This is a genomic window from Sodalis sp. RH19 (genome assembly GCF_047324215.1).
Taxonomy (GTDB): domain Bacteria; phylum Pseudomonadota; class Gammaproteobacteria; order Enterobacterales; family Enterobacteriaceae; genus Acerihabitans.
In genome coordinates this window covers 5,181,456-5,238,833 of the sequence record NZ_CP178734.1, presented here as the reverse complement: position 1 = coordinate 5,238,833, position 57,378 = coordinate 5,181,456, and the positions used below count along the sequence as shown (strand labels likewise).

Below are 57,378 nucleotides of genomic sequence, written 5' to 3'. Positions count from 1 at the left end.
GGCGTCGATTGCCGCCAGCCAGAAGATCACCGGCATGACGGTATTCACCAGGATATTGGCGGCAGGCACCAGGACCTTCACGGCGGTCACCTGGAGCGCGGCGGGCACGGCGGAAGCGGTGGAGTTAAGAAATGCCACCACCAGCATGCCGATGATGCCGCAGGCAAACGCCATGCGTTTTGGATCGTGCATGGTTTCACTGAGCTGGCGGTTTTTAATCATCAGCGCCGCAGCCCCCCAGTGGGGAATGATGCGATGGTCGACATCCTGGGTAAACGAACCGGCGGCCACCGACGATGCCCAGGCGTTAAAGAAGAAACCCAGGCCGAAGGAAAAATGCGACGCGGGATCGCCCTCGCAGGAATTGAGTTCACCCAGGGTACGAAAGGCCCCCATGCCCTGAACGGTCGGCGCATGGAACATGCGCGCCGCCCCGGCCCCCACCCCGACGCCGACCAGCCCGCCGATAATAAGTGACTTTATTAAAATGATAAGAAACATCGGATTATCCTTTGATGATTTATCCGCATCGTTAACTGCGGGTAAAAGGGACTTTTTCGGTATCGATCATGATGATGCCGACCGTAATATCCAATATGACGCTGTAGCTTTTCTTTTCACGCGGCAAAAAGAAAAAAAGGAATTTTTCAGTAATACGCTTCTCTTCCGCCTGGATAATTTTGACTTCCTGCGGTTCAATGCGCAGCAAAACACAGCCGGTGGATTTCATCACCGCTGGCTGCACCTGACTTAACGCGGCGGCAAAAGCGGCCGCTTTGGTTTCACCTTTTCCCGCCACCTGTACGGTTAAAACAGACTGCTCTTTCATCAGGCATTGCCATATTTTTTAAGCCAGGTTTCTACTAATTTTTGCCCCAATTCTTCTTTATCCATAAAACCAAAACCCAATACTTTATTGCCTTCCTGGATAGCCGTTACGCCTTCTTCAATCGAGCGCATGCCGTGTTTGGCTTTATAACCGTATTTATTCTGCGCGGTGATGGCGCCGGCGCCGCCGCTGCCGCAAAAGGAAATGCCGAAGTCGGCCTGCTCGCTGTTCATCACATCGCCCAGCTTCATATCCGCCGCCATGCCGGGCACGACTATTGCCTTGCCGCCCGCCGCTTCGATGCCCTTGGCCACTTTCTGCCCCTTACCCAGCCGATCGCCTATCACTACCGTTACCTGTGCCATTTGGTTCTCCCACACGTTATTAAGCGTTATTGTCTTTGGCCACTTCAAAATGAACCGATAATAAATACGCTTCTTCAATCGGTAAATTATCCAGCAAATTCACCACCGCCTCCGCCATCGCCATAGAATCCGCGGAAATTTCGTCAAATAACTCTTTATCCACTTCCGGTAACGGCTCGCCGGTTAAAGAACGCATCACCATGGCGCGCACATGAGAGTGCAGCATTTGATCCTGCACGTGATTGATCCGGATATTGCGCTCCGTCAGCATCTGCATGATTTCCAGCAGAACCTTTTCGGTCAATGCGGCGGCTAATGCATCACGTTCCGTTTCTCCGCCCGCTGATACGGCTTTATCGACCACTCTGTGCTCCTACGGCATCCATAATAAAAATATTCAGCGCGGTAAAGCAGTCTTGCTTTTGCCGCCTTTAATGATGATTTACCCTAGCCGGTGCGGCGGCAGGTTTGTAGCCGTTATATTTCCACTTTGAAGTGGAAATAAATCACGGCCAAGCGATCTCATTCGCATAATGGCTACAAACCGCATCATTTCACTGTATATATGGGATATCAGAGTCCAATTGCCCGGCGACGGGCATGGAAGGACGGATATTACGTCGTTATAGACCTATAAGAATAACCTATCGTGAATTTGGCCCTGGCGATAACGCCCGGCAACCCCAGACCATATACCGCGCAGGCTGGCGCCCACCGTCTGTCTTTATGCGCTGGAAAAAGCCTTAATCCGGCGGCCGTCGGGATAAGGATAAACAATGACGATGGACCATGCGCACCCTGCCACCTGATGTGCCGGCCCCGGCCTCAGTCAGTTCACCGGCTGGGAAGCGTAAACCCGGTACGGTTAAACCTTATCAGCCGCAAAGACTAATTAACCCGCCATTATGGCGATAGTGGCCGCCTACCTGTTTATCATGGCGGCATCCACCCCCAGGTCATGTTTCATCCCTCATATGGCTCAGCTGAAAGAGATGGTTTAGCGCCGAGCAACAGATTATATATAGAGAGAAATTAATGTACATTAACCATGAAGTTATTAAACATAACCATATTGATACAAATAATTCGGAAGATGTTTTTTATGATTGCGAGCCTTACACCTTATGGCCCGGCCATAATGATGATGAACATGCCGCCGTTGATGACATAATCAATCAACCCCAAACAGCCTTAGCGGAAGATTTAAAAATAGCGTTGACGAACCTGCTTAAAATAGCGGTTTCTCATGAGGCCAGTCGGTTCAGCATGAATATGGGATTGGATATTCCACAGGCGGTATTCAATACCGCCTGGTGCCTCTATAATGCCATAACAGCCAGACAAAGTATCAGTACAGTCCTGGAAGCCGGGCTGCCGTTGTGCATAAATGCTATTTTATCCCAGTCACAATTTTTAGTTTCTGTATCCGTTTATGTAAGGGATTATATTGAAGAACAGCTCGGGCCCTCGCTGACCGGCGCATTAGATATCGGTGCGGATAATATCCTCACTCATAACAGCTATCTTTTTTTTGGCGCCCTGGCGCTGGCCAGTAAGTACTATTGCGATGGGGGGAATGAACGACAGCCGCAGCGGCGTTGTCTGAACCTGCCGGTAGCCATCGCGCGCCTGTTTAATAAGGCTTGCCAGTACTGGCAGGGATTATGCGTGGCGTCCGGGGTTCATCAACGGCAACCGACGGATGAAGGTGGCAGGATGTTATTAAACCCAACGGAAAAAACACAACAGGCCTTGGGGCGCAACCTGGCCCGGCAATGGGCCAGGCAAAGCCATTACAACCAGCTGCGCGCGGAGCGGGCGGCCGAGCAGTTTTATGGCATCAGCGCCAAGACCGGTAGCGCGGCGTCGCGGGCGCGTGTCGAGATCAACGCGCAGCCAAGGCCGCGCATTCCCCCCGTTCGGTGCCCACGATTAAGCGTGGCGCGGGATACCGGCGAGGTAACGGACTGTTTGCCGGGGACGCGCGCACCTCGTCTGCTCACGATAACACCGTCGTTCAGCCGCGGGCTGGCCGGATTTTCACTGCCCCGCCTCTCTCTGCTGCCGATGACGGCGGCGGCCCCCATACTGGACGCGACACCCGCAAAGCAGATTATTACCGCCCTGGCGCCGGAGCGCGATACCCCCGCGCACAAAAGCGATATCCTGATTAACCGCCATCTGCAGCAGGCATTTCCCACCATCACCCGCATAGTCACGGCTTGGTTAAATCAAGAGATCAAAACCAGGTATCTACTTGATATTAAGACGGAAGAATGTTGGGTTCTGTATTTTGACCGTCCTTATCCCGACCGGGAGCCCACTTACGGCCGCAGCCAAATTGCGGTAATCACACAATCGATGCCGTTAACCGAATATGTTATCAACAATTTCTTTAGTAAAGAATGCCAAGATTTGAATTCCGTCGATAAATATCAGGGGATATATTTTACGGAACGGCCGGAACCGATGCTTCGCCATCATTCACAGGCGGCGATCAAACCTTCACAAATTATCGAGCTGTTGAATAATATGGATATTGCTTCCCGGTATTTAACGGCACTGGACGTCTATTGGCGTGAGAATAAACCTTACCATGTCATCGCCAATATCATTAATATATTGACCCATCTTAGCATCGAGCAGACATCATTGGCTGATAGCGTTGTAGCTATCATCCTGCATGCGCTGGGTTTGGAGAAAAATGATCAACTGCGGGTGAGGGTGAAGCTATTTGATATAAACGGTTATCCGGCCACGGATATGGTGGTGTTCAGCATGACCGGTGAAAATATGCTCATTCTTTACCAACCGCGCGGCGTCAGGCATTTTTGGGTGTTCAATGGCATCAACGATTTGAGAAACTGGGTAATAGAACAATGCCGGAACGAAACGCAGCGCATTGACATCGCCAGCCATTTCACGTTGCAGGATAGAGTGGATGGCATGTCGCTATTCGGTTTTTACTCTTGGGGCGTCGACCGTTGGCTGGCCCATGCCGGCGCATACCCTGACCGTATCATGACGCTGAATGAATCGCTGAGCGAACCTTGCCATCTGGCGCTGGGCAACCGGCAGCAGGCGCGCTCCTTAAGCGACGCCGCAAAACTTGGCTACGCGAGCCACCAGGGCCTGTGGACCCTGGCCGCAACGGCGCTGAATATTAGCGCAAACCTGTTTGCCATGCCCCTGGTCCCCTTCGTCCCCCTGGCAGCGCAGACCAATAAAACGGACGGCGTCGCAAAAAACTTCCTGCGCATGGCCCAGTATGCCGGCGATCAGGGCGATACCGTGAAACGAGCGTTATCCATACTCACGTCGGTCCTGAGCGAAATAATGCCATACGATGAAAAAGGCGCAATTCAGCCGGCATTAAGCCTGAACTTTACACTGGCTGAATATTTTCATATCGTCCATACGGATATCGCCCTGTGGAAAACCATGCCTGAGGCCACCTCCGGCGAGAAACGCCTGGTGAAAAGGCTGAGCGTTTACCCGCTAGGGTACCGGCGGGTATTGCAGACCCACCAGCATGGAACCACGGATAACCATTTCACCTTAAGCCTGATGACCAAGGACGGTCTGCGCAGGGACGACATTATCGCCATCCGAATGTATAAAGCGGCGTTACCAATACGCTTTAATAATAGGTTACAATTATTCGAAGTTTACGATATTGATCATATCAGCAAGGCGGGTTATCCGGTCTATATGTTCGTCACCAATAATATAACGCATTGGCAATTCGGCCGCGTGACGGACACCCGTAATAACGTGGTGGGGGAAAGTGAAGTCATTATGGCTGATTACGCTTTTGTCTCGGTGCGTTTGTTTGACTTGATTATGGAAAATATTGATAACCTCTGCGCAAAGGTGAAATCACTGACTCCCATTAATAGCCAAGGTCTGGCACAGGACGCGCTTGGGCACAGCTATTTAAAAGTGGGCATACATTATATAAAAATTGAAATAGACGCCGAAAGAAATCATTATTATTTAGGCGATCGTGACGCCTGTTATCTATTGATTATCTATGATGGCAAATTAAAAAAATTCACCCTTTACTTAACGCCCGAGCAGAAGTTGTCGGCGCTCTACAACCAGCTGGCGGCGCATGAAAATGACCAATTCAAAAGCACCAATATATCTTTAAGTTACCGTAGCGGCTACCGGGGTGCTAACGAACAAGAATACTTTAGCGCCATGGTGGCTGACAACATCATCCTTGATGCCGGCGTTAAGGAGATTATTTGTTATGGTCTGTTACCACATGAAATAGTGACACACCCTGAAGCAACAGTTTTGGCTTCCCGGCTAAAAAAAGTCATGAGCGCATGCCGCCATATCATCATGGACATGATGAACACTTCGGAGTGCGTACGGCAAGCGTTTTTGATGGATACTATATATACGTTGATAAGAGTCAAAAATCCCGATAAGGATATATTCCGCGCAAAAAACATCATACGATTTAACGAATTATTGGAAAAAATGCTCCATATTATTGAGCAGCATATTGCCGATAAATTCAGTCGGATCTGGTTAGCGCGCTTTCATCAATCCGAGACCATAGTCATGACCGTCCATGGCGATCCGCTTAAACGATTATGGGTCAGCGCGGGAGATGGAGATAATGAGAGCGCGCGTCCATCGCAATGGTATCGCGCCCGCTTTTGCCGTTACGGTTGCAGCGAGCTGCCCCCAGCGCAGAATATCGCCATTCTCGACCGGGTAAACCTTATTAACGGCACCCACGCCGGGAGAAATTATGCGGCCCAGTATCAACATGAAAATTTTAAGTCAATTATCAACCGCTTATGGGCAGGCGAGATGACGGAGGGCGAGGTCAATTACCTGATCAGTCTGCCGGAGGTCACCGCGGTCAAAAATTATTTGCTCATGACCGATAGAGAACTTGCCCGAAAGCTGTTTCGCAAGAAGGCCACGGTCCGGATGGCCATGATTTTCCGCAATGCCGACCTCTTCTGCGAACTGCTGGCGCATCTGCATCGGGGCATGAACAATGGTCATCCGCAGATTCGCCATCATCAGGATCCGTGGCTGATGTCCCTGCTTTTCGCCGTGGCATTTCATGCGACCGGTCCAGCAACATCCGCGCCGGCGCGGGTATAAAAAAACCGGCCTGCCGGGACCGGTTTATTGCCTGGCGCAGCCTTCATCCTAGCGGAATTTTGCGTGGTTTTCGTTGCGGGTTTGCTGAAATTGCTTTGCCATTGCCTGGGCCTGTTTAAGATCGCCTTTATCAGCCAACGCCTGGGCCTGCTCGATTTGACCGATCAGAGTGCTCATACCCTGGCGGAAATCCTTCATCTGCGGGCTATCCGCCGGTTGCCCCTTGAGCTTGGGCGGCGTGCCGTTACGGGCATCCAGCGCCGCTTCATGCATATTGGCCAGTGCCGGTTTAAGCGTATCGAGATTATCGCTTTTGACCACTTTACTATAGTTGGCGTTAAGGATATCCATATCCTCGCCCAGATCGCGCGCCTGCGTCGCCAGGGGAGCGGCGATAAACAGGGCTGCCGACAACATTGCTATTGCTTTGAATCTCATTATTATAAATTCCCGTTAAATACCTGCGATTTTCATCTGCGGTAATAACACCGATCCGCATTGGATATTGCTGCGGGTTTCGATATCGTCGCCGACCGAAACAATATTACGCCACATATCCTTCAGGTTGCCGGCAATAGTGATCTCGCTGACCGGATACTGAATTTCACCGTGTTCCACCCAGAAACCCGCAGCCCCGCGTGAATAATCCCCGGTGATGGCACTCACACCTTGCCCCATCAGTTCGGTGACTACCAGTCCCCTGTCCATTTTTTTGATCAATGCCGCAAAATCAAGGCCCTGGCCCGCGATGCGCCAGTTATGAATGCCGCCTGCATGGCCGGTGCTTTTCAGCCCCAGCTTACGCGCCGAGTAGCTGCTTAACAGCCAGGTCTGGAGTACGCCGTCTTTGATGATGGCCCGATCCTGGGTACGCACGCCTTCGCTGTCAAAGGGTGACGATGCCAAGCCCTTAAGCAAGTGCGGATGCTCTTCTATGGACAGCCAGTCCGGCAAAATCGCCTTGCCCAGGTAATCAAGCAGGAATGTGGATTTGCGATACACGCTGCCGCCGCTGATAGCGCCGACCAGATGGCCGAACAAACCGGTTGCCGCTTCGGCGGCGAACAGCACCGGCGCCTGCTGGGTGGCAATCTTGCGCGGGTTCAGGTGCGCCAGCGTGCGCCTTGCGCACTCCTCGCCAACCCATTCCGGCGTGCGCAGGTCGTCAAATGCCCTGCCGATGGTGTAGGCGTAGTTACGTTCCATATTACCGCCGCTTTCGGCGATAACGCTGCTGGAGAGGGAATGGCGGCTGCTGTTGTAGCTTGCCAGCATGCCATGGCTGTTGCCGTAGACCTTGGTACTGTAATGGCTGTTGAAACTACCGCCTTCGGTATTGGTGATGCGCTTATCGGCGTTGAGCGCCGCCTGTTCGGCACGGGCGGCCAGATCGGCTCCGCGCTCCGCGTCCAGCTCCGCCGGATGGAACAGGTCCAGTTCCGGCGCGTCGAAAGCCAGCAGTTCTTTATCCGCCAGGCCGGCGAACGGGTCGGGTGAGGTATAACGGGCGATATCCAGCGCGGCGCCCACGGTACGGGCAATCGCGTCCGGACTGAGATCGGTCGACGAGGCGCTGCCTTTGCGCTGTTGGTAAAAAACGGTGATGCCCAACGCGCCGTCGCTGTTGAATTCAACGTTTTCCACTTCGCCATAACGGGTGCTGACGCCGATACCGGTGGTTTTGGTCACCGCTACTTCCGCCGCGTCGGAGCCGGCGCCGGCCAGTTCCAATGCCTGGGCTACCGCGTTTTCCAATAACTTACGCTGTTCTGCAACTTGAGTGACTAATTTCATTGGGCCGCCATAATTGTGAGGGTTATACGCCGCAGGATGATGTATCAATTCTATCAGTCCACAGGCTGTTTCGCACGGTATCAGGGTGGGATGGTGAAAAGGCTGGGCGGCAGGCGACAAAAATCAATGAACGGCACAGGCGCGCCGCCGTCCCCCGCGCTGGGAATATAACGGCTGCGCGCCAGGGATCGCGCCGGCGGGGTCAGGCACCGCGTCCAAGCTTGCGGTCAAAGCGCCGCCAGCATTCCGTCAGGTCGATAAGGCATTTCTTTTTACGCGCTTCGTCTATTTTAATCGCGGTCAGGCCGGCCTCCATGGCATCGATAATAGAGACCTTTAACGGTTCGCCGTGCAGCAAATGGTCGACCACGCCCTGCGCCATTTGCGTATCCGCGCCGTAATGACCGGCGTCGCCGTAGCCTTCATAGGTTTTATCCTCCAGCTTGTCGCCGCTGCGGGCATCATGGACGCGAAAATAGTTGCGGACAAAATCCCCTTCCGCCATGCCGTCGCTGCCGATAACGCAAAAACGGCGAAAATAATCCGGCACATTCAGATTGGCATGGAAAGAAAGCGTTGCGCCGGTGGCGTATTCAACGATAGCGGTCTGGTAGTCGATAATATCCGCATCGCTGGTAAACACGTTATCGGTGCTATGCCAGCCGCTGGGCTTGCGGTGATACACGTCAGACGCAGCGGTCACCGGCCCGTGCGGTTCATGCGCCGCGGTAAAGGATTTGCGCCCGCCAAAGCTCGCCACGCTGGTGGCGCGCGCGCCGACCAGCCCCTGGTACAGGTCCAGGTCGTGGCAGCATTTTTCCAGCATATACGCCCCGGCGAAACGTTCGAAGCGCCGCCAGTCGCGCATGAAAAAAGCGCCATGCCAGGGCGGAATATGCTCACAGGCCTCGATGGAGGTGATTTCGCCCAATTGGTTTTGCGCCTGGGCGTGGAGTAAATCCACATACAGCGGCGAATAACGCAGCACCAGGCCCACAATGATGCGATCGCTGCCGTACTGCCGCACCAGCTCCGCCAGCGCCATGGTCTGCTCTTCGTTTATCACCACCGGTTTTTCGGTAAAGACGATAAGCCCGGCTTCCAGCCCGGCGCGGATATGCTCCAGATGCAGGTAATTCGGCGAACCCACCATCAGTAGGTCAAAGCCGCCCGCAGCCAGCAGTTCGCCAAGCGTGCCGAATCCCCGTCCGGCATCGATGCCGAATTGCGTGAGCGTCTCCAGCCCGGCCGGCGCCGGGTCGGCGTATCCGGTTATGGTAAAATCCGCATCGGCTTGTTTAAATTCCCTGGCCACGTTCGCCATGCGAAAACCCAGTCCGACAATGCCTGCTTTCATGTTGGTTGCCCCTGCCGCCCATGATGAACCCACGTTTCTGAACCTTGAACTTATTACGATTACAAAAGTAATGTCAATTATTAACCAATACGTAAAAATGATGACACTGGATATTACATTGAAATTTAATAATTTATTAAAATAAAAGAATGTGATATTTTTTTCATTATTGCGATTTATGTTTTTTTACCCTATCTTTTCCGCTCGACACGTCAGTTCCACAGCGTCCCTGGCGGCAATTCATGTCATCAAGAGCCAAAAGGAGGGGGAACGTTGCAAGCAAATTTTTATGTGGGCGTAGATGGCGGCGGCACGGCGTGCCGCGTGCGCCTGATCGATAGTCAGGGCCGCCTGCTGGCGGAGTGCCGGGGCGGGGCGGCCAATATTTTCAGCGCTCCGGCGCAAGCCCTGGCCACGTCGCTGGCGCTGGTGGCCGAGGCCTTTCGCCTTGCCGGCCTGCCGTTGGCGGAACAGGCCGGCGCGCGGGCGGGGTTCGGTTTTGCCGGCGCCAATGTGCAGCGCGTCAGGGAACTGGCGGAAAGCTGGCCAATGCCGTTCGCGGCCCGGCATATTGCCTCCGACGTGGAAATCGCCTGTCTTGGCGCTCATCAGGGCCGCCCCGGCGCGGTGCTGATTACCGGCACCGGCAGCCAGGCCACGGCGTATGACGGCAGCCGGTTCCATTCTATCGGCGGCTGGGGCTTTAGCCTGGGAGACCAGGGCTCGGGCGCCATCCTGGGACGTCACGCGCTGCGCCGCACATTGCAGGCCCATGAGGGCATCCTGCCGGCGTCCGCATTAACGCAGGCCCTGATGGCGGATTTCGATCATTCGCCCGAGGTCATGTTGCACTGGGCCCAGTCCGCCGGCCCCCATGACTGGGCGGCGTTTGCCCCGCGCATCTTTGATTCCGCCCGGTGCGGCGATCCGAACGGCGTTCATTTGGTGCGCCAACTGGCACTGGAGATCGATCTGATGCTAGCCTGTCTGGTGGACGCCGGCTCGCCGCGGATTGCCCTGATGGGCGGTATTTCACAGCCGGTATTGCCCTGGTTGCACCCCCGCTGGCGCCAGCATATTGTCGCACCCTGCGCGGACGCCCTGGACGGCGCGCTGCGCCTGGCCGGCGGTGCCGGACCTTACGTCCAGGCCCGGCCGGCGCACCCGTTATCGTCGTCACAAGGATAAAACAGCCCAGCTATGAGCGCGCCGACCGTATCGCCACGCATTTTACGCCTGATCGTCGAACACTCGCCTATCAGTCAATCCGACCTGAAGGTTCGCAGCGGCCTGAGCATGTCCACGGTTTCACAGGCGACCAATCGGTTATTATCGAAAGGGATTATCCATGAACTCGGACTGCGCCGGGAATCCATGGGGCGGCCCAAGATCTTGCTGGGTATCGATCCCGCCTATGCCTCGGTGGTGGGCGTACAGCTCAACGCCGAGCGCAATGTGATCGTCATGACTGATTTAGTCGGCAAGCTGATCGGCGAACAGCAGATGCCGACCGGCGCGCTAACGCCGAAACAGCTCAGCGACGCGCTGGCGAAATTCCTTAAATCGGTGGAAACCAGCAAAGTGGGCGCGATCGGCCTGGCCATCTCCGGGATAGTGGATCCCCTCAGCGGGGTGTGCATTCGTTCCAAGGTACTGGACTGGAACCATGTCCCCATCGCCGGCCTGTTATCCGAGCGTTTCGCCATACCGGTCTATATCGAAAATGACGCCAACGCCATGGCGCTGGCTTCCCTGGTGTTTGGTCAGCTGGGCGACGCGCAGTCGGCCATCATCGCCACTTATGGTAAAGGGATCGGCGCCGGCATTATTCTCGAACGCCAGCTTTATCGCGGCCGGCACGGCAACGCCGGTGAAATTGGCAACGCGCTGGTCGGCGACGGGTCGGCGGCGCTTCTTGAGGAAGTGGCATCCTCCAGAGCGATATTAAACAGTATCGCCGCCACGTTGCCGGAAAATGGCCCGCCGCGCAGCCTGCAGGAGGTGGACGGCTGGCCGTCGCACCAGGTGGTGGATATCCTCACCGCCGCCGGACGGCACATCGGCATTTCGCTGGCCAATCTGTCGATCGCGTTCGATCCGGACGTGGTGTACCTGGCGATGGAGCCGCAGATGGCCTCGCGCATCCTGCTTGATCAAATCATGACGCATTTTCAGCAATACCGGCTCAAACTCACGCCGCAGGTGATCCCGCTGCGCTACCTGACGGACTCCAGCCGCATGTGGGCGCTGGGGGCGGCGGGATTTGCGGTCAACGGGCTGATCGATGCGATAGCCTCGTCCGCGGACGAGGATGCCTAGCCTGTTTAGCGGATCCGCTCACCGGATTCGCTGAACAGAAGACATTTTGCCGCATCGATGCCCAGGGTCAGGGTTTCCCCGTTGCCGATAGCGGTCAGCGCACGCTGTTCAATCACCAACGCCTCGTCCCGCCCGGTATGCAAATACAGGTAATTGGTATGGCCCAGCCGCTCGGCAAAATCCAGCACGCCGCTAAACCGCACCTCCGCCCCTTCAGCGGCCAGGAAATGCTCCGGCCTGATGCCCAAGGTAACCGGACGATCCCGGGCCAGCGCGCCGCTCACCCGTACCACCAGGTGATCCAACCCTAGCTCGGGGACCGCCAGGCGCGCCCAGCCCGGTTCACTGCCCACCACCGTGGCCGGTAGAAAATTGATTTTCGGCGAGCCGATAAATCCGGCGACAAAGATATTATCCGGATCATGATACAACTCGAGGGGCGCGCCCACCTGTTCAATGCGGCCCTGGCGCAGCACGACGATACGATCGGCCAGCGTCATCGCTTCCAGCTGATCGTGCGTAACATAAATCATTGTATTGCCCAGCTTTTCATGCAGGCGGGCAATTTCGATACGCATTTTCAGGCGCAGCTCGGCGTCAAGGTTCGATAGCGGCTCGTCAAACAGGAAGATGCGCGGCTTACGGATAATCGCCCGGCCGATGGCCACCCGCTGGCGCTGGCCGCCGGACAGGGCGCGGGGTAAACGATCGAGGAACTCGGTAAGATGCAGCACCGCGGCGGTGCTGTTCACCTGCTGTTCAATATCCCGTTTACTGTATTTTGCCACCTCCAGCGGATAGCGCAGGTTACCGCGAACCGTCATATTGGGATACAACGCATAAGACTGGAATACCATGGCGATGCCGCGATCGGTCGGCGCGCTGTGGGTAATATCCTGGCCATCGACGCTCAGGGTTCCGCCTGATATTTCCTCCAGACCGGCAATCATCCGCAGCAGGGTCGATTTACCGCAGCCGGAGGGACCGACAAATACCACAAATTCGCCGCTGTGGATCTGCAGATCGATGCCGTGGATAACATTGATTTTGTCATAGGATTTTTTTATCCCCCGAAGCTCTACGTTGGCCATCTATGTCCCCGTTTACAGTATTTGTCCCATATAGATGGCCTGGCTCCGGTGCAACAACCGGAACCCGAGCCGTTCATAAAACGCGCAGACGGGTTCATTCTTCAGGCTCACGCCGAGGTGAACGCCTGAAACGCCGGCGCGCCGCAGCGCCTCCAGCTCCGTTTCAATCATCCGCCGTCCCTGGCCGCCGCCCTGGGCCTGCGGCAGGATATTGATATGCAGGTGCGCCGGATACTGCTCGAGCAGGCCGGCTTCCTTGCTCTGCGGCTGGCGAATAAAATCCAGCACGCCTTCATCGAGCGGCAACAGCGCCCGGCGATCGGCCAGTTTTTCCCTAAGCCCCGGCCACCAGTCGCGCTGCAGCCGCTGCTCGAACGCCGCGGTATCGCGCGCGGCGACGACATACCCGAGGATATGGCCGTTTTCCTCCAGAACAAACGCCAGTTCCGGTTCAAAAATGGCGTACGGCATCACGAAACGCAGCCCGGGATAAGCCGGATCGCTGTAAAGCGCACTGGCGTCCGTGCCGGCATTCGCGGTTTTCAGGCAGATCTCAGACAGCGCGGCGCGATCGCGCTCCGCGGCCTGCCTGATCAAAAATGGGGAAGAGGACATAACAACCGGTCTCCATTGCGTTCCCAGGAATAAGGATTAATACACTAAGGAAAACATACTTAGTTCGCAAGTTATAATAATTATATTATATGGTTCAAAAAAATGACGGCAATCGCAATATCAACGCCACCAGACATAAAAGTGATGACCGCTTGCTGGGTGAATATCTTTAATGATGCATAATCATCGGTTTAGGATTTTACCGCTGAAAATACCGCGCCATCAGGGCGCTAAACTATAAGATAAAATGATAGAGCGATAAATAACTTAATGAAATACAAAACAAAAAAATGAACCCTTTACTTTTCGGTATAGAGATCCGTTATGCTGTCTCCTGATTGTTTTATCTCTCGATTGTCCTTGAATTCATTCTTTAGCCAGTTCTTTTATCCTGTATCCGCGCCGGACCGGCGATAAACAAAAGAACATTGACTTTATTTTTACCATAAAGTAAGTATTAAAGGAGAACCTGTCAGCCGTTTTCCGCCGGTGAATCCATGTCGTTTTCTCCCCGGCGCAATGGGCTTATTATCCTGTGATGGAGGTCAAAACCACCATGTCCTATTTAGTCACTACTTACCGCCGGTCTTCTTACCGCGCAGACGGACTTTTCCTCCATCGCATCAAGCTGGCGCTGGCGGGAAGCCTGCTCGGTCTCTGCGCTCTCAGCGGCGCGCAGGCGCAAACCCTCACCACCTGGGATGTATGGAACTACCCCGCCCAGGATGCGTTGATGAAACAAACCGTTACGCAGTTTGAGCAGCAAAATCCCGGTCTTAAGCTCGATCGTTCCGTCCATGCCTCCGCCGATACGCGCATCCCGCTGAAGCTGTCGCTGACCTCCGGCGAAGGCCCGCAGGTGGCGCAGGTTAATCAGGGCGGCGGCGATATGGGCGCGTTGGTACATGAAAAACTGCTCTATTCACTGGATGATTACGCCAAAACCTATCATTGGGAGCAGCGCTTCCCCGCCTCCATTCTAAAACGCAACCGGTGGTCGGATCATAATGACTTCGGCGAAGGGCATCTGTATGGGGTGGCCAGCCTCGGGGAAATGGTCGGCTTGTATTACAACAAGAAATTGCTTGATCAGGCGGGCGTCGCGGTGCCGAAAAATATGGACGAGTTTGAGGCGGCCCTGCCAAAACTACAGCAGCAAGGCATCGCGCCCATGATGATGGGATTGCTTGACAGCAACGGCGGGCCCCATTTGCTGATGATGCTCTGGCAGGATCAAATCGACAGCAAGGATCGAAAACCCCTTGACGATCTGATCTATGGCAAAGGCGGCACGTTCCATGATGCGAAACTGTTAAAGGCCGCCACGTTAATGAAAACCTGGGCGGACAAGGGGTATTTCTTCCCCGGCTACCAGGGCATCGGCAACGATGACGCCGCCACGCTGTTCCAGAACGGCCAGGCGGCCTTTTTTATCAGCGGCACCTGGTACATGGGGCAGCTCCAGGAAAACAAAGATATCCATTTCGCCGACCTGCCGCCGTTTCCCGGCGTGACATCACCGCTGATGGTGGGCGGCACCGATTTGCCATTCTCTATTACCGCCACCGCCAAGACCCAGCAGCAGCGTGATATCGCGGCCAAATTCATCAATTACCTGGTCTCCGACCACATGGCCGAGGCCTGGCTGAAGGCGGGTTTCCTGCCGGCCAGCGCCGATAAAAACGCCAAAATTCCGGCTGATAACCCGTTATTGGCCGAGATCTACCGAGTCTGGATCAAGGTCAGCGACTATGACGGCCTGGGCCATTATATCGACTGGGCCACCCCCACCATGATCAACGCGCTGCAAGAGCATGTGCAACTGTTGCTGGCGGGCAAGGAGAGCCCGCAGCAGTTAACCGACAAACTCGATGAGAACTATCAGCAATACATCAAGACGCTAACGCATTAACCCCAGGACGCCGCTCCGGTGCGCGGGCATAACGCGGGCCGGGACGGCGGCTCCTTTTATTTCGCATCAAGAGGCGTATCAATGCTTAATAAGTCCAGTTTGCAAAATATGCTGTACATTTTGCCCTCGCTGCTTATCTACTCGGTGTTTTTATTGATACCCCTGCTGATCACCTTTTGGGCCAGCCTGACCGAATGGGACGGCACCTCATGGCCGGTCTTCATCGGCCTTGGCAACTATATCCGCATGCTGCTCGACCCCGTGTTCTGGATCTCCATCGGCAATAACGCCCTGCTGCTGCTGTTTTACACGTTATTTCCGATTATCATCGGCCTGGCATTATGCAGTTTCCTAAGCGACGCCCGTCCCGCCGAGCGCGGTTTGCTGCGCATCCTGTTTTTCCTGCCGTATATCATGCCGATGGCGGTGCTCGGCGTCGTTTGGCGCTGGCTGTATAACCCGGCGTTCGGCCCGATCGATCAGCTGTTGCGCGCCATCGGGCTGCCGCACCTGGCCCGCGCCTGGCTGGGCGATTTCGACTGGGCGCTGGCGGCGGTGGGCATGGTGGCCACCTGGTATTTCTTTGGTTTCTGCCTGGTGCTGTTTATGGCGGGCATCCAGCGCATGGACCCGTCGTTGCTGGAAGCCGCCGAGCTGGAAGGATCGTCCCATCGGCAAAAATTCATGCGCATCACCCTGCCGTCATTACTGCCGGAAATTCGCGTCGCGCTGCTGCTGACGGTGATTGCCGGCATCAAGGCCTTCGATCTGGTGTACGTAATGACGCGTGGCGGTCCCGGCACATCTACCCTGGTGACCAATATTTATATGTTCCAGCAGGGGTTTGATTTACGCCATTTCGGTTATGCCTCGGCGGTGGCGATTGTCGGTATGGGACTGGTTTTTATTATCAACGGATTGATTCACTTTGCTATTCGGGAGCGACGCTAATGCGCGGTATTCCATTGTATACGCGGGGCTTGTTGTGGCTGTTTGCCCTCATTACCATCCTGCCGTTCGCCCTGGCGTTGTTAACCTCGTTCAAAACACAAACGGAACTGTTCCAGGGGGTATTTACCCTGCCCTCCGGCCTCAGTTTTGCCAACTACATTTCCGCCTGGCGCGACGGTCATTTCCAGATTTATTTTACCAATTCCGTGCTGGTGGTATTCCCGGTGATTATCATCAGCCTGCTGGCGGGTATTCCCTCCGGTTTCGCCTTCGCATTTTTGCGGCTGCCGGCGAAAAAATTTATCGCATTCCTGCTGGCCATCGGCATGGTGCTGCCGTCGGAAGCCTATATTATCCCGCTGTATCATGAGATCCACTGGATCGGGCTGAATAATAATTATCTGGCGTTAATACTGCCGCAGGTGGCGATGTCGATTCCTTTTACCACCCTGATGGTGGCCAGCGCCTTTTCACAGGTGCCGAAAGAGTTACTGGAAGCGGCGGTAATGGACGGGGCGAGCCGCTGGAAAATCTTGTGCGGCCTGCTGGTCCCGGCCATTGTGCCCACCTTGTCCACCCTGGCCCTGCTGCTGTTTATCTGGACCTGGAACGAGTTCCTCATTCCCCTGATCCTGGTGAATAAAGAAGAGCTGCGCACCTTGCCTATCGGCATGATGTTTTTCCAGAATCGCAATACCATCAATATTCCGGTGCTGATGGCGGGCGCCACCATCGCCATATTGCCCCTGGTGGCGGTATTTTTACTGTTTCAACGCAGATTTATTCATGGCATCACCGAAGGTGCGGTAAAATAAGGGCGTGGATCCTCACGCGCAACCTGTTAGGATTAGCCTCTTTTTGAGGAACCGTATCATGAGTAAATTACCGGAAGACTGGCAAGACGAACAGCCCGCGGCGCAGCCCGCCGAAGAAGACGACGACGAGATTATCTGGGTCAGCAAAAGCGAAATCAAACGCGATGCCGAAGCCCTGAAGGAACTTGGCGTCGAACTGGTCGATCTTGGCAAGAACGCATTGGAAAAAATCCCGCTGGACGATGACCTGCTCGCCGCCATAGAACTGGCGCAGCGCATCAAAAAAGAGGGGCGCCGCCGCCAGATCCAGCTGATTGGCAAGATGCTGCGCGCACGCGATCCCGAGCCCATCCAGCAGGCGCTGGATAAGCTGAAAAACCGTCACAACCAGCAAATCACCCTGTTCCATAAGCTGGAAAACCTGCGCGACCGCCTGATAGATCAGGGCGACGACGTGGTGGAGGAAGTGATGGCGCTGTATCCCGAGGCGGACAGGCAGCAGTTGCGTTCGCTGGTGCGTAATGCGCAAAAGGAGAAAGCGGCCAACAAACCCGCCAAGACCTCCCGCCAGATTTTCCAGTACCTGCGTACCGTCGCCGGCGATAAATAAGCCGGCGTCAGCGCAGGTTAAAGCGCAGCCGGCCGTCCAGCTCCTCTTCCGCCTCGTCAAACAAGAGGATCAACGCGCCGAAACGGCGTTTTTTTGAAGCATTAAGATGCACGAACTCTATTTCCACCGGCAGCGGCAGCCGGCTGGTAACGGTTTGCCATAAATCATCCAGATTGGCGGCGCACGGCTCGCTCAGGGAGAACTGACGGCCAAAATCACGGTAAAAGGCCGGCAGATCGGGTATCTGGTTAAAATCAAAGGATACTTTCCCCATCAAGCTTTCTCCGCACTGCAGGTTGTTAATTTTATGTTGCCCATCGCTCCGTCAGTATGCCACACAACGATTACCGGTCATGGTGTAAAAGTGGCGGCGCAAAAAATTAATCATAAGCCGCCAAGATGCAGCGTTTTCACTTCCAGGTAATCGTCCATGCCAAGCACGGAACCTTCCCGGCCCAGTCCGGATTCCTTGACGCCGCCAAACGGCGCCACCTCGGTCGATACCGCGCATTCATTTACGCCCACCATGCCGCTTTCCAGCCGGGCGGACACGCGGAATACGCGCTGCAGGTTTTGCGTATAGAAATAGGCCGCCAGACCGAACGGCGTATTATTGGCGCGTTCGATCACTTCCTCCTCGGTGTCAAAGCGGAAACACGCCGCCACGGGACCGAAGGTTTCCTCATGCGCCAGCTTCATCTCCTCACTGGCGTCCCTGATAACCGTAGGCTGGAAAAAATTACCCCCGAGCTGATGCGGCTTGCCGCCGGTAACCGCCCGTCCGCCTTTGGCCAACGCGTCGGCGACGTGCTCCTGCGCTTTTTCCAGGCCGGCGCGGTTAATCAACGGCCCGACCACCACGTCCTGCTCCATGCCGTTACCCACCTTTAACCGCTCCACCTCGCGCGCCAGGCGGGAAACAAATTCGTCGTAGACGCCGGACTGGATATAAAAACGGTTCACGCTGACGCATACCTGGCCGGCGTTGCGGAATTTATTGGCGATGGCGCCCTTTACCGCGGCGTCGATATCCGCATCGTCAAACACAATATACGGCGCGTTGCCGCCCAGTTCCATGGAGATCTTTTTCATAGTGTCGGCGGCGTTGCGCATCAGCGTCTTGCCCACCGCGGTGGAACCGGTAAAGGTCACCTTGCGCACGCGGTCGCTCGCCATAATGGCGTCGCTGATGGCGTGGGTGTCCCCCGCCACGCCGTTAACCACCCCTGGCGGCACGCCGGCCTGCTGCGCCAGCGCCAGAAGGGCGAAGGCGGACAGCGGCGTATTGTTGGCCGGTTTTATCAGCGCGGTACAGCCCGCCGCCAGCGCCGGCCCAAGCTTGCGCGTCAGCATGGCCAGCGGAAAGTTCCACGGCGTAATGGCCGCCACCACGCCCACCGGTTCGCGGGTGGCGAAAATCCGGGAATGCGCTTTGGCCGGTGGGATGATCTCGCCGTTAACGCGCTTGGCCTGCTCGGCGAACCATTGGATAAAGCTTGCGGCATAGGCGACTTCGCCCTGCGCTTCCTTAACCGGTTTTCCCTGTTCCGCCGTCATCAGCCGCGCCAGATACGCCTGGTTCTCCATAATCAGGCCGTACCAGCGGTACAGGATTTCAGAACGTTCCTTGGCGGTTTTGGCGCGCCAGGCGGGGAACGCCGCGTCGGCGGCGGCGATGGCGGCCTCGGTTTCCCGTTTGCCGCTTTTGGCCACGTTGGCGATAAGCTGGCCGGTGGCCGGATTCACGACCTCAAAGGTGTCCTGAGCGCCCAGCCATTCGCCGTTGACCAGATAGCCGGTCTTGAACAGCGGGTGGTCCTGTAGGTGTAAGTGCTCGCTCATTGTTATCCTCCCCTTTATGTCCCCCGTCGCGGGACGGCGTGCAGTTGCGGTGTAACGCCCCGGCCGCCGCAGGATACCGGCTCCCGGACGCGCCGCGGCGTAAGAAATATGGTTTAAGTATAGATGCTGGTTGCGGGATGGGCAGCCGGGTACGGGGAAAAGCCGCCCCGGCGGGTTAATCGCTGAGCGCGTGACGGTAGCGGACCAGGGTGTCGGTCAGGCGCTGCACGGATTCGGTAATATCGGGCGTGGCCTGGTAATGAAGCAGTTTGTCATGATAAATACGCAATTCCGCCAGTAATTGATCGAAATGTTTCCGGCGGCGGATGTCGCTGCGGGCGACCAGCACCCGGTCGGCGGTGGCGCGGATCTGGCGATGGTACGCCGAGAGATCGGCATTGGCCGGAATATCCGCCAGGCGCAGGCGCTGGTGGATAATGATAAGCGTCAGCGCCAGGCGGTATTTGGCGATATCCACAGGGAATAGCGTCAGTAGCTGGAACAGCTGCTGATACAGCGCCGGCAGATGATTTTCCTGGCGCCGCGCCTTGTTGGTGGACAGGGCCGATACCGCGCCGTACACAAAGCGGTTCAGCAATACCCGGCCGATGCGCGCCTTGGAACCGTCCCGGATGAGCAGGATCACCAGCGTCGCCAGGCCGCAGCCGATAATTTGGCCGATGGCGCTGTCGAGGAAGGTGTTAATGGAAAAGCTCATGGGATTGGCCAGCACCAGCACATTGATGGTCCCCGCCAGGGTGCCGAGCGTGCCGAGGCGCCGCTTTTGCACCTCGATGCCGATGATAAACGCCAGTACCCCCAGCGCAATGCACAGCAACAGCAGACTTTGCTGGGTGGCGGGCATGATCACCATATAATACAGCGCGCCGATGGGCAGCGCCGCCGACATGCCGATCATAAAATCCTTGCAGACCATCCAGGGGTTGGGCAAGCGCATGGCCAGCGACGTCACCACGGCAATCATCACCATGCAGCTGCTGCCGGACGTCCAGCCGGTCCAAAGCCAGAACAGGCAGCCCAGCGCGGTGGCGACGCCGGTGCGCAGTCCGTTAATCATGGCGTGATGCCGTTCGGCGGAGGGGGCCGAAATGATCACCTGATCGACCAGCACCTGCTCCTCAATTTTGCTGATACGCGCGTTGCTCTTTACCCCTTTCGCCAGCAGCAAAAACCGGGTTGCCGCGCCCACCCAGGTATACAGGACCTGCGGGGTATCGCGGGCGGGCGTGGCGGCGATGACCTGGCGCATCAGCTTCATGCGCTTATGGATATCCCCCACGGTGTCCACCGGCTCGTTTAACAGCAGCCGCAGATGCGGCGCGATAAACTCAGGGCGCACCTGCAAGATCAGGAAGGCTTCGCAGGCCTGGGTAATCAGGGTCAGCGACAGGGTATTGATCGCGCGCAGGCGCCGGTTGCAGCGCTGCCAGCGCGAGGATTCCATCATCAGGTTGACGCGCATGCCGTCGAGGGCGGTGGTAAATTTCACCAGATCGCCCCAGGCTTTATCCACCTCTTCTTTCGCCGCGCCGTTAAGGCACAATAGCAGCAGCCGGTACTGATCCAGCAGTAGCTGGTCCACCGCCCGGTCGATATCCTGTTTTATCGAGCGGGGCGAAAACAGGATATCCGCCAGGATGGCGCAGACGATACCCAGCACGATTTCGCTGCAGCGCTCAACGGCAAACTGCGGCGTCACCTGGGGCTGGCTTTGGATACTGACGATAATAATCAGCGCGGTGTATCCGGCCAGGCCCAGGGCATAGGAATTCTGTACCCGCACCACCGTGGAGATCCACATGCAGGCGCCGGCCCAGATACAGCTTAACAGCAGCATCACCACCGGGGCGCGGATGGTGAGGGTAATAATCACCAGCGCCCCGGCGCAGCCGATAAAGGTGCCGATGATGCGCAGCATGCCGCGATGGCGGATAGCGCCGGCAAAAGGCTCGCCGCCGGCGGCAAAGGCCGGGCCGGCGGCCACGATGGCGGCGGTCAGCACCGACCAGCGCGGCGTTTCCAACTGGAAATGAAAGCCCAGGAACAACGCCAGCAGAATGGCAAAGGTGAGCTTGACCGCAAAACGGCAGCGGAAAAATATCGGCGCCAGCAGTTGCAACATTATCGGGCCATCCGTTTAGCCGAACTCGCGCAGGCGATGCATCAGCTGCATCATCGGCGACAGCTCGCGCCGGTCGCGATCCTTACTGCCGGTGATCACCACCGTCGCGGTGGTGCCGGCCGGATAAAGATCTCCCTGCTGCGCGTCGAGGCGGATTTTAACCGGTACCCGCTGCGCCAGCCGCACCCATTCCAGGTTGGAGTCCACGGTCGCCATGCCCTTGGCATCCACGGCGCTGCTGCTGTTGGTCACCCCGGCGGCAATGCTGTCCACCGTGCCGTAGAGCACCAGATTGCTGCCCAGCGGCGTGATTTCCACACGAAAGCCCGGACGCACTTTTTCCAGTTTGGTTTCTTCCATATAGGCCAGCAGGTAGAACGAATTGCGTTTCACCAGCGCCACCGATACCGCGCCGCGGGTAATAAATTCACCGGCATGGACATTCAGGTTGGTTATCCAGCCCTCGGCGGGGGCGCGCACCGTGGTGCGCTCCAGGTCGATTTTCGCCAGATCCCTGACCGCCACCGCTTTCGCCAACTGGTGGCCGACGGTGGTCAAATCATTGCTGGACTGATCGATGGCTTCCTGCGACATGGCATTGGTGCCCAACCGCAGCCGGCGTCCCGCCTCGCGACGTTTCTCGGCCACCAGGGCCTGGTAATAATCTACATCGGCCTGCGCTTCGTCCAGCGCCTGCTGGTAGCGCGGCTGATCGACCACGAACAGTACCTGCCCCCGCGTCACCAGTTGGTTATCGCTCACCCGCACATCGGTCAGCAGGCCGCTGACATCCGGGGAGATCGCCACCACATCGGCGGTAAATTTGGCATCGCGCGTCCAGGGCGATTCGGTATAGAACACCCATGCCCGGAAAATGGCGACGGCGGCAATCAGTACCAATAGCAGAGTAATCGCAATCCTGATTATTTTTATTGCAACAGTTTTCACAGCGACCTCAAACAAAAAGACACGAAATCAGATAAAACACGCAGCAATACAACGCGGTATTAAACAAGGCCGGATGCCAGACGAAATCGTAAATGCCCGTCGGCTGCAATAGGCGACGCAGCAGCATGAACACGGCCATCGACACCAGCAGCTCAAAAAACACCGGGGGAAACGACAGGCCGAAGATCACCATAACCGGCAGCAAACTCATGACATTTTCCTTACCTTTTCCCGTTTGACCGTTGCCGGCAACCCCAAACGCGTCCCGCCCGCCACGGCATCCTTCCTCACGGCCATGGGCGGCATTCGCGGATGTTAACGCGGCTAAGTATAGAACTCAGGAAGGTGATCGAGGTTTATTCCCGGCGGATAAAACGCACTGAGACCGTGTGGCGAAAACGCCCCCACAATGTTACTGTTTATTTCAAAGCAATAAAGACATCTGAAAAACAGGGGCGGCAATGCGCGATCAGATGAACCGACGGGTATATAGTAGCCTTTACTGACTGGCATTTTCAATATTATGTGATCTAAATCACTTTTCACTCAGGCTTAACAATGGAAAGACTGAAACGTATGATGGTATTCGCCAAGGTGGTGGAAGGCGGCTCGTTTACCTCCGCCGCCCGGCAACTGCAGATGAGCGTATCGTCCATCAGCCAGACCGTGGCGAAACTGGAAAACGAACTGCAGGTAAAACTGCTTAACCGCAGCACCCGCAGCCTGGGCCTGACCGAGGCCGGCAAGATTTATTATCAGGGCTGCCGCCGTATGCTGCTGGAGTTCCAGGAGGTGCATGAGCAGCTCTACGCTTTTAACAATACCCCGATCGGCACGCTGCGCGTCGGCAGTTCGTCCACCATGGCCCATAACGTCTTGGCGACCATCACCGCCGATATGCTGAAGGAATATCCGGGACTGTCGGTAAACCTGGTAACCGGCATACCGGCGCCGGATTTGATCGCCGACGGCTTGGATCTGGTGGTGCGGGTGGGCGCGCTGCAGGATTCCAGTCTTTTTTCACGCCGTCTCGGCGCCATGCCGATGGTGGTTTGCGCCGCCAAAAGCTACCTGGCCGCCCACGGCACGCCAGAAAAGCCCAGCGATATGGCTAATTTTTCCTGGCTGGAATATGACGTCAGGCCGGACAGCGAATTCGAGCTGGTGGCCCCGGAGGGTATCACCCTGCATCTGGCGCCGCAGGGCCGTTTCGCCACCAACGACTCACAGACGCTGATCCGCTGGCTGACCGCCGGCGCCGGCATCGCCTATGTGCCGATCATGTGGGTTCTGGATGAGATAAAGCAGGGCAATGTGGAGATTTTATTCAATCGCTATCTTTCCGACCCGCGGCCGGTGTATGCGGTGTATACCCAGAAGGATAAATTGCCGCTGAAGGTGCAGGTGTGCATCAACGCCATGCATGAATACTTTAACAATGTCACGGCGGTCTACCAGGCGTTCCGCCAGGATACCATGTTCTGATATCCCGGCGGGGCAGGACTCAGGCGGTGCCGCCGACGGTGATATTGTCGAGCTTAAGCGTGGGCTGGCCGACGCCGACCGGCACGCTCTGGCCTTCCTTGCCGCACACGCCGACCCCTTTATCCAGCGCCAGGTCATTGCCGACCATGGAGATTTTCTGCATCGCCTCGATGCCGGAACCGATCAGGGTCGCGCCTTTAACCGGATGGGTTACCCGGCCGTTTTCGATCAGATAGGCCTCGGACGTGGAGAAAACAAATTTGCCGGAGGTGATATCCACCTGGCCGCCGCCGAAGTTGGGCGCATACAGGCCATATTCGACGCTGGCGATAATCTCCTCGGGCGTGGACTGACCGGCCAGCATATAGGTGTTGGTCATGCGCGGCATCGGCAAATGCGCGTAGGACTCGCGCCGGCCGTTGCCGGTGGGCGCTACGCCCATCAGCCTGGCATTGAGCTTATCCTGCATATACCCTTTGAGAATGCCGTTTTCGATCAGCATATTATATTGTCCGGGCACCCCTTCGTCATCGATGGCAAGCGAACCGCGCAGGCCGGCCAGCGTGCCGTCATCCACCACGGTGCATAACGGCGAGGCCACCAATTGGTCCATCTGTCCGCTGAACACCGAGCTGCCGCGACGGTTAAAATCGCCTTCCAGTCCGTGGCCCACCGCTTCATGCAGCAGCACGCCAGGCCAGCCGGCGCCCAGCACCACCGGCATGGCACCGGCCGGCGCCGCCACGGCGGACAGATTAACCAACGCCATGCGCACCGCTTCCCGCGCCCAGCTGTCGGCACGCACGTCGCCGTCGACGCTCTCAAGGAAAAAGTCATAACCAAAACGGCCGCCGCCGCCGCTGGAACCACGCTCGCGTTTGCCGTCCTGCTCAACCTGAACGCTGATGGACAGGCGCACCAGCGGGCGCACATCCGCCGCCAGGGTACCGTCGCTGGCCGCCACCAGGATCTGTTCATACACGCCGGACAGGCTGGCATTCACTTCCTGCACCCGGGGGTCGGCGGCGCGCGCGACTTTATCCACCCGATGCAATAAGGCGATTTTCTCTTCACGCGGCAGGCTGTTAAGCGGATCACGCTGCGTATAGAGGGATTTATAAGGAACTTCGCCCAGGGTATGCACCCGGCCGTTGCCCTGCTCGCTGACAATGCTGCGCGCCGCGTTGACGCTTAATTGCAACGCGTTAAGGGTGAGCTGATCGGCATAGGCGAAGCCGGTTTTTTCCCCGCTGACCGCACGCACGCCGACACCCTGGTCAATGTTATAGGATCCATCTTTGATGATGCCGTCCTCAATCACCCAGGACTCGTGGTAGCTGGATTGGAAATAGAGATCGGCATAATCCAAACGACGTTCGCTCATCTGGCCTAACAGCGAAAAAAGATCTTCGTGACTCAGGTTGTTGGCCGCGAGTAATTGCTCACTGACAAAAGTCAGACTCATAGGTTTTCACTCTTATTAATGATGGATTGGCCAGCAACGGCTGGAATAATAATCGTACTAACAATCGTTATAGTCATATTTATAGACTGCGGCAATTCAACGCCGGCGTCAAATGCACGCTGATTATTTACTATGACCCGCCGGTGTGCGCGGCTGGCGCAGCACTTCCTCGATTTTCGGCTGATCCAGGCTGCCGGTGATGTGATAGCGGATCACCGAGATTTTGTTCCACAGCGGCGCCAGGACCTTGCTGGCGGCGAATACCGCGGCGCCGACCACCGGATTGATGGCAAACGCGGCGGCAACCCCGACGGTGGCGGAGATTTCCGGCGCTATCACCGCTTCCATATCAATGCGCTGCGCGTTCAAATCCACCTGGCCGTTCATGGCGATGTCCGCTTCCAGGCCATCAATCAGCGAGTCGTTGGTATGCAGCACACCGTCTTTAATCCAGGCAGTACCTTTAATGGAGTCAAAATAGAATCCTTTACCGAAGGTGTCGCGGAAATCGAACTGGAGCTTGCGCAACAGCGCGTCGAAGCTAATCAGGCGCAATAGCCTGCCCGCCTGGCCGCTGCTGAGATTATCGATCTTGCCTTTGCCGAGATTGGTGTGCAATACGCCGTTCAGGCTGGCGATCTCGGGTGTCCAGGGCAGCGACTGCCAGTGAAGATCGTAATCCAGGTTAAAAGGCGCGTCGCGCAATGGGGTGTCGATGCCGACATAGTCCGCCGCCTCGCCGATATTTTTACCGCTCAGTTTGCCTTTGACCGAGGTCAGGTTTTGCCGGCCGGTGCGCGACCATCCGCCTTCAAGCGTCAGCCGGGATTTGCCGGTATCCACCAGGCCATGGCTCAGCGCCAGGGTATTTTTCTGCGGCGTCACATCCGCCTCGACCCGGCCCAGATTTTGCCCCAGCAGCCAGCACTCCTGGCAACGCAGCTGCAGTGCCGGCCAGTCGCTAAAGCCGGCGGCCGGGTCGTCATCCTGGAAGAGCGTATCGCCAGCCGCGCCGTTTTTCGGCCACAGCGGATTATAATAAAGGTAACGGATATCCGCCCGCCAGGGGCCTTGGTTCGCTAGCGCCAGCTTGCCGTCGATTTCCTTGCCGCGGGCTTCAACGACGCTGCCGCCCAGGGTATTGCGGCGCGTCAGCGACAGCGCGTGCCATTGCTGGCCGCCCAGGGCCAATAACGGCGTATTCAGCGTCAGGGCATCCGGGAAACGGAACCGGCTGGCCACCGCTTTGCCCGCCGAGCGGGACTGCGGCGTCATTAACGCCAGCCATTTTTCGCCGTCCAGCGCCGGTAGATTCAGCGTCAGGCTTTTACCGTCCGGCAGCGGCGGTATCCTGGCGTTATCGGTGGCCCAGGCGCCGCGCGCAAGCGTAACCAGCTTGCCCAACTGCCATTCGCTGTTAAAGGCATTATTCTTGCCGGCATGTCCGCTCAACGTAAAGCCCGTCAGACCGCCCTGGGCCTTGACCGCTAATGGGAACGGCTGGCCGGCCGCTTTATCCAATGGCGCAGGTAAGTGACTGCTTACATTTTTTAAATCGGCAGTGACATCCACGGTATACGCGGGTTTGCCTTGCAACGGCAAGGTTATCGCCATCACGCTCTGCCAGGAGGCCCGTCCTCCCAGCGCTTTCGCCATGGGTTCGGGCAGGCCGGACAGATGGGCCACCGACCAGTCCCCTTGCATATCGACGTTGATATCAAAGCTTTTTTGCAGCTCTTGCGTCGTGAAGCGCACCGCTACCGGCTGTCCCAGCCACTGTGCCGACAGCATATCGCTGTCCAGGTTGCCATTATGGTAGCGGAACTGGCCGTTCAGGTTGTTCATGGTGGTGCCCAGCGGCTTAATCAGCAGGCTGTTGTCGGCCAGATTCACCTGACCCGATGCGGTGACTGCCTGGCCGCTAAGGGGTATGGATAGGTGTAAGTCCCCACTAACATTGCCGCCGACCTGCAGCTCGGCAAGCGCCGCGCCAAGGGATTTCTGCAACGGAGTCTGGTTAAAATAGGCGCCGATGGCCGGGCCGGACCCGCTGACATCCGCATCCACCAACAGCAGCTGTTTGGAATAATCGGGGATGGCGGCCACGATATTACTGCCGGTCGCCTCGCCCAGTTTCGCCTGCGGCGCGCGCATAAACAAACCGTCGTTCAGGAAGTCCAGATCGATACTCAGATCGGTCAGCCGCGGCCAGCCGGGTTCAAATTCATAGTCCGCATGGCGCAGCGGCACCAGTACCTCGAATTGCCCGTCGTTATGCTTAAACGGGAATTGTTTGGGATCGCCGGCAAAGACCAGCGTGGCGTTATCCACCTGCCCGCCTTTCAACGCGCCGGTGAGGTAATTGACCAGGTGGGTGCCCATTAACGGCTCGGGAAAATAGCGCCAGACCTGGGCGGCATCATACAAGCGCAGACCGGACAGCACATCCAGCCACGGATCACCGTTGAGGGGCTGATGAAAATAAAAGTCCCCGGTCGCCCACAGCGAGGTGGCCTGCAGATCGATATCGCTGCCCCATAACCGCAGGCCCTGCTCATCATTGCGCCAGTCAAGGGCGGCCCTGGCCCGCTGCACTTCCAGCGGCGCGCGAAACATATCTTTATACGGCAAGGTGCTGTTATCCAGCGCCAGGTTTAGCCGGCCGGCGGCAAGGGTTCCCGCCACCGAACCGCCGACATGATCCACGCCGGGCAGGAGTTGCCATTGCTGCCAGCTGAGATCGCGCCAGTCGCTCTGGAAACGGATTTTTTCCGGGTTATTAAGCGGAATATCCAGCGCCAGGGTGGACAGTACCCCTTTGGGCTGCAGATCCTGCCAGCGGGCGCGCAGGTTGGGTGTAATAATGGATATCAGCGGCAAGAAGGGACTGAAACGCTGCAGCTCCAGGTTTTTCGCCCGCAGGCGGATTTCCCCGGCCCTGTCGGGCGCGAACAGATGATTCTTTTCCGGCAGCCAGAACAGCGAGAGCGCGCCGGGCGCCCAGGATTCCCCGTCGGTGGCGATGTTGAGCACCGGCACGTCCATTTGCCATCCGTCGCCCTGTTTGCTCAGGTGCAGGGCCAATTTCGCCACGTCCACGCGGTGGTCCTGGCCTCCGTCCTGCCAGCTAGCCGTCCCCTGGCTGAAAAAGGCGTCGCCGCCGGTAATATCGCCATGATCCAGGCTCAGCCAGGCGGCCAGGCTGAAATCGGCCCGTTGCAAACCGGTCTGGCTTTGCACCCACTGGCTGAACCATGGCTTGAGATTGATATTATCGGCCTGCAAGTAGATTTTGCCGTTATCCAGCAGACCGTTTTCATCATTGAGGTCCATGCGCAACTGGATCGCGCCCTGCTGCACATCAACGTTGGATAAGGCTATCTGTCCTTCCGCCCGGTGGCGCTGGCGTGAGTTGAGCCAGGTCAGTTGCGGCACCGAAAGCATGGTGCGCTCCCCCGAGGGCGTCAGGAAAGAGAGCTCGCTGTCGCGCAGGATAAAGTGGTCGAACTGATGTAAAAACAGATCGGAAAGCTGGTCGGATTTAATGGGGCTGCCCTGATGGTCGCGGCCCAGCAGGGTGGTATTTAAATCCAGCTGCAATCGATAAAACGTGACGTCGCGAAATTGCCAGCGCCAGTGCAGCAGCGATTGCCAGACGTCCAGGGCCAGGGTAACGCGCTGGATACGCAACTGTTCATCGGCGGTAACGGATTCAATGGCGCGGATATCAAGCGTCGGGCCGAAGGACTGCCAGGTGCCGTGCATTTCACGGATCTGGACATTGAGTCCGGTAGCGGTGTTTAGGGTTTGGACAATTTGCGGGCGAAAGCTGTCCAGATGGGGCAACGCCAGGCGTAACGCACTGACCGCTAATGCCACCAGGACAATCAGGGTTGCACATAGGGCCAGCAATATCCCCGGCAGTCGCTTCACGCCTTTCTCCTTGCTTCCCGTCGCACCGCTTACGGCAAGTATTTATTTTTATCTCCTGCCCGCGTGTCATGCTCTACGCCGGGCCTGAATCCTCTGGCTACATCATCACGACGTCGAACTGCTCCTGACTGTAGAGCGGTTCGATCTGCACCTTAACCTGCTTGCCGACAAAAATCTCCACCTCCGCCAGCGCATGGGATTCGTCGCTTTTCAGCGCTTCGCCCACCGCCGCCGAGGCGTATACCAAAAAACGGTCGGATTCGTAGGCATGGTGCACCCGCACGATCTCGCGCATAATTTCATAACAAACGGTCTCAATGGTTTTCACCGTGCCGCGGCCATGACAAGTAGGACACTCGCTGCACAGCACATGTTCAATACTTTCACGGGTGCGTTTGCGGGTCATCTCCACCAGGCCGAGCTGGGAGAAGCCGTTGATGCCGGTTTTTACCCGATCCTTGCTCAGCGCCTGCTCCAGCGAATGCAATACCCGCCGCCGGTGTTCTTCATTAACCATATCGATAAAATCGATGATAATAATGCCGCCCAGGTTACGCAACCGCAGTTGGCGGGCAATGGCCTGGGTGGCCTCGATATTGGTGTTGAAGATGGTTTCATCCAGGTTCCGGTGGCCGACAAACGCGCCGGTATTAATATCAATGGTGGTCATCGCCTCGGTCTGGTCGATGATCAGATATCCCCCCGATTTCAGCTCGACTTTACGTTCCAGTGAGCGCTGGATTTCGTTTTCCACGTCATAAAGATCAAAGATAGGCTGTTTGCCGTTGTAATGCTCGAGCTTGTGGGTCATCTCCGGAATATATTCACCGGTAAACTCCACCAGCAGATCAAAGGTCAGGCGGGAGTCCACCCGGATGCGATCCAGCGCGGCGCCGGCAAAATCGCGCAAGATGCGCTGCGCCAGCGCCAGCTCGCCGTAAAGCATATATTTGCTCTGGTTACGGCGTTTGCGCTCCATGACCTTGGTCCACAGGCGTTTGAGAAAAGCGGCATCCTGGGCCAGTTCCTCTTCGCCGATGCCTTCCGCCGCGGTGCGGATAATAAACCCGCCGTGCTCATCGCAGTAATCCGCCACGGTGCGCTTAAGGCGCTCGCGCTCTTCCTCGCTATCGATGCGTTGGGATACGCCGACATGGGACGCCCCGGGCATAAACACCAGGTAACGCGAGGGCAGCGTAATGTCGGTGGTCAGGCGCGCGCCTTTGGTGCCCAACGGATCCTTGACCACCTGTACAATGATGTCCTGTCCTTGCCTGACCAGTTCGGCAATATCGCGCACATGGAAGTTTTTCTGCTCTTCGCCGGCGACGCATTCGGTATGCGGCATGATATCGGACGCATGCAAAAACGCCGCCTTATCCAGGCCGATATCGATAAACGCCGCCTGCATGCCCGGCAGTACGCGGCTGACCCGGCCTTTATAGATATTACCAACAATACCCCGCCGGGCCTCGCGTTCAATGTGGATTTCCTGCAAAATGCCGCCGTCGATATAAGCGACCCGCGTCTCGGAAGGCGTGATATTAACCAGTAATTCAGCAGCCATGTTGTCCTCTCAGACTACGTAAAGCAATAAACTGGCAAAGCAATTCAGAGGTTTCCACCAGCGGCAAACCCACCACGCCGTGATAGCTTCCATTGATAGCCCTGACAAAAACCCCGCCCAATCCCTGGATGCCGTAAGCCCCGGCTTTATCCATGGGTTCACCGGAGGCAATATAGCGATGAATCTCCTGCGGCGACAACAGGCGGAATGTGACTTCGGTCACGACGCTGAGGCAAAGCTGATGCCCGGCGTCGGCAAAAGCGATCGCCGTCATCACCTGGTGGCATTGTCCCGAGAGGGCCGTTAACATCTCGGCGGCATGGGCGCCGTCGCGCGGTTTTTCCAGGATGCGGCCATCCAGCACCACGATGGTATCCGCTCCCAGCACCGGACGCGGTTCAGGAGCTATCGCCACGCCGGCCAACGCTTTTTCCAGCGCCAGCCGGCGCACATATTCCGGCGCCTTCTCCCCCGCGCGGCGCAGTTCCGCCACCGGGGCGCAGAGCACGTCGAACGGCACGTCCAGCAATGTGAGCAATTCCCTGCGCCTGGGTGAGCCGGAAGCCAGATATATCGCGGTCATAACAGCCCCTATTGCACGGAAAACTGGCGGCGCACTTTACGCATCAGTAAAAACAGCCACGGCCATAACACGCCGTCCACGACGCTGCTCCAGAAAATTTCCGGCCTGAATGAAATATTGATCACCAGGAACTCAGCCCAGAACACGATGACATGCATGGTCAATGATAGCATTACCACGATCAGCGACTGCTGCCATAGGGCCATATTCCTAAACAACTGGAATTTGAAGACCACCAGGTAGGCCAGGATGCTTAACGCCAGCGCCCTGACGCCCAGGATGGAACCCAGGATGAGATCCATGATAAGCCCCAGCACGAAGCCGGTGCCGACATTAACCCGGTGTGGTATCGCCATCACCCAGTAAATCAGCACCAGGCTGAGCCAGGAGGGCCTGAACAGGTAAAGCTGCTCGGGCCACGGCATGATTTGCAATACGATGGCGAGAAGAAATGAGAGCCAGATGACCCAGGTGCCGTTGCGGCGATAACGGTTCATTGCCGGGACCCGGAAAACGGATTCACCGCCGGCGTGGACCGCCCTGAAGCCGGCGCCGTATGGCCGGCTGCCGGCGCGTTGCCGGCGGGGGACGTCGGGTTGGCGTCCGGCGCGCTGCCGGCGGGGGCCGTACGGCTGGATGCCGGCGCAGCGCTATCCGCCGCGGTGCGATTGCCCGCCGGCGCGGCGCGACCCGTCGCCGCGTGATTGGCCGGCGACGCATTGCCGGCCGGTGCCGCGCGGGAGGTCCCCGCCCTGGCATCCGCCGCCGGCGCAGCGGCGGCGGGCGCCGCGGCCGGTGCGCTTGCCGGCGCTTCCGGCCCCATGATGCTATCCTGGGACGGCAGCACCTGCGGCATCATCTGCATCAGGCGTTCATTGGCCACCCGATGGACCTCCGCCGGCGGCAGCGGCACCTCGCCCCGGGGGTCGGCTCCCCATAACAACAGCAAATAGCGCAGCCGCTGCAATTGGGCGGTCGGCCTGGCCTGGATCACGGTGTAGGCACGCTGGGTATCGACCTTAACCGACGACACCACGCCCACCGGATATCCTTCGGGGAAACGGCCGCCAAGACCGGAGGTCACCAGCACATCGCCGACGCGGATATCGGTGTTGCCCGGTAAATGCTCCAGCTGCAGATCTTCGGTGCAGCCGTTGCCGGCCACGATGACCCGGATATCGTTGCGTAAGACCTGGATGGGCAAGGCATGGGACGCATCGCAAATCAGCAACACCCGGCTGGTCATTTTGCCGGCGGCCACTACCTGGCCGACCACGCCTTTGTCGCTGATGACCGGCTGGCCGACATAAACGCCGCTGTCCAGACCTTTATCGATCACCACCTGGTCGCTGTAAGGATCGGTACTGGTGGAGATAACCTGGGTGACCATCTTCTGCTCATCCTGGCGCAGGGGCGAACCGAGCAGCTCGCGCAGACGCGCGTTCTCCTGCCGGAATTGCCCCAGCAGCAGCTGTTCGCTGTTCCTGAGCAGCAGTTCCTGGCGCAGGGTATGGTTCTCCTGCTCGAGCTGTCCGCGCGACGCCAGCGTTTCCGACACGTTGTCCAGCATCTTGCGCGGACCATTGGCCAGGAAATAGAACGGGCTGACGGCGGTATCCATGTATGTGCGTATCTGCACAAAGGTCCCGAGCCGGCTGTCGGCGATAATAATGGCGATAGCCACCATCACGGCCAGGAACAGTCGGAGTTGCAGAGAAGGTCCCCTGCTAAAAATCGGCTTCATAAGCTATGCATTTTCCTCAACAAAAAAGGGGGGCGCCGACCAGGATGAGAAATCTCAGCGTTCACCCGGGTGGTTCCCCCCTTTTCGAGGCAGGTTATTCTTCGCTGAACAAATCACCGCCGTGCATATCGATCATCTCCAGCGCCTTGCCGCCACCACGGGCGACGCAGGTGAGGGGATCTTCCGCCACCACCACGGGTATGCCGGTCTCTTCCATCAGCAGACGGTCGAGATTGCGCAGCAACGCGCCGCCGCCGGTCAGGACCATGCCGCGCTCGGAGATATCGGAGGCCAGCTCGGGCGGGCACTGTTCCAGCGCCACCATGACCGCGCTCACGATGCCGGTTAACGGCTCCTGCAGCGCTTCAAGGATTTCATTGGAGTTCAGGGTAAAGCCCCGGGGCACGCCCTCGGCCAGATTACGGCCGCGGACTTCGATTTCCCTGACTTCATCGCCAGGATAAGCGGATCCAATTTCATGCTTGATGCGTTCGGCGGTGGCTTCGCCAATCAATGAGCCGTAATTGCGGCGCACATAATTAATAATAGCCTCATCGAAGCGATCGCCGCCAATACGCACGGAAGAAGAATAAACCACCCCGTTCAGGGAGATCACCGCCACTTCCGTGGTGCCGCCGCCGATATCCACCACCATGGAGCCGGTGGCTTCTGACACCGGCAGCCCGGCGCCGATGGCGGCGGCCATGGGTTCCTCAATCAGGAATACTTCGCGCGCCCCCGCCCCTTGGGCCGATTCACGGATCGCGCGGCGTTCCACCTGGGTGGCGCCGACCGGGACGCAAACCAGCACCCGCGGACTCGGGCGCATGAAGCTGTTGCTGTGAACCTGTTTGATGAAGTGCTGCAGCATTTTTTCGGTGACGAAGAAATCCGCGATGACGCCGTCCTTCATCGGACGAATCGCCGCGATATTGCCGGGTGTGCGACCCAGCATCTGTTTGGCTTCATGGCCGACGGCGGCGACGCTTTTCGGCGAGCCGGCGCGATCCTGACGAATCGCGACGACGGAAGGTTCGTTCAGGACAATGCCCTGTCCTTTTACATAAATCAGGGTATTGGCTGTACCCAGGTCGATGGACAAGTCGTTGGAAAACATGCCACGAAATTTTTTAAACATAACTGAAGGATAATCCTGCAAGCTGGGGCGAAAGATAAAATCCGCCTACTTTACCAACCACGAGAAGCAGCGACAAGGCGCAATAACGCGCTGCTTCAATGAAAATACGTCCTCGTTAACATTCCCACACACCGAAGAAATCCCTGACGCGGTTTTTAGTCAGATGAAATGCGAGATTACTTCCGGCGCCGGTGTCGGCACTTATCGCTCTGCCTGCCGTATACGGGCGGACGCGCCGGCGGCGTGGCCACTGATAAACGGCAAAGGAGCGACAGATTGGCAACCGCAGGCAGAAAATCTGGCAGTGCACCTGATTCCAGGTAATGTAAGTACCTACTAACCAATTAGGTTAATGGGCGTATTGTACGTTAATTTTTCACGAACTTTTATACTATTCACGCATCCTGGCGTGAATATTTTTTTACCATCTCGTCCAGAGGCACTATCGGGGCAAAAAAGTCCCCTTGTCCCCCTGCGACCGCGTTATCCACCAGCGTTTGCCATTCCAGTTGGGTCCTTACGCCGGTGGCGAAAACCTGGGTCGCGGTGCCGACGCAGGCTTCGGGCAGGCTCTGGATGAACAGCTGGTTTTCAGCACGGCGATCGATTTCCCTTGCCAGGCCGGGATGCAGCTTGATGAGAGATATCGTCACCGCGCTGATATAGGCGGTACTCACCACCGTCAGCCCCGCCTGTACCACGCTTAGACGACAGCCCAGCGCGTCCAGCAAGCGTAACACCGGACGCAACCGCACCAAGTGTTGACAAAGATCGGCCTCCACAAGTTCAAACATAATTTGCCGACGCTGTGTTTTTTCGCATTGCATCAGCGTATTGCGCAGCCACAGCCGGAAGTCGCGTTGCAGCAGCGAGTCAACGCTCAGGGTTATCGCCAGCACCCGTTCCGGCAATTGCGCCAGCAGGGGCAGGATACGGGTCAGCTGCTGCCGGTCGTAGCGCTCCATCAGTCCAAGGCGGCGCAGCATCGGCATAAATTCGGCGGCGGCCAACGCCTGGCCGCCTTCGGGGATACGGTTGATCACCACATGATGATCCAGACGGCCATCGCGCCGGTAGGCCGCGCGGGTAAACAGCTCCGGCCCGCCGCGCGCCAGGGTCTGTTCAAGCAAGGTGCGCCATTTGACATTGCCCCGCACCTGCTCCGGTACCCGCTTGTCGAATACCGACCAGGCGTTGCCGCCCTGCAATTCCGCTTCGCGGGCGGCCTGCTCAGCGGACTCCATCACCTCCACCGCCGTCTGGCCCTGGCGATAGACGCAAATGCCGATATGGAGCACATCGTCGCGGTGATGGCCCGCCTCGCCCGGCAGGGTGGCAAGCGCCGCCACCAGTTGCGCCGCCAGCGACTCGGCCTCCTTGAGGGAGCAATGCGGCAGCAGCACCGCCAGATCGCGCCGGAAATAACGCGCCAGCAGCGCGTCGGGATAACGCATCACATAGGTGGCGATCAGCTGTATCAGCGCCTGTATCAGTTCCAGGGCCTGTGTTTTGCCCTGGCGCGTTTCCGGCAGCTCGGGATCCGGCGGCCGCAGCATCATCACCACGCCATGCGGCCCCATTTCCTGGCTGTCTTCCAGCTGGAGCGACAGCTGGTTGTCAAAAAACAGCCGGTTGCTCAGCCCGGTCTTGGCATCGCGCGCCGCGAACGCCCGGATCAGGATATCCACCCGGCTACGCTGCTCGCGGGCCTGCGCAAGGTCGCTGAGCAGGCGATCGATGGCGCTGCTGGTCAGCGACGGCGGCTCGCCGGCATTGCCCGACACGCTGTCGCGCTCCCCATGCATAATCCGCCGGGCACGGTATTCCAGGGTTTCCTGCGGCTGGATTTGGCGGCGCAGCCAGCGTAACCCCATCAGCAAAGAGAGCACCATCAGGACGATGGCGATGCTTACCGGCGCGGTCACCGCCAGCGAGCGCACCTCGCTTAACAGCGCCGTGGGATAGGTCAGCCGGACCAGCAAGTCGGGATGATGGGGCAACGCCAGGCTGCGGCGCAGGAAATCGGAGGGAGGATGGCCGCTCTCCGCCAGGCCGGCGGGCAGGTAACGGTTCAGCGTGGTCTCGCCGCGGCGGATTTCCAGCTCGCTGATGCCGCCGCTTTGCAGGGCAAACGGCAGCCAGCGCGCCAGGTCGGCGGGTGATTGGGTCGACAGCGCCTCATCGAGCGCCGCGGCAAGCGCCGCCATTTGCCGATCGGTACGGTGCTCGTTGAGGTAAAAAAAACTTAACGCGCTGCCCGCCAGCATCAATAACATCACCAGCGCGCACAGCAAGGCCACCATAGCGGAAAGTCTGACGAGTAATCGCATCCCTGTGCCCCGGTAAAATATCTGAGGTAAGCCTGACGATATTTTATCGTCAGTACGGACAAAATGACATATTTTCAACCAAAGCGGGCAAAATATCGCCAGCCGACGGGTGGCGTGGAAAAATAGTCGCCGGGACGCGGGAATAAAAAAACGTTTTATACGTCATACTGGCTACAGAGCCTTAATTGCTTAATGGAGACGATTATGACCCGAAACCGCAAACTGCGGGAAGCCGACGTTACCGCCGAGGCCGTGTTTTTCCAGCGGCGTAAGGTGTTGCAAGCGCTGGGCATCACCGCGGCCTCGCTCAGCCTGCCGCTGTCGGCCCGGGCCAACGTATTGTCCTGGTTCAAGGGCGACAAGGCCGCCCCCGCCGCGCCGACGGGCAAGGATCTGTCTTTCAGCCGGCCCGCCGCCTGGCATGCCGATTTGCCGCTGACGCCGTATGATAAAGTCACCGGCTATAATAATTTCTACGAATTCGGCCTGGATAAAGCCGATCCGGCGGCCAACGCCGGCGGCCTGAAAACCGACGGCTGGAAAGTGGTCATCGACGGCGAAGTGGCTAAGCCCATGACGCTTGACATGGACGACATCCTGAAACGTTTTGCGCTGGAAGAACGTATTTACCGGCTGCGCTGCGTGGAGGCCTGGTCAATGGTCGTGCCCTGGACCGGTTTTGAGCTGGGAAAACTGCTTAAGCTGGCGGAGCCCACCAGCCAGGCGCGTTATGTCGCGTTCCAGACCCTGGACGATCCAGAGCAGATGCCGGGAGAAAAAGACCGTTATATCGGCGGCGGCCTGGATTACCCTTATGTGGAGGGGCTGCGGATCGATGAGGCCATGAACCCGCTGGCGCTGATGACGGTCGGCGTTTACGGCAAAACGCTGCCGCCGCAAAACGGCGCGCCCATCCGCCTGATTACCCCCTGGAAATATGGTTTTAAGGGCATCAAATCCATTGTCCATATCCGGCTGACGCGCGAGCAGCCGCCCACCACCTGGAATCTTTCCGCGCCGAACGAGTATGGATTTTACGCTAACGTGAATCCGCATGTGGATCACCCCCGCTGGTCCCAGGCAACGGAAAGGGCTATCGGCGCCGGCGGCATCCTGGATGTAAAACGCCAGCCGACTCTGTTGTTCAACGGCTACGCCGAACAGGTGGCCGGCTTATATCGTGGCCTGGATTTGCGGGAGAATTTCTGAGTGCGGCTTAACCTTAAACACATTTTCTGGCTAAAGGTACTGATTCACCTGGCGGCGTTCCTGCCCCTGGTCTGGCTGGTCTATGCGGTCAGCCAGGGCGATTTCAGCGCCGACCCGGCCAAGGATATCCAGCACTTTACCGGGCGCATGGGGCTAAAACTGTTGCTGGCGTCGCTGTTGATAACCCCGCTGGCCCGGTATGGCCGCCAACCCCTGCTGATCCGCTGCCGCCGTCTTATCGGCCTGTGGTGTTTCGCCTGGGTAAGCCTGCATCTGCTGAGCTATTCTGTGCTTGAACTGGGCATCGACAATCTCGGCCTGCTGGGCCGGGAACTGGTCTCCCGCCCCTACCTGACGCTGGGCATCATCAGCTGGCTGATTTTACTGGCGCTGGCGCTGACCTCCACCCAGCGCGCCCAGCGGCAATTGAAAAGCCGGTGGCAAACGCTGCACAATCTGGTCTATGTGGTGGCGATCCTGGCGCCGATACACTATCTCTGGTCGGTCAAAATTCTCTCGCCCCAGCCGGTGTTGTATGCTCTGGCGGCGGCGGTTCTGTTAGCACTGCGTTACAAAAAATTTCGCGGCTGGTGGCGCTAGCCGCGGAATTTTTTATTTCATTCCCCCGCCAAAATGCGCTATCTTGCACTCCACTTTGGATACCGCGTCCAGCTTATCTTCGCAGATAACGCCAGTATGTTGCTGCGAAAAGTTGCGATATCATTATAATGCTTGACCCTGTTAACACTCTGGCCCGGATTTTTCATCAAAAAGGTGACAAAACGGTTACGGAAGGTTATTTTTTACGGGGCTTCGTTAATTAACCGGAGATAGCGGCACGATGGCGGATAAGTTTCACATTTTGCTCCTCAATGGTCCCAACCTGAATCTGCTCGGGACCCGTGAGCCGGATAAGTATGGCCACACCACGCTCGCCGATATCATCAGCAGCCTTGAAACACAGGCGCAGGCTCTCGGCGTGACGTTAAGCCACCTGCAATCCAATGCGGAACATGTCCTGATAGATCGCATCCATCAGGCCCGCGGTAATACCGATTTTATCGTGATCAATCCCGCGGCGTTTACCCATACCAGCGTAGCGTTGCGCGACGCGCTGTTAGCGGTAAACATCCCATTTATTGAAATTCACTTATCCAATGTGCATGCGCGCGAGCCATTCCGACATCATTCCTATCTCTCCGATATTGCGGTTGGCGTTATCTGCGGCCTCGGCGCCGATGGTTATAATTTTGCTTTTCAGACGGCGGTCAATCGTCTGTCTGCATCCAATTAATTAGAGTATGGAACCCCACTCATGGATATTCGTAAGATCAAGAAGCTGATTGAACTGGTTGAAGAGTCCGGCATTTCAGAGCTGGAAATCTCCGAAGGTGAGGAATCGGTTCGTATCAGCCGTGCTCCGGCCATGCCTGCCTATCCCATGATGCAACAGGCTTATATCCCCGCGGCCCAGCAGCAGGTGGCCCCGGTGGCCGCCGCCGCGCCTGCGGCCGAGCAGGCCGCCGCCGTACCCGCCGCCATGAGCGGCCATTTGGTGCGCTCCCCGATGGTCGGCACGTTTTATCGCACCCCAAGCCCTGACGCGAAACCTTTTATCGAAGTCGGACAAAAGGTCAATGTCGGCGACACGCTGTGCATCGTCGAAGCCATGAAAATGATGAACCAGATAGAGTCCGACAAAGCCGGGGTGGTCAAAGCCATTCTGCTGGACAATGGTCAACCGGTTGAATTCGACGAGCCGCTGGTCGTCATCGAATAACGAGGCGCCACATGCTAGATAAAATTGTTATCGCCAATCGTGGTGAAATTGCGCTGCGTATTTTGCGCGCTTGTAAGGAATTGGGTATTAAGACCGTGGCCGTGCATTCCACGGTGGACCGCGATCTGAAACACGTACTGCTGGCCGATGAAACCATTTGTATCGGGCCCGCGCCTTCGGTAAAAAGCTATCTCAACATCCCGGCGATTATTTCGGCGGCGGAAATTACCGGCTCGGTGGCCATCCATCCCGGGTACGGTTTCCTGTCCGAAAACGCGGATTTTGCCGAGCAGGTTGAACGCTCCGGCTTTATCTTTATCGGGCCGCGCGCCGAAACCATTCGCCTGATGGGCGACAAGGTTTCGGCCATCAGCGCGATGAAAAAAGCCGGCGTGCCTTGCGTGCCCGGTTCCGACGGCCCGGTCGGCGATGATATGGAAAAAAACCGCGCGGTGGCCAAGCGTATCGGTTACCCGGTTATCATCAAGGCCTCGGGCGGCGGCGGCGGGCGCGGCATGCGCGTCGTGCGCGGCGACAACGAGCTGGAATCATCGATCAAAATGACCCGCGCCGAAGCCAAGGCGGCGTTTAACAACGATGTCATTTACATGGAAAAGTACCTGGAAAATCCCCGGCATATCGAGGTCCAGGTATTGGCGGACGGCCAGGGCAACGCCATCTACCTGGCGGAACGCGACTGCTCCATGCAGCGCCGCCACCAGAAAGTGGTGGAGGAAGCGCCCGCGCCGGGCATTACCGAAGCCATGCGCCGCTACATCGGCGAACGCTGTTCCAAGGCGTGCCGGGATATCGGCTATCGCGGCGCCGGCACCTTTGAATTCCTGTATGAGAACGGCGAGTTTTATTTCATTGAGATGAATACCCGCATCCAGGTGGAGCATCCGGTTACCGAAATGATTACCGGCGTGGATCTCATCAAGGAACAGCTGCGCATCGCCGCCGGCCAGCCTTTGTCCATCAAGCAGGACGAAGTACGGGTTACGGGGCACGCGGTGGAATGCCGTATCAACGCCGAGGATCCCAACACCTTTATGCCCAGTCCGGGCAAGATCACCCGCTTCCATGCGCCGGGTGGTTTCGGCGTGCGCTGGGAATCGCATATCTACGCGGGCTATACCGTACCGCCGTATTATGATTCCATGATTGGTAAATTGATTTGTTATGGCGAGAACCGCGATGTGGCCATCGCGCGCATGAAAAATGCGCTGGCGGAGCTTATCATCGACGGCATCAAAACCAACATTGATTTGCAGCTGAAAATCATGAACGACGAAAACTTCCAGCACGGCGGCACCAACATCCATTACCTGGAGAAAAAGCTCGGTTTAGTGGAAAAATAACCCGTGCTGCAAAAGGCCGGTTGTCACCGGCCTTTTCCGTTTAAATCCCCTTTAGCACTATGCAAATCGGCTACATGCCGTAAAATCGCCTTTTTTTCGTTATCACTTATTCATTCCGGTACCAAGACATCATGGATAAACGATTTCTTCAGGCTCACCGCGAAGCCCGGTGGGCGTTTGGCCTGGCGGTGGCCTATCTGATTGCCTGGGTGCTGGCCGCCTACCTGCCCGACGACCGGCAGGGGCTCACCGGCCTGCCCCATTGGTTTGAAATGGCCTGCCTGTGGGTGCCGCTGCTGTTCCTGGCGCTTTGCTGGCTGATGGTGCGCGTTATCTACCGCGATATCCCCCTGGAGGATAATGATGCAAAGTGAGATCCTTTTACCGCTGATTGCCTACCTGGTCCTAGTCTTCGCGCTTTCGTTCTATGCCTACCGCCGCCGCCAGAAAGGCGAGTTCCTGACGGAATATTTCCTCGGCAACCGCTCGATGGGCGGGTTTGTGCTGGCGATGACCCTCACCGCCACCTATATCAGCGCCAGCTCCTTTATCGGCGGGCCGGGCGCGGCCTACAAATATGGACTCGGCTGGGTACTGCTGGCGATGATCCAACTGCCGACGGTCTGGCTGTCTCTGGGTGTGCTCGGCAAGAAATTCGCCATCCTCGCCCGCCGCTACAACGCGGTCACTCTCAACGATATGCTGCTGGCCCGCTATCAAAGCCCGCTGCTGGTATGGCTTGCCAGTATCAGCCTGCTGGTGGCCTTTATCGGCGCCATGACGGTGCAGTTTATCGGCGGCGCGCGCCTGCTGGAAACCGCCGCCGGCATCCCCTACGATACCGGGCTGCTGATTTTCGGCATCAGCATCGCGTTGTATACGTCGTTCGGTGGTTTTCGCGCCAGCGTGCTCAACGACGCTTTCCAGGGACTGGTCATGCTGCTGGGCACTTTTATCCTGCTGTTCAGCGTTATCCACGCCGCGGGCGGCCTGTCCGCAGCGGTGACCAAACTCCAGCACATCCAGCCGGCGCTGGTATCCCCGACAGGCGTCGACCACGTGCTGACGCCGCAGTTTATGTCGTCGTTCTGGATCCTGGTGTGCTTCGGCGTTATCGGCCTGCCCCATACCGCGGTGCGCTGCATTTCGTACCGGGACAGCAAAGCCGTACATCGCGGCATTATTATCGGCACCCTGGTGATCGGCGTGCTGATGCTGGGCATGCACCTTGCCGGCGCCCTGGGCCGGGCGATACTACCCGACCTGACCATTCCCGACCAGGTGATCCCGACGCTGATGATCACCGTCCTGCCGCCGGTGGTGGCCGGCATATTTCTGGCCGCGCCTTTGGCGGCGATCATGTCGACAATCAACGCGCAACTGCTGCAATCCTCGGCGACCATCGTCAAGGATCTCTATCTCAGCCTGCGTCCCGCCCAGGCGGGCAACGAACGCTTGCTGACGCGGATGTCGGGCACGGTCACGCTGGCGCTGGGCCTGTTATTAATGGTGGCCGCCTGGCGCCCGCCGGAGATGATCATCTGGCTCAACCTGCTGGCCTTCGGCGGGCTCGAGGCGGTATTTCTGTGGCCGCTGGTGCTGGGGCTATACTGGGAACGCGCCAACGCGGCCGGGGCCCTGAGCGCGATGATCGCCGGCGGGGTCTGTTACGCCGTGCTCGCCACCCTTGATGTGCATATCGGCGGTTTCCATCCCATTGTGCCCGCCCTGGCGCTGAGCCTGGCGGCGTTCCTGGCGGGCAACTGCCTTCGCCCCGCCGCCCGGCCCGTTGCCCGGCCCGGCCTTTAATTTTTTTATTGGGAGCAACAGATGCCCTGGATTCAAATGAAGATCAACACCACCGGCGCCAACGCCGAGGAACTCAGCGACGCGCTGATGGAATGCGGCGCGGTATCGGTCACCTTTCAGGATACCCACGACAACCCGGTATTCGAGCCGCTACCGGGCGAGACGCGGTTATGGGGCGATACCGATGTCATAGGCCTTTTTGCGGCCGATATCGACATAGCGGCGCTTATAGACGCCTTATCGGGCCATGCTCTGCTGGGACAGGATTTCCATCCTAAAATCGAGCAGTTGGAAGATAAGGACTGGGAACGCGAATGGATGGATAATTTCCACCCCATGCGCTTTGGCGAACGGCTGTGGATCTGCCCCAGTTGGCGCCCGGTGCCGGACGCCACGGCGGTAAACGTCATGCTCGACCCCGGCCTGGCCTTCGGCACCGGCACCCATCCCACCACCGCCCTTTGCCTGCAATGGCTGGACGGTTTGGACCTGGCGGGTAAAACGGTAATCGATTTTGGCTGCGGTTCCGGCATCCTGGCCATCGCGGCGTTGAAACTGGGCGCGGCGCACGCCATCGGCATTGATATCGATCCGCAGGCCATCCAGGCCAGCCGTGACAACGCCCAACGCAATGCGGTGGGCGATCGGCTCGACCTGTATTTGTCGCATGACAAACCCGACGACCTGAGCGCCGACGTGGTGGTGGCGAATATCCTGGCCGGCCCACTGCGCGAACTGGCGCCGCTTATCTCCCTCCTGCCGAAACCGGGCGGCTATCTCGGCCTGTCGGGCATCCTGGCAAGCCAGGCGGAAAACGTCAAGGCGGCTTACGCCGACGCGTTTTCGCTCGACCCGGTGGCGGAAAAGGACGAGTGGTGCCGGATAACCGGCCGCCGCCGCTAATCCGGCGGCAAGCGCGTCCCGCCGCGTCGCCGGGGACGGGGCGGGAGCGATTCAGGAAAAAATCGCGACCGCACCAAATATTTTTCAGCTACAACTTTTTGTTTTTATTGTGAAAAATTCGAAAGATGACATGCAAAGAACAATTTCATTGATCTATAGCAGCGGATTGTTCAAAGTTTGGCCTTTCATCTGACGAAAAAAATGCGTAATATACGCGCCCTTGCGGACACAGTATGGTCTCTCTTTGTCTATGCGTATTGGACACCTGCAGCTCGATAATCGCCTGATAGCCGCCCCGATGGCCGGAGTGACAGACCGCCCATTCAGAGCACTCTGTCATGCGATGGGAGCGGGGTTGACCTTTTCCGAGATGCTTTCCTCGAATCCTGAGGTATGGCGCACGGATAAGTCCCGTCTACGTATGGTACATAGTGATGAACCCGGTATCCGGGCCGTGCAGATTGCCGGATGCGATCCTGCTGATATGGCCGCCGCCGCCGTCATTAACGTGGCAAACGGCGCGCAGCTGATTGATATCAACATGGGTTGCCCCGCCAAGAAGGTTAACCGGAAAATGGCGGGCTCCGCCTTGCTGCAGTTTCCGGATCTGGTGAAACAGATCCTGCTGACCGTGGTAAAGGCGGTGGACGTGCCGGTGATGCTGAAAATACGCACGGGCTGGTCGCCGGAACACCGAAATTGTGTAGAAATTGCCCAATTGGCCGAAGATTGTGGTATACAGGCCATCACAATACATGGCCGAACCCGCGCCTGCTTGTTCAACGGCAACGCGGAGTACGACAGTATTCGGGCAGTTAAGCAGTCTGTTACCATTCCGGTTATCGCGAATGGCGACATTACTGACCCGCATAAAGCCAGAGCGGTGCTTGACTACACCGGGGCCGACGCCCTGATGATAGGACGCGCCGCTCAGGGAAGACCCTGGATCTTCCGGGAAATCCAGCATTATCTGGATACGGGGGAGCTGCTGCCGCCGCCGCCGTTAGGCGAGGTGAAGCGTTTGTTGATAGAGCATGTACGGGAACTGCACGACTTTTATGGTCCAGGCAAAGGATTCCGCATTGCTCGTAAGCACGTCTCCTGGTATCTGCAGGAGCATGCCCCCGACAACCAGTTTAGGCGCACATTCAACGCCATTGAGGATGCCGGCGAACAGCTGGAGGCGTTGAAGGCATATTTTGAAAATCTTGCGTAATAGAAAAAAGAGCTGACAGAACTATGTTCGAACAACGCGTAAATTCTGACGTACTGACCGTTTCCACCGTTAACTCTCAGGATCAGGTAACTCAAAAACCGCTGCGGGACTCGGTGAAACAAGCACTGAAGAACTATTTTGCTCAATTAAACGGTCAGGATGTAAATGATGTGTATGAGCTGGTACTGGCTGAAGTAGAACAGCCACTGTTGGACATGGTCATGCAATACACCCGTGGCAACCAAACCCGCGCGGCCCTGATGATGGGCATTAACCGCGGTACACTGCGTAAGAAATTGAAAAAGTATGGTATGAACTAATACCACTGCTAACTGAATAAAAATAAAGGCGTTATTGGGCAACCAATAACGCCTTTTTATTGCCCTGCCGTCGGCTATTTAACCCATTGGCCGCGTCCGGCCGGCAGCGCCGCCAGGCTTCTTGCCATTGCGCGTCGATACTGTATTGCCGCCACCAACGCCAGGAACGGCAGCGACAGCTCCAGAAATTCTTCCTGCGAGGTTTGCAACGCCACCAGCCATTCAGGCGCGTGCCAGCCGAAAGTGCCCTTAATCATGCCCAGGGAACGGTCGATAATGTTGGTCAGCCCAATCAGGAAGACAAAAGTGGCGATGGTCACCGCATGGGCTTTGCCCATGCGCACCGCGCGCAAAACAGGCAACGCATGCCTGACCAGCAGATACAGGCAGGCAACGACAATAGGCACCAGCGACAGCACGGCGTACAGCTTATCAAGCGTGGGCAGGGAACCGGTCCAGAAGCGCAGTTTAAGCATGCTCATATGATCGATATATTTATGCAGGTCCGCCTCGCGCGCCATCATCGCCAGCAGGGCCACGATGACGGCGACACGGGTGCGCCGCCGGCATAGCGGCAGGGGCAGCAGCGCCAGCGACAGGACGGCGATGCCGTATCCCACCAGAGTCAGGTTTTCCACCAGTTGCCCCTCTTCGACCAGATGCACCAATATGTCGGTGGGCATCAGGCACCATAGGATCAAGGTGAACAGGGACACGCCGACTGCCAGCCAGACAGAAAAGCGAGGGGTATCAAGAAAGGACATGGCGCCATCTCTAAAAAAAAGGAAACCATTATTACCGGTAGCAACCTATTTTTTTTAACAATCCATGCGCACTCATTACCCGTATTAATCTGTTTTGCCGTTTCCATCACAACATGTGCCCTCCAGCCAGGCGGTCAGCCCATCTTCACCGGCAGATCCGGCGATGCCGGGGACATGGCTATCGGCGCGCTACCCTGCTGCCGCAGCGTTTCCAGGTACGCCCGCTCGCGCCGCAGCCTGCTGCCGGCCGTTTCTATCCTCCCCGGATATAATTTACGCATAGGCTTATCACTCACTGTACCCGCCATTGCGCCGTGTTACTTCATCCGCCTCCCGCAGGACTAAGCGATCGGCAACGATACGGGGATATCAGGATGGATTAAACACCGTTTTCGCCACAAACAGCCCATTCAACGCCGCCGGGAAGCCCGCGTATATCGCCATCTGCATAATGATTTCGGTGATTTCCTCACGCGTTAACCCTACGTTCAGGCCGGCCTGGATATGGACGTTCAACTGCGGCGCGCAGTTGCCCATCGCCGTTAGCGCGGCGATGGTGGCGATTTCACGCGCGCGCAGGTCAAGCCCGGGACGTGAATAAATATCGCCAAACGGAAACTCAAGCAGATAACGCGCGAAATCGGGCGCGATATCGGCTAAGGCGTCAATCACGTTTTCTCCGGCGCTGCCGTCGATAGCGGCTAAGGCTTTTTTACCCTGTTCCAGTCTGGATAGGGTTATATTCTGTATCGTCATACATTATTCCTCGGTAACGTTGGCGTCGGTATAACCGGCGATTTTAGCGTCGAGGACGAGCAGTGAGGATTGCAGTTCCGTGATATGCGCCCGTACCTTTTGGCGATGCGCCTCCAGCAGGCGCCGGCGATCGGGTAGGGTTGCCGTGCCGCCGTCGCGCAGGGCGGCATAGCGCAACATGTCGCGTATCGGCATGCCGGTAGTTTTCAGCCGCTGCAAAAAGGAAATCCAGGGCAGGATGGCGCGGTCGTAATAACGCTGTCCGGCATCATCCCTCCGGGCATACGGCAGCAATCCGATGCGTTCGTAATAGCGCAGGGTATGGGCTGTCAGCCCGGTTTTTTTTGCTATATCACCGATCTTCATATCTGTCCTTATTTCGTCCCGACCTTACCCATGCTAAGGGTTAGAGCGCGCTCTAAGTCAAGCGACAAAACAGGTTTTGCTCAAGCGGTGGATTCTGGGGACGAAAAAAAGCCCCGACGATGTCGAGGCTCTTTAATTCATTGTCAGGTTCCGGATGCTTTGGATTTTCTGGCGGCTGCGCCGCGCGACCAAAGGGCTATTCGTTTAAGAATGTCCGGTAACCTGCTTCTGCGTGGTTATGGCTGAGTAATTAAATTACAGAGCAACAACGTTGGCAGCAGACGGGCCTTTCTGGCCGCTTTCAATGGTGAATTCAACGCGCTGACCTTCGTCAAGGGTTTTGAAATCATTGCTCTGGATGGCAGAGAAGTGTACGAACACGTCTTTGCTGCCGTCAGCAGGAGTGATGAAGCCGAAACCTTTACCAGCGTCAAACCATTTAACGATACCAGTCATTTTGTCAGACATAGATACTTCCTTCATAATTATTTGTGCCACAATGTGGCGTGGTGAATAGGTCTGTTTGCCAGGGATTACTTACTTATGGGCACTTAAGAAGGAAATTCGTCGAAGAAGTGATGGTCTGCTATCGCTTTTACTTGAACAACTTTACTAAAATGACTTACATAAATAGGTCTGTACTACAAACCGTTGACGCTATTTACTCATAAAACCCCCCGCCGCGCAAGCTTTAATTATCAAATGAATTTTTAAGGTGCAATGACTGCACCCAAGGCGATGTTGCGCCCGCATCCCATGCGCCCAATCAAGGCGGTTCGACAACAATTTTTGCCAACCCGCTCCCAGATAACGGAACCCGGGGCGTCATAGTGGTGCGTCCGCCGAATCACTGCACTATATTTGTGCATAACTGTCCCGTTTTGGCGCGGCGCGGCTGTTAATAAAGTGTGAGTTCACCCGCCAGGCAAGCAACTGCCAGATTGGCATCCCCTTTGCTATAGAGGTAACTGGCACTATGCCAACAGACAGGATGGATGCGCAGCGAAAGTGCATCAAAACCACTGGCTTTAATTTTCTGCCTCACAGGATGCTTTATGAAAAAAATGATGATTTCCACCTTGGTTGCCGCAGCCACCCTTTTTGCGATAGCCAATCAGGCACATGCAGGCGCGACGTTGGACGCGGTAAAGAAAAAAGGTTTTGTGCAATGCGGTATCAGTGACGGTTTGCCCGGCTTTTCTTATGCCGATGCCAGCGGTAAATTTACCGGTATCGACGTGGACGTCTGCCGCGCCGTCGCCGCCGCCGTCTTCGGCGACGATACCAAGGTCAAATACACGCCCTTGACGGCAAAAGAGCGTTTTACCGCGCTGCAATCCGGGGAAGTGGATATCCTGTCGCGCAACACGACCTGGACCTCGTCCCGCGATGCGTCCATGGGCATGGTGTTCGCCGGCGTGAACTATTATGACGGTATCGGCTTCCTGACCCATACCAAGGCCGGACTGAAAAGCGCCAAGGATCTCGACGGCGCTACCGTCTGTATCCAGGCCGGTACCGATACCGAGCTGAACGTAGCGGATTATTTCAAAGCCAATAAAATGCAATTTACCCCGGTGACCTTCGATCGTTCCGACGAAAGCGCCAAGGCGCTCGAGTCCGGCCGCTGCGACACCCTCTCTTCCGACCAGTCACAGCTCTACGCGCTGCGTATCAAGCTGGGCAAGCCCGACGATTATGTCGTACTGCCTGAAGTGATTTCCAAAGAGCCGTTGGGACCGGTGGTGCGTCGCGGTGATGAAGATTGGTTCACCATTGTCAAATGGTCGCTGTTCGCCATGCTCGATGCCGAAGAAATGGGCGTGACCTCGAAAAACGTCGATCAGCTGGCGGCCTCGCCGGCAACACCCGATATGGCCCATCTGCTGGGTAAAGAAGGTAACTTCGGCGAACAGCTGAAGCTGCCTAACGATTGGGCATACAAAATCGTTAAACAAGTAGGGAATTACGGCGAAATTTTCGATCGTAACGTCGGCGCCGGCAGCGAGCTTAAAATCAAGCGCGGCCTGAATGCATTATGGAATCAGGGCGGCATCCAGTACGCGCCGCCGGTACGTTAATACCAGCCACAGTGCGAGAGCGCCGGCGTAGTCCGCCGGCGCTTTTCCAGCAGATAAATTTATACTGAGGCTTTGCGCATGCAACAACGCCAAACCGTAAAAGGTGCCTTTTCGTTGACCAACCCTGCGGTTCGCGCCTGGGTCTACCAGATACTGGCCGTGGTGGTGGTGGTAGCCTTTGGCGGCTATATCCTGCACAACACGCTGACTAATCTCAGCAACCGCGGCATCACGTCCGGCTTTGGTTTCCTGCATGACGCCGCCGGTTTCGGCATCGTGCAGCATCTTATTCCTTTCGAACAGGGCGATACCTACGGACGGGTGTTTATCGTCGGGCTCCTCAATACATTGCTCGTCTCCGCGCTGTGTATCGTGTTCGCTTCCCTGCTCGGCTTTTTTATCGGCCTGTCGCGACTGTCGGAAAACTGGCTGTTACGTAAACTGTCGACCATCTATATCGAGACTTTTCGTAATATTCCGCCGCTGCTGCAAATCTTTTTCTGGTATTTCGCCGTGCTGCGCAACCTGCCCGGTCCGCGCCAGGCGGTTAATGCCTTTGACGTGGCCTTTCTCAGCAACCGCGGCCTTTATATGCCCACCCCGATGATGGGCGAAGGCGCGGCCGCCACCCTGGTTGCGCTGGTTGCCGCCATCCTGGCGTCGGTTATCCTGTTTCGCATTAACCGCCGCCACCAGATGGCCACCGGCGAACTGCGCCGCAGCTGGCCCTGGATTGTCCTGCTGTTGATTGCGCTGCCCGCCGGCGCGCAGTGGCTATTCGGCGCGGCCCTCCATTGGGATTTGCCGCAATTGCGCGGGTTTAACTTTCGCGGCGGCATGGTGCTTATCCCCGAACTGGCCGCCCTGACGCTGGCCCTTTCGGTTTATACCTCCACCTTTATCGCCGAAGTCATTCGCTCCGGCATCCAATCGGTACCCTTCGGCCAGCATGAAGCGGCCCGTTCGCTGGGGCTGCCTAATCCGGTCACGTTAAACCAGGTTATCCTGCCGCAGGCGATGCGCGTGATTATCCCACCCCTGACCAGCCAGTACCTGAATATCGTCAAGAACTCCTCGCTGGCGGCCGCCATAGGTTACCCGGATATGGTCTCGCTATTTGCCGGGTCGGTGCTCAACCAGACCGGCCAGGCGATTGAAACCATCGCCATCACCATGTCGGTCTATCTGGTTATCAGTTTGGGGATTTCGTTCTTAATGAACATTTACAACCGGCGTAAAGCATTGGTTGAGCGCTAAGAGACCTTCATGACCATGACAATCAATCCCCATGAACCCGTAGCGATAGCGTCGCGCAGCCGGCTGGCCCTGGCGGTGCTTTGGATACGCCAGAACCTGTTTTCCAGCCTGTCCAATAGCCTGCTGACCCTGTTTTGCCTGTGGCTGCTGTGGATTATTATCCCGCCCATGTTCAACTGGCTGATATTGCAAGCCAATTGGGTGGGCACCACCCGCGCCGACTGCACCCGCGACGGCGCCTGCTGGGTCTTTATCCACGCCCGCTTCGGCCAGTTCATGTATGGCCTGTACCCCTTCGACCAGCGCTGGCGCATTAACCTGACCCTGGTGGTCGGATTGCTGAGCCTGCTGCCGATGTTCTGGAAAGGCATGCCGCGTCGCGGACGTTATATTGCCTGCTGGGCGGTGTTGTTCCCCATTTTTACCTGGGTGATGCTGTATGGCGGCTTTTTCGGTTTATCCCGGGTGGAAACCCGTCAATGGGGCGGGTTGACCCTGACGCTCATCATCGCGGCGGTGGGCATTGCGGGCGCGCTGCCCCTGGGCGTGCTGCTGGCGCTGGGCCGGCGGTCGAAAATGCCGGTGGTGCAATGGTTTTGCATCATATTTATCGAGTTCTGGCGCGGCGTGCCGCTGATCACCGTGTTGTTCATGTCGTCGGTCATGCTGCCGCTGTTCCTGTCGGAAGGGACCAATATCGATAAGCTTATCCGGGCGCTGGTAGGGGTGATCATGTTCCAGTCGGCCTACGTGGCGGAAGTGGTGCGCGGCGGCCTGCAGGCCTTGCCCAAGGGCCAGTACGAGGCGGCCGAATCGCTGGCGCTGGGTTATTGGAAAACCCAGGGGCTGGTGATCCTGCCGCAAGCCCTGAAAATGGTGATTCCCGGCCTGGTCAACACCATCATTGCGCTGTTTAAGGATACCAGCCTGGTGGTGATTATCGGTTTATTCGATTTGTTCAGCAGCGTGCAGCAGGCCACGGTCGACCCGGCCTGGCTCGGGATGTCGACGGAAGGGTATGTCTTCGCCGCGGCAGTCTACTGGATTTTTTGTTTTAGCATGTCCCGCTATAGCCAACATTTGGAAAGGCGCTTTCAAACCGGGCATTCCTCCACCCATTGAGGTACATAATGAGCGACAATAACGCCATCCAGTCTGACCGTTTGATGATTACACTGGAAAACGTCAATAAGTGGTTCGGTCAGTTCCATGTATTGAAAGATATCAATTTGCAGGTAAAAGCCGGCGAACGCATCGTGCTGTGCGGCCCTTCAGGTTCGGGCAAGTCCACCACCATCCGTTGTATTAACCATCTGGAAGAGCATCAGCGGGGCACCATCGTGGTGGACGGTACCCTTTTGAATGACGATCTGCGCAATATCGAACGCGTGCGTACTGAAGTGGGCATGGTGTTCCAGCATTTCAACCTGTTCCCGCACCTGACGGTGCTGCAGAACTGCACCCTGGCGCCCATTTGGGTGCGCAAGATGCCGAAAAAAGAGGCCGAGGAGCTGGCCATGCATTATCTGCAGCGGGTGCGGATTGCCGAGCACGCGCATAAATTCCCCGGCCAGCTGTCCGGCGGCCAGCAGCAGCGGGTGGCTATCGCCCGTTCGTTATGCATGAAGCCGAAAATCATGTTGTTTGACGAACCCACCTCGGCGCTGGATCCGGAAATGGTCAAGGAAGTGCTCGATACCATGATCGGCCTGGCCAATGACGGCATGACCATGCTGTGCGTGACGCATGAAATGGGCTTTGCCCGTACCGTCGCCGATCGGGTGATCTTTATGGATCGCGGGGAGATCGTCGAGCAATCCGCGCCGGACGAGTTTTTCACCCAGCCGAAATCAGAGCGCACCCGCGCCTTCCTGTCCCAGATCCTGCATTGATCGACCACCGGGGCGCCGCCCCGGTTATTTCAGCAGCACCTCGTATTGCGGATTAAACTCATCGAATATCGGCAGCGCCGCGGCGCCCAGCGCGGCGGTGTCGGTACCGTTCAGCCCAATCCTGACGCGGTGGCCGTCGCTGTATTTGCTGCGCACCGAGCGCAGCAGCGGATGCAGGCGCCCGACAATTTTTTCCACCAGCGGCTGTGGCATTTGGCCGCCGATAATCACCGCTTCGGCGTCGAAAATGCATTCGAGGATATTGATTGCCTGCCGGGTTGCCGGCAGGACCGCGTCGATCCAGCGGTCAAAGCGGGCGTGTTCCACGTGCAGCAGGTCCCCGGGCATGGCGATCATGGGATCCAGCCCGCAGGCCTCATAAGCCGATTGCAGGGATAAATAGCGTTCCAGGCAGCCATGATTGCCGCAGGAGCACAGGCGCCCGCCGGGCTGCACCACCATGTGGCCGACCTCGCCGGCATTATGCGCATGGCCGGTGTAAATATGGCCGTCGGTGAAAATGCCCGCGCCCAGGCCAGTGCCGATATAAAGATAGATAAACGAATCCAGCTGCTTGGCAATGCCGTGGAACCGCTCGCCGATGGCGGCCACCGTAGCGTCGTTCTCCAGGGTCACCGGCAGGCCGGTTGCCGTCGTCAATTCCGCCACCACATCGACATGTTCCCAGCCGTGCAGGGTGGTGGGTCCTTCGGACGATAGGCCCTCGACGCCAAACGGCCCCGGCATCACCACCCCGATCCCCAGCATTTTGCCCCAGTCGACCGGCGCCTGCTGCTTCATCTCCGCCAGCAGCTCTTTGATCAGCGCAAGCGTTGCACCGGGCTGGGGCTTTTGCACCAGGCAAAGGCGCCGGAAGCGGACATTGCCGGTAAGATCGACCAAGACCATCAGCAGGGTCTGGTGATCGAGATGAATGCCTATCGAATAAGCGCTGTCCGGATTCAGGGTCATGGGTACCGCCGGCTGGCCGCGGCCGCCGACATGGCGTGGCGCATGGGAGGAGAGAATGCCGGCCTGGCCGAGCTCGGCTGCGATATTGGATACGGTCTGCGGCGTCAGCGCCGTCAGGCGCGCCAATTCCGCCCGCGTCAACTCGCCGTTTAACCGAATGGCCTCGATAACCACGCGCCGGTTATGCGCCCTGGCATGTTCCAAATTGGTACCTGATGTTCTCATGAGTCCATACCCCTCACTGCCTGTGGCGCCAGTATGTGTGCTTGTTATAGAGCAATCAAATTGATTTATTAATTCCCGGGCAGTGTTTTCGGCATGGCTATTGCAAGTTTCTCTGCAGGATAGCGGCAATTGTTGCCAGGTATGTTAAGAGAATGTGGCGCGATAGCGATCACAAGCTGAGAAGTTAAGCATTGCTTTCGTCTATTAAAGCAATCAAATTGATTTAATTACCCACACGCAAACCATCTGATCCCGGAGAGAGCATGAACATAAAGACCTTCTACCCCGCCCTGACGCTCTGCGCATTGTCGGTCCTCTCGCTGGGACTCCCGGCACAGGCCCAGGCGAAAACCCAAATCAACGCGCTGTTCATGACCCAGGCCGCCTACAGCGAAAACGATATCCGCGCCATGACCACCGATTTCACCCAGCAGCATCCGGATATCGACGTCAACCTGGAATTTGTACCCTACGAAGCCCTGCACGACAAAATCGTCGCGGCGCGCGGCGCGGGCGGCAATGGGTACGATGTGGTGCTGTTCGACGCCATCTGGCCGGCGGAATTTACCAAATTCGGCCTATTACAGGATGTCACGGCACGGATTAACGCCGACGACAGCAAAAAGATTTTCCCCGGCGCCATGAGCACCGTTACCTATCAGGATAAGGTTTGGGGCCTGCCCTGGATCCTCGACACCAAATACCTGTATTACAACAAGGCGATGTTGAGCAAAGCCGGCATCACCACGCCGCCGCAGACCTGGCAGCAGGTGGAGCAGCAGTCCGAGATTTTAAAGCAAAAGGGCATCGTGAAGTATCCGCTGGTCTGGAGCTGGTCGCAGGCGGAAGCACTGATTTGTGATTACACCACGCTGGTATCAGCCTTTAAGGGCGACTTCTTTACCGCGGGCAAGCTGAATTTCAGCAACCCGGGCTCGCTGCAAGCGGTAAATTATATGAAGGAAACGCTGGATAAGGGCCTGACCAATCCCAACTCGCGCGAATACCTGGAAGAAGATGTGCGCAAGGCATTCTCCAACGGCGACGCGGCCTTCGCGCTCAACTGGACCTATATGTACAACATGGCCAACGACCCGAAACAGAGTAAAGTGGCCGGCGACGTCGGCATAGTGCCGGCACCGGGCGCGCAGGCCGGCGGCGTTTCGGCGGTCAACGGCTCGATGGGCCTGGGTATTGCCAAGGCCAGCCAGCATCCCGAGCAGGCATGGCAATATATCAGCTATATCACCTCGCAACCGGTACAGGATAAATATTCGCGCCTGAGCCTGCCCATCTGGAAATCCTCCTATGATGACCCCAAGGTGCAGCAAGGTCAGGAGCCGTTAATCGCCGCTGCGAAACAATCCCTGAATGTCATGTTGTCCCGCCCGGCCATTCCCGCCTATTCACAGTTGTCCAACGTGCTGCAGCAAAACCTGCAGCAGGTGTTGCAGAACCAGGCTACGCCGGAAGCGGCCATGCAGGCGGCGACGAAAGGCGCGGAACGTTTGCGTTAAGGATTTAGCCATGCTCAGTTTGCCGCAACGTGAGCGTCGTCAGGCATGGGTGCTGCTGGCGCCCATGCTGGTGATGATGTTTTTGCTGACCGCCTGGCCGCTGGGCCGGACCCTGTGGCTCAGCTTTACCGACGCCGCGCTGATTGGCGGCGGCGCCGTGCCCGCTTACGTGGGTTTCGCCAACTATCTGTATGCGCTGACCGACCCGGACTTTCTGGCGGCGCTGGCGCGCACGCTTTATTTTACCCTGGTGTCGGTGGCCTTTGAAGGCGTTATCGGCGTACTGGTGGCCCTGCTGCTGAACCAGAAATTTTACGGCCGCGGCCTGCTGCGGGTGCTGGTAATCCTGCCCTGGGCGCTGCCGACCATTGTTAACGCCATGATGTGGCGGCTTAATTTCAATCCCGATTACGGCAGCGTCAACGCGTTGCTGACACAAACCGGTGTCATCGATCGTTACCGCAGTTGGCTCGGCTCCCCCGACTCGGCGATGAACGCGGTGATGATTGCCGATATCTGGAAAAATTACCCGCTGGTGACGCTGCTGACCCTGGCGGCGCTGCAATCGATCCCGGACGATCTGTTCGAGGCCGCGCGTATCGACGGCGCCTCCGCCTGGCGGCGATTTCGCGCCATCACCCTGCCGGCCATCCTGGCTCCACTTGGCGTGGCGCTGATCTTACGCACCATCGACGCCTTTAAGATCTTCGACATTATTTATGTCATGACGCGGGGCGGCCCGGTGGACAGCACCAAGACCCTGAGCTTTTTCGTCTATCAGGAATCGTTCAGCTACCTGCGCGCCGGCAGCGGCGCCGCCTATGCCATCCTGATGACCATTCTGTGCGGGATTCTGATTGCCGTTTACATGCTGATGCTGTCCCGTCAGCGCCGCCGGGGAATAGAATCATGAAACGCAGGATCCGCATCGTTTTACGCTACGCGGCGGCGGCGCTGCTGGCGATAACCATACTGGCGCCCATGCTGTGGCTGTTTTTAATGAGCGTCAGCTCGGCGGCGGATTTAGCCCGCATCCCGCTGGAATGGCTGCCGCGACAATGGGACTTCAGCCGCTACGCCCGCCTGCTATCGCTGGCGCCGGGCCAGCCGGGCGCGCTTTTCCTGCACGCGCTGGCCAACAGTATGGTGATTGCCACCGGCGCGACGCTGATTTCGCTGCTGCTGGCCGTGCCGGCGGCGTTCAGTTTTTCCCGCTATCCCGGCCGTGAGGGCTGGTTGATGGGCAGCCTGGCTATTTATATGGTGCCGCCGGTGGCGTTTGTCCTGCCGCTGTATTTTGTTTTGCAGCAGTTGTCGTTACTGAATACGCATCTGGGACTGGTGTTGGTGTACTGTTCGCTGATCCTGCCTTTTCTGACCTGGATGCTGAAAAACCAGTTCGACGCGCTGCCGCTGGATATCGAACAGGCGGCGCGCCTCGACGGCCTGCGTTTTTGGCAGGTGCTGTTGCGCATTACCCTGCCACTGGCCAAACCGGCCGTGGCCGCCTCGGCGGTGTTTGGCTGGCTGCTGGCCTGGGATGAATTTTTCTATGCCTTGTTATTTACCAACAATATCCAGGCGCAAACGCTGCCGGTCACTATCGCCGGTTTTACCGCCGGCCGGGCCACGGACGACGGGCTTATCGCCGCCGTCGGCATCCTGGCCTCGGTTCCGCCGCTGTTTATCGCCATCTGGCTGCAAAAATCCCTGGTCAGCGGTTTAACCAGCGGCGGCAGCAAGGGCTAAAAAAGGGACGAACTGGATACCTTCATGACAACATCCGCGATCGACGCCACGCTGTATGTGGTGGGCAATATCAATATCGACCTGATTATGGGCACCCTGCACCATTGGCCCGCCCGCGGAACCGAGGCGATGCTGGAACACAGCGCCATGCGGCCCGGCGGCTCGGCGGGCAACTGCGCGCTGGCGCTGGCGGCGCTCGGCACGCCGCACCGGGCGGTGGCCAATCAGGGAG

54 protein-coding genes (2 of these 54 running past the window's edge) are annotated in these 57,378 nt (G+C 57.4%); 26 read left to right on the top strand and 28 right to left on the bottom strand.

From position 1 onward, the window contains the following. The 4 genes in view from ACL2XF_RS23630 to ACL2XF_RS23615 are tightly spaced (at most 31 nt apart) and all read right to left on the bottom strand, a layout consistent with a single transcriptional unit that may run on beyond the window. Positions 1 to 501, bottom strand: partial view of a DUF4311 domain-containing protein gene (locus ACL2XF_RS23630; protein ID WP_410013346.1) — the 5' portion only. Its footprint begins 276 nt before the window's first position; only the first 501 of its 777 coding nucleotides appear in the window; it begins with the start codon at positions 499 to 501; its stop codon lies off the left edge, out of view. Positions 502 to 532: 31 nt separating this feature from the next. Then, positions 533 to 829: a DUF4312 family protein gene (locus tag ACL2XF_RS23625; protein WP_410013345.1), complete on the bottom strand. Its 297-nt coding sequence runs from the start codon at positions 827 to 829 to the stop codon at positions 533 to 535. Further along, on the bottom strand, positions 829 to 1,194 hold the full coding sequence (locus ACL2XF_RS23620) for a glycine-rich SFCGS family protein (RefSeq protein WP_410013344.1): 366 nt from the start codon (positions 1,192 to 1,194) through the stop codon (positions 829 to 831). Before ACL2XF_RS23620 ends, ACL2XF_RS23625 begins: the two co-directional genes overlap by 1 nt. Before the next feature lie 19 nt (positions 1,195 to 1,213). Then, positions 1,214 to 1,558: a glycine dehydrogenase gene (locus ACL2XF_RS23615; protein ID WP_410013343.1), complete on the bottom strand. Its 345-nt coding sequence runs from the start codon at positions 1,556 to 1,558 to the stop codon at positions 1,214 to 1,216. 671 nt (positions 1,559 to 2,229) lie between these two features. Here ACL2XF_RS23615 and ACL2XF_RS23610 point away from each other — a divergent pair. Continuing rightward, the gene (locus ACL2XF_RS23610) at positions 2,230 to 6,327 is read left to right on the top strand and encodes a dermonecrotic toxin domain-containing protein (RefSeq protein WP_413727615.1); all 4,098 of its coding nucleotides are present in this window, start codon (positions 2,230 to 2,232) and stop codon (positions 6,325 to 6,327) included. A 48-nt stretch (positions 6,328 to 6,375) separates the two neighbouring features. On the opposite strand, the gene cybC is transcribed toward ACL2XF_RS23610, so the two are convergent. From cybC to ACL2XF_RS23595, 3 genes are all read right to left on the bottom strand, one after another. After that, entirely contained in the window at positions 6,376 to 6,744 is a 369-nt protein-coding gene (gene cybC / locus ACL2XF_RS23605) for a cytochrome b562 (protein WP_410013341.1), read from the bottom strand. Positions 6,745 to 6,780: 36 nt separating this feature from the next. Then, positions 6,781 to 8,121: a metalloprotease PmbA gene (gene pmbA / locus ACL2XF_RS23600; protein ID WP_410013340.1), complete on the bottom strand. Its 1,341-nt coding sequence runs from the start codon at positions 8,119 to 8,121 to the stop codon at positions 6,781 to 6,783. Positions 8,122 to 8,323: 202 nt separating this feature from the next. Beyond that, positions 8,324 to 9,478 (bottom strand): Gfo/Idh/MocA family protein, encoded by a 1,155-nt coding sequence (locus tag ACL2XF_RS23595; protein WP_413721533.1) that lies wholly within the window; start codon positions 9,476 to 9,478, stop codon positions 8,324 to 8,326. A gap of 273 nt (positions 9,479 to 9,751) precedes the next feature. On the opposite strand from ACL2XF_RS23595, the gene ACL2XF_RS23590 reads away from it, so the two are divergent. Both ACL2XF_RS23590 and ACL2XF_RS23585 read left to right on the top strand, forming a co-directional pair. After that, a complete protein-coding gene (locus ACL2XF_RS23590) occupies positions 9,752 to 10,666 on the top strand; it encodes a BadF/BadG/BcrA/BcrD ATPase family protein (protein WP_410013338.1) in 915 nt (304 codons plus the stop codon). Positions 10,667 to 10,678: 12 nt separating this feature from the next. After that, complete coding sequence (locus ACL2XF_RS23585; protein ID WP_410013337.1) at positions 10,679 to 11,797, top strand: ROK family protein; 1,119 nt, start codon at positions 10,679 to 10,681, stop codon at positions 11,795 to 11,797. Between the two features lie 5 nt (positions 11,798 to 11,802). Here the strand turns inward: ACL2XF_RS23585 and ACL2XF_RS23580 are convergent, their stop codons facing one another. Next, positions 11,803 to 12,888, bottom strand: a complete 1,086-nt coding sequence (locus ACL2XF_RS23580; RefSeq protein ID WP_413727614.1) for an ABC transporter ATP-binding protein — start codon at positions 12,886 to 12,888, stop codon at positions 11,803 to 11,805. A 12-nt stretch (positions 12,889 to 12,900) separates the two neighbouring features. Then, complete coding sequence (locus ACL2XF_RS23575; protein ID WP_410013335.1) at positions 12,901 to 13,503, bottom strand: GNAT family N-acetyltransferase; 603 nt, start codon at positions 13,501 to 13,503, stop codon at positions 12,901 to 12,903. Positions 13,504 to 14,059: 556 nt separating this feature from the next. On the opposite strand from ACL2XF_RS23575, the gene ACL2XF_RS23570 reads away from it, so the two are divergent. From ACL2XF_RS23570 to yjgA, 4 genes are all read left to right on the top strand, one after another. After that, on the top strand, positions 14,060 to 15,415 hold the full coding sequence (locus tag ACL2XF_RS23570; protein ID WP_410013334.1) for an extracellular solute-binding protein: 1,356 nt from the start codon (positions 14,060 to 14,062) through the stop codon (positions 15,413 to 15,415). A gap of 81 nt (positions 15,416 to 15,496) precedes the next feature. Beyond that, positions 15,497 to 16,366 (top strand): carbohydrate ABC transporter permease, encoded by an 870-nt coding sequence (locus ACL2XF_RS23565; RefSeq protein ID WP_413721538.1) that lies wholly within the window; start codon positions 15,497 to 15,499, stop codon positions 16,364 to 16,366. Next, positions 16,366 to 17,181, top strand: a complete 816-nt coding sequence (locus ACL2XF_RS23560; protein WP_410013332.1) for a carbohydrate ABC transporter permease — start codon at positions 16,366 to 16,368, stop codon at positions 17,179 to 17,181. Before ACL2XF_RS23565 ends, ACL2XF_RS23560 begins: the two co-directional genes overlap by 1 nt. 58 nt (positions 17,182 to 17,239) lie before the next feature. Next, positions 17,240 to 17,791 (top strand): ribosome biogenesis factor YjgA, encoded by a 552-nt coding sequence (gene yjgA, locus ACL2XF_RS23555; protein WP_410013331.1) that lies wholly within the window; start codon positions 17,240 to 17,242, stop codon positions 17,789 to 17,791. 7 nt (positions 17,792 to 17,798) lie between these two features. Here the strand turns inward: yjgA and ACL2XF_RS23550 are convergent, their stop codons facing one another. From ACL2XF_RS23550 to aaeX, 5 genes are all read right to left on the bottom strand, one after another. Beyond that, positions 17,799 to 18,065, bottom strand: coding sequence for a hypothetical protein (locus ACL2XF_RS23550; protein WP_410013330.1), 267 nt, complete (start codon positions 18,063 to 18,065; stop codon positions 17,799 to 17,801). Between the two features lie 110 nt (positions 18,066 to 18,175). After that, entirely contained in the window at positions 18,176 to 19,633 is a 1,458-nt protein-coding gene (locus ACL2XF_RS23545; protein WP_413727613.1) for an NAD-dependent succinate-semialdehyde dehydrogenase, read from the bottom strand. 175 nt (positions 19,634 to 19,808) lie between these two features. Then, positions 19,809 to 21,776: a p-hydroxybenzoic acid efflux pump subunit AaeB gene (aaeB, locus tag ACL2XF_RS23540; RefSeq protein ID WP_413727612.1), complete on the bottom strand. Its 1,968-nt coding sequence runs from the start codon at positions 21,774 to 21,776 to the stop codon at positions 19,809 to 19,811. A gap of 15 nt (positions 21,777 to 21,791) precedes the next feature. Next, a complete protein-coding gene (gene aaeA, locus ACL2XF_RS23535; protein WP_413727611.1) occupies positions 21,792 to 22,724 on the bottom strand; it encodes a p-hydroxybenzoic acid efflux pump subunit AaeA in 933 nt (310 codons plus the stop codon). A gap of 7 nt (positions 22,725 to 22,731) precedes the next feature. Then, positions 22,732 to 22,935 (bottom strand): p-hydroxybenzoic acid efflux pump operon protein AaeX, encoded by a 204-nt coding sequence (gene aaeX / locus ACL2XF_RS23530; RefSeq protein WP_413721542.1) that lies wholly within the window; start codon positions 22,933 to 22,935, stop codon positions 22,732 to 22,734. A gap of 347 nt (positions 22,936 to 23,282) precedes the next feature. On the opposite strand from aaeX, the gene aaeR reads away from it, so the two are divergent. Next, positions 23,283 to 24,209: an HTH-type transcriptional activator AaeR gene (gene aaeR / locus ACL2XF_RS23525; RefSeq protein ID WP_410013325.1), complete on the top strand. Its 927-nt coding sequence runs from the start codon at positions 23,283 to 23,285 to the stop codon at positions 24,207 to 24,209. A 19-nt stretch (positions 24,210 to 24,228) separates the two neighbouring features. On the opposite strand, the gene tldD is transcribed toward aaeR, so the two are convergent. From tldD to csrD, 8 genes are all read right to left on the bottom strand, one after another. Beyond that, positions 24,229 to 25,674 carry a metalloprotease TldD gene (gene tldD, locus ACL2XF_RS23520; protein ID WP_413721543.1) on the bottom strand — a complete coding sequence of 482 codons (1,446 nt, stop codon included), beginning with the start codon at positions 25,672 to 25,674 and terminating at the stop codon, positions 24,229 to 24,231. Positions 25,675 to 25,797: 123 nt separating this feature from the next. Further along, positions 25,798 to 29,607, bottom strand: a complete 3,810-nt coding sequence (yhdP, locus tag ACL2XF_RS23515; protein WP_413727610.1) for an AsmA2 domain-containing protein YhdP — start codon at positions 29,605 to 29,607, stop codon at positions 25,798 to 25,800. Positions 29,608 to 29,704: 97 nt separating this feature from the next. Next, the gene (gene rng, locus ACL2XF_RS23510; RefSeq protein WP_410013322.1) at positions 29,705 to 31,174 is read right to left on the bottom strand and encodes a ribonuclease G; all 1,470 of its coding nucleotides are present in this window, start codon (positions 31,172 to 31,174) and stop codon (positions 29,705 to 29,707) included. Then, entirely contained in the window at positions 31,164 to 31,757 is a 594-nt protein-coding gene (locus tag ACL2XF_RS23505) for a Maf family protein (protein ID WP_413721545.1), read from the bottom strand. The genes rng and ACL2XF_RS23505 overlap by 11 nt, the downstream gene beginning before the upstream one ends. 8 nt (positions 31,758 to 31,765) lie before the next feature. Continuing rightward, positions 31,766 to 32,254 (bottom strand): rod shape-determining protein MreD, encoded by a 489-nt coding sequence (mreD, locus tag ACL2XF_RS23500; protein WP_410013320.1) that lies wholly within the window; start codon positions 32,252 to 32,254, stop codon positions 31,766 to 31,768. Further along, positions 32,251 to 33,501 carry a rod shape-determining protein MreC gene (gene mreC, locus ACL2XF_RS23495; RefSeq protein ID WP_410013319.1) on the bottom strand — a complete coding sequence of 417 codons (1,251 nt, stop codon included), beginning with the start codon at positions 33,499 to 33,501 and terminating at the stop codon, positions 32,251 to 32,253. The genes mreD and mreC overlap by 4 nt, the downstream gene beginning before the upstream one ends. A 94-nt stretch (positions 33,502 to 33,595) precedes the next feature. Further along, positions 33,596 to 34,639, bottom strand: coding sequence for a rod shape-determining protein MreB (mreB, locus tag ACL2XF_RS23490; RefSeq protein ID WP_004385136.1), 1,044 nt, complete (start codon positions 34,637 to 34,639; stop codon positions 33,596 to 33,598). 395 nt (positions 34,640 to 35,034) lie between these two features. After that, the gene (gene csrD, locus ACL2XF_RS23485; RefSeq protein WP_410013318.1) at positions 35,035 to 36,969 is read right to left on the bottom strand and encodes an RNase E specificity factor CsrD; all 1,935 of its coding nucleotides are present in this window, start codon (positions 36,967 to 36,969) and stop codon (positions 35,035 to 35,037) included. A gap of 204 nt (positions 36,970 to 37,173) precedes the next feature. Here csrD and msrP point away from each other — a divergent pair, with 204 nt between their 5' ends. The 10 genes from msrP (at position 37,174) to fis (ending at position 45,567) form a co-directional block, all read left to right on the top strand. After that, the gene (msrP, locus tag ACL2XF_RS23480) at positions 37,174 to 38,178 is read left to right on the top strand and encodes a protein-methionine-sulfoxide reductase catalytic subunit MsrP (RefSeq protein ID WP_410013317.1); all 1,005 of its coding nucleotides are present in this window, start codon (positions 37,174 to 37,176) and stop codon (positions 38,176 to 38,178) included. Continuing rightward, positions 38,179 to 38,778 carry a protein-methionine-sulfoxide reductase heme-binding subunit MsrQ gene (msrQ, locus tag ACL2XF_RS23475; RefSeq protein WP_410013316.1) on the top strand — a complete coding sequence of 200 codons (600 nt, stop codon included), beginning with the start codon at positions 38,179 to 38,181 and terminating at the stop codon, positions 38,776 to 38,778. A gap of 241 nt (positions 38,779 to 39,019) precedes the next feature. Then, positions 39,020 to 39,472: a type II 3-dehydroquinate dehydratase gene (gene aroQ, locus ACL2XF_RS23470; protein WP_413721548.1), complete on the top strand. Its 453-nt coding sequence runs from the start codon at positions 39,020 to 39,022 to the stop codon at positions 39,470 to 39,472. 21 nt (positions 39,473 to 39,493) lie between these two features. Continuing rightward, positions 39,494 to 39,958, top strand: a complete 465-nt coding sequence (accB, locus tag ACL2XF_RS23465; protein WP_410013314.1) for an acetyl-CoA carboxylase biotin carboxyl carrier protein — start codon at positions 39,494 to 39,496, stop codon at positions 39,956 to 39,958. Positions 39,959 to 39,969: 11 nt separating this feature from the next. Beyond that, on the top strand, positions 39,970 to 41,319 hold the full coding sequence (gene accC, locus ACL2XF_RS23460) for an acetyl-CoA carboxylase biotin carboxylase subunit (RefSeq protein ID WP_410013313.1): 1,350 nt from the start codon (positions 39,970 to 39,972) through the stop codon (positions 41,317 to 41,319). Between the two features lie 131 nt (positions 41,320 to 41,450). Beyond that, positions 41,451 to 41,693: a YhdT family protein gene (locus ACL2XF_RS23455; RefSeq protein WP_413727609.1), complete on the top strand. Its 243-nt coding sequence runs from the start codon at positions 41,451 to 41,453 to the stop codon at positions 41,691 to 41,693. Then, a complete protein-coding gene (panF, locus tag ACL2XF_RS23450; RefSeq protein ID WP_410016720.1) occupies positions 41,683 to 43,128 on the top strand; it encodes a sodium/pantothenate symporter in 1,446 nt (481 codons plus the stop codon). Before ACL2XF_RS23455 ends, panF begins: the two co-directional genes overlap by 11 nt. A 21-nt stretch (positions 43,129 to 43,149) precedes the next feature. Then, positions 43,150 to 44,031 (top strand): 50S ribosomal protein L11 methyltransferase, encoded by an 882-nt coding sequence (gene prmA / locus ACL2XF_RS23445; protein WP_413727608.1) that lies wholly within the window; start codon positions 43,150 to 43,152, stop codon positions 44,029 to 44,031. Positions 44,032 to 44,281: 250 nt separating this feature from the next. Beyond that, positions 44,282 to 45,247, top strand: a complete 966-nt coding sequence (dusB, locus tag ACL2XF_RS23440; RefSeq protein ID WP_410013310.1) for a tRNA dihydrouridine synthase DusB — start codon at positions 44,282 to 44,284, stop codon at positions 45,245 to 45,247. 23 nt (positions 45,248 to 45,270) lie between these two features. Beyond that, entirely contained in the window at positions 45,271 to 45,567 is a 297-nt protein-coding gene (gene fis / locus ACL2XF_RS23435) for a DNA-binding transcriptional regulator Fis (RefSeq protein WP_410013309.1), read from the top strand. A 74-nt stretch (positions 45,568 to 45,641) separates the two neighbouring features. On the opposite strand, the gene ACL2XF_RS23430 is transcribed toward fis, so the two are convergent. From ACL2XF_RS23430 to cspA, 5 genes are all read right to left on the bottom strand, one after another. Beyond that, the gene (locus ACL2XF_RS23430) at positions 45,642 to 46,331 is read right to left on the bottom strand and encodes a hypothetical protein (protein ID WP_410013308.1); all 690 of its coding nucleotides are present in this window, start codon (positions 46,329 to 46,331) and stop codon (positions 45,642 to 45,644) included. A gap of 134 nt (positions 46,332 to 46,465) precedes the next feature. Continuing rightward, complete coding sequence (locus ACL2XF_RS23425) at positions 46,466 to 46,612, bottom strand: hypothetical protein (RefSeq protein ID WP_413721550.1); 147 nt, start codon at positions 46,610 to 46,612, stop codon at positions 46,466 to 46,468. 88 nt (positions 46,613 to 46,700) lie between these two features. Next, on the bottom strand, positions 46,701 to 47,072 hold the full coding sequence (locus ACL2XF_RS23420; protein ID WP_413728853.1) for a carboxymuconolactone decarboxylase family protein: 372 nt from the start codon (positions 47,070 to 47,072) through the stop codon (positions 46,701 to 46,703). 18 nt (positions 47,073 to 47,090) lie between these two features. Continuing rightward, a complete protein-coding gene (locus tag ACL2XF_RS23415) occupies positions 47,091 to 47,453 on the bottom strand; it encodes a MerR family transcriptional regulator (RefSeq protein WP_413721552.1) in 363 nt (120 codons plus the stop codon). A 255-nt stretch (positions 47,454 to 47,708) separates the two neighbouring features. Beyond that, positions 47,709 to 47,921 carry an RNA chaperone/antiterminator CspA gene (gene cspA, locus ACL2XF_RS23410; protein ID WP_410013305.1) on the bottom strand — a complete coding sequence of 71 codons (213 nt, stop codon included), beginning with the start codon at positions 47,919 to 47,921 and terminating at the stop codon, positions 47,709 to 47,711. A gap of 587 nt (positions 47,922 to 48,508) precedes the next feature. On the opposite strand from cspA, the gene ACL2XF_RS23405 reads away from it, so the two are divergent. The 4 genes from ACL2XF_RS23405 to ACL2XF_RS23390 all read left to right on the top strand — a co-directional run bounded on the left by ACL2XF_RS23405 (position 48,509) and on the right by ACL2XF_RS23390 (position 52,683). Further along, positions 48,509 to 49,534, top strand: a complete 1,026-nt coding sequence (locus ACL2XF_RS23405; RefSeq protein WP_410013304.1) for an amino acid ABC transporter substrate-binding protein — start codon at positions 48,509 to 48,511, stop codon at positions 49,532 to 49,534. Between the two features lie 78 nt (positions 49,535 to 49,612). Then, complete coding sequence (locus ACL2XF_RS23400) at positions 49,613 to 50,791, top strand: amino acid ABC transporter permease (RefSeq protein WP_410013303.1); 1,179 nt, start codon at positions 49,613 to 49,615, stop codon at positions 50,789 to 50,791. Positions 50,792 to 50,806: 15 nt separating this feature from the next. Then, positions 50,807 to 51,913, top strand: a complete 1,107-nt coding sequence (locus ACL2XF_RS23395) for an amino acid ABC transporter permease (protein WP_413728852.1) — start codon at positions 50,807 to 50,809, stop codon at positions 51,911 to 51,913. 8 nt (positions 51,914 to 51,921) lie between these two features. After that, a complete protein-coding gene (locus ACL2XF_RS23390) occupies positions 51,922 to 52,683 on the top strand; it encodes an amino acid ABC transporter ATP-binding protein (protein WP_410013302.1) in 762 nt (253 codons plus the stop codon). A gap of 24 nt (positions 52,684 to 52,707) precedes the next feature. On the opposite strand, the gene ACL2XF_RS23385 is transcribed toward ACL2XF_RS23390, so the two are convergent. Next, positions 52,708 to 53,880 (bottom strand): ROK family protein, encoded by a 1,173-nt coding sequence (locus tag ACL2XF_RS23385; protein WP_410013301.1) that lies wholly within the window; start codon positions 53,878 to 53,880, stop codon positions 52,708 to 52,710. Between the two features lie 263 nt (positions 53,881 to 54,143). Here ACL2XF_RS23385 and ACL2XF_RS23380 point away from each other — a divergent pair, with 263 nt between their 5' ends. The 4 genes in view from ACL2XF_RS23380 to ACL2XF_RS23365 are tightly spaced (at most 24 nt apart) and all read left to right on the top strand, a layout consistent with a single transcriptional unit that may run on beyond the window. Then, on the top strand, positions 54,144 to 55,397 hold the full coding sequence (locus ACL2XF_RS23380) for an extracellular solute-binding protein (protein ID WP_410013300.1): 1,254 nt from the start codon (positions 54,144 to 54,146) through the stop codon (positions 55,395 to 55,397). A 10-nt stretch (positions 55,398 to 55,407) separates the two neighbouring features. Next, a complete protein-coding gene (locus tag ACL2XF_RS23375) occupies positions 55,408 to 56,310 on the top strand; it encodes a carbohydrate ABC transporter permease (protein WP_410013299.1) in 903 nt (300 codons plus the stop codon). Next, positions 56,307 to 57,146, top strand: a complete 840-nt coding sequence (locus ACL2XF_RS23370; RefSeq protein ID WP_410013298.1) for a carbohydrate ABC transporter permease — start codon at positions 56,307 to 56,309, stop codon at positions 57,144 to 57,146. Before ACL2XF_RS23375 ends, ACL2XF_RS23370 begins: the two co-directional genes overlap by 4 nt. A gap of 24 nt (positions 57,147 to 57,170) precedes the next feature. Further along, positions 57,171 to 57,378 carry the 5' end (the start) of a carbohydrate kinase family protein gene (locus tag ACL2XF_RS23365; RefSeq protein WP_413721553.1) on the top strand. The gene runs 743 nt beyond the window's last position, so only the first 208 of its 951 coding nucleotides appear in the window; its start codon is at positions 57,171 to 57,173; its stop codon lies beyond the right edge, outside the window.

Excerpts from the sequence above, each read along its gene's own strand:
- ACL2XF_RS23625 (WP_410013345.1), bottom strand. The coding sequence starts at position 829 with ATGAAAGAGCAGTCTGTTTTAACCGTACAGGTGGCGGGAAAAGGTGAA.
- ACL2XF_RS23620 (WP_410013344.1), bottom strand. The coding sequence starts at position 1,194 with ATGGCACAGGTAACGGTAGTGATAGGCGATCGGCTGGGTAAGGGGCAG.
- ACL2XF_RS23610 (WP_413727615.1), top strand. The coding sequence starts at position 2,230 with ATGTACATTAACCATGAAGTTATTAAACATAACCATATTGATACAAAT.
- cybC (WP_410013341.1), bottom strand. The coding sequence starts at position 6,744 with ATGTTGTCGGCAGCCCTGTTTATCGCCGCTCCCCTGGCGACGCAGGCG.
- pmbA (WP_410013340.1), bottom strand. The coding sequence starts at position 8,121 with ATGAAATTAGTCACTCAAGTTGCAGAACAGCGTAAGTTATTGGAAAAC.
- ACL2XF_RS23595 (WP_413721533.1), bottom strand. The coding sequence starts at position 9,478 with ATGAAAGCAGGCATTGTCGGACTGGGTTTTCGCATGGCGAACGTGGCC.
- ACL2XF_RS23585 (WP_410013337.1), top strand. The coding sequence starts at position 10,679 with ATGAGCGCGCCGACCGTATCGCCACGCATTTTACGCCTGATCGTCGAA.
- ACL2XF_RS23580 (WP_413727614.1), bottom strand. The coding sequence starts at position 12,888 with ATGGCCAACGTAGAGCTTCGGGGGATAAAAAAATCCTATGACAAAATC.
- ACL2XF_RS23575 (WP_410013335.1), bottom strand. The coding sequence starts at position 13,503 with ATGTCCTCTTCCCCATTTTTGATCAGGCAGGCCGCGGAGCGCGATCGC.
- ACL2XF_RS23570 (WP_410013334.1), top strand. The coding sequence starts at position 14,060 with ATGTCCTATTTAGTCACTACTTACCGCCGGTCTTCTTACCGCGCAGAC.
- ACL2XF_RS23565 (WP_413721538.1), top strand. The coding sequence starts at position 15,497 with ATGCTTAATAAGTCCAGTTTGCAAAATATGCTGTACATTTTGCCCTCG.
- ACL2XF_RS23560 (WP_410013332.1), top strand. The coding sequence starts at position 16,366 with ATGCGCGGTATTCCATTGTATACGCGGGGCTTGTTGTGGCTGTTTGCC.
- yjgA (WP_410013331.1), top strand. The coding sequence starts at position 17,240 with ATGAGTAAATTACCGGAAGACTGGCAAGACGAACAGCCCGCGGCGCAG.
- ACL2XF_RS23550 (WP_410013330.1), bottom strand. The coding sequence starts at position 18,065 with ATGGGGAAAGTATCCTTTGATTTTAACCAGATACCCGATCTGCCGGCC.
- ACL2XF_RS23545 (WP_413727613.1), bottom strand. The coding sequence starts at position 19,633 with ATGAGCGAGCACTTACACCTACAGGACCACCCGCTGTTCAAGACCGGC.
- aaeB (WP_413727612.1), bottom strand. The coding sequence starts at position 21,776 with ATGTTGCAACTGCTGGCGCCGATATTTTTCCGCTGCCGTTTTGCGGTC.
- aaeX (WP_413721542.1), bottom strand. The coding sequence starts at position 22,935 with ATGAGTTTGCTGCCGGTTATGGTGATCTTCGGCCTGTCGTTTCCCCCG.
- aaeR (WP_410013325.1), top strand. The coding sequence starts at position 23,283 with ATGGAAAGACTGAAACGTATGATGGTATTCGCCAAGGTGGTGGAAGGC.
- tldD (WP_413721543.1), bottom strand. The coding sequence starts at position 25,674 with ATGAGTCTGACTTTTGTCAGTGAGCAATTACTCGCGGCCAACAACCTG.
- rng (WP_410013322.1), bottom strand. The coding sequence starts at position 31,174 with ATGGCTGCTGAATTACTGGTTAATATCACGCCTTCCGAGACGCGGGTC.
- ACL2XF_RS23505 (WP_413721545.1), bottom strand. The coding sequence starts at position 31,757 with ATGACCGCGATATATCTGGCTTCCGGCTCACCCAGGCGCAGGGAATTG.
- mreD (WP_410013320.1), bottom strand. The coding sequence starts at position 32,254 with ATGAACCGTTATCGCCGCAACGGCACCTGGGTCATCTGGCTCTCATTT.
- mreC (WP_410013319.1), bottom strand. The coding sequence starts at position 33,501 with ATGAAGCCGATTTTTAGCAGGGGACCTTCTCTGCAACTCCGACTGTTC.
- mreB (WP_004385136.1), bottom strand. The coding sequence starts at position 34,639 with ATGTTTAAAAAATTTCGTGGCATGTTTTCCAACGACTTGTCCATCGAC.
- csrD (WP_410013318.1), bottom strand. The coding sequence starts at position 36,969 with ATGCGATTACTCGTCAGACTTTCCGCTATGGTGGCCTTGCTGTGCGCG.
- msrP (WP_410013317.1), top strand. The coding sequence starts at position 37,174 with ATGACCCGAAACCGCAAACTGCGGGAAGCCGACGTTACCGCCGAGGCC.
- aroQ (WP_413721548.1), top strand. The coding sequence starts at position 39,020 with ATGGCGGATAAGTTTCACATTTTGCTCCTCAATGGTCCCAACCTGAAT.
- accB (WP_410013314.1), top strand. The coding sequence starts at position 39,494 with ATGGATATTCGTAAGATCAAGAAGCTGATTGAACTGGTTGAAGAGTCC.
- accC (WP_410013313.1), top strand. The coding sequence starts at position 39,970 with ATGCTAGATAAAATTGTTATCGCCAATCGTGGTGAAATTGCGCTGCGT.
- ACL2XF_RS23455 (WP_413727609.1), top strand. The coding sequence starts at position 41,451 with ATGGATAAACGATTTCTTCAGGCTCACCGCGAAGCCCGGTGGGCGTTT.
- panF (WP_410016720.1), top strand. The coding sequence starts at position 41,683 with ATGCAAAGTGAGATCCTTTTACCGCTGATTGCCTACCTGGTCCTAGTC.
- prmA (WP_413727608.1), top strand. The coding sequence starts at position 43,150 with ATGCCCTGGATTCAAATGAAGATCAACACCACCGGCGCCAACGCCGAG.
- dusB (WP_410013310.1), top strand. The coding sequence starts at position 44,282 with ATGCGTATTGGACACCTGCAGCTCGATAATCGCCTGATAGCCGCCCCG.
- fis (WP_410013309.1), top strand. The coding sequence starts at position 45,271 with ATGTTCGAACAACGCGTAAATTCTGACGTACTGACCGTTTCCACCGTT.
- ACL2XF_RS23430 (WP_410013308.1), bottom strand. The coding sequence starts at position 46,331 with ATGTCCTTTCTTGATACCCCTCGCTTTTCTGTCTGGCTGGCAGTCGGC.
- ACL2XF_RS23425 (WP_413721550.1), bottom strand. The coding sequence starts at position 46,612 with ATGCGTAAATTATATCCGGGGAGGATAGAAACGGCCGGCAGCAGGCTG.
- ACL2XF_RS23415 (WP_413721552.1), bottom strand. The coding sequence starts at position 47,453 with ATGAAGATCGGTGATATAGCAAAAAAAACCGGGCTGACAGCCCATACC.
- cspA (WP_410013305.1), bottom strand. The coding sequence starts at position 47,921 with ATGTCTGACAAAATGACTGGTATCGTTAAATGGTTTGACGCTGGTAAA.
- ACL2XF_RS23405 (WP_410013304.1), top strand. The coding sequence starts at position 48,509 with ATGAAAAAAATGATGATTTCCACCTTGGTTGCCGCAGCCACCCTTTTT.
- ACL2XF_RS23400 (WP_410013303.1), top strand. The coding sequence starts at position 49,613 with ATGCAACAACGCCAAACCGTAAAAGGTGCCTTTTCGTTGACCAACCCT.
- ACL2XF_RS23395 (WP_413728852.1), top strand. The coding sequence starts at position 50,807 with ATGACAATCAATCCCCATGAACCCGTAGCGATAGCGTCGCGCAGCCGG.
- ACL2XF_RS23390 (WP_410013302.1), top strand. The coding sequence starts at position 51,922 with ATGAGCGACAATAACGCCATCCAGTCTGACCGTTTGATGATTACACTG.
- ACL2XF_RS23385 (WP_410013301.1), bottom strand. The coding sequence starts at position 53,880 with ATGAGAACATCAGGTACCAATTTGGAACATGCCAGGGCGCATAACCGG.
- ACL2XF_RS23380 (WP_410013300.1), top strand. The coding sequence starts at position 54,144 with ATGAACATAAAGACCTTCTACCCCGCCCTGACGCTCTGCGCATTGTCG.
- ACL2XF_RS23375 (WP_410013299.1), top strand. The coding sequence starts at position 55,408 with ATGCTCAGTTTGCCGCAACGTGAGCGTCGTCAGGCATGGGTGCTGCTG.
- ACL2XF_RS23370 (WP_410013298.1), top strand. The coding sequence starts at position 56,307 with ATGAAACGCAGGATCCGCATCGTTTTACGCTACGCGGCGGCGGCGCTG.